The organism is Paenibacillus sp. UMB4589-SE434, from assembly GCF_030226685.1.
Taxonomy (GTDB): Bacteria; Bacillota; Bacilli; order Paenibacillales; family Paenibacillaceae; genus Paenibacillus_B.
The window spans coordinates 346,029-403,699 of sequence record NZ_JASOYK010000004.1 but is presented as its reverse complement, the minus strand read 5'-3'; the positions used below and the strand labels follow the sequence as shown (position 1 = coordinate 403,699).

Sequence of the window (57,671 nt, the reverse complement as noted above, 5' to 3'; positions counted from 1 at the left end):
TTTGCTTGTGATCTTAAACGGGAGGAACTTCATTCATTCGGCGTCTCACTTGTGAGTGGAACCATCCACCCCCACTTTATGGAGCTGGTCAAAGATCGCCACTTGACGCCGAAGCTGCCTGCAAACGTGCACACGATGACCTGGCGGTTTACGCTTGAACAAGCAGCCCACCTCGTGGAACAGCGTATTCGTCATCTGGCAGCCGACTATGATATGAGCTGGGCGGTAGAAGCAAGTGAGCGGCTGGATGAAGAATGGGAACGGCTGGCTGCTTACTATGAGCCGCTTATCAAGCAAGAAGAGGAGGCCATGGAACCCGGCGCAGTTAAAGATGCGAATGAATCACCTCAGCAGCCTTTAGCTGTAGAACTGCCTCCGCGAGCTACGCTGGACAGCATGCTGCAGCATCTTGATCTAGAGAATGTGCAGCAATCTCATGCTGAACCAACACAAGAACCATCTCCGCAGGCTCGCTCGGCGCGTGAGCAATTTGAGATACGCTGCAACGAGATACGATGGCAGTTTGAGCCACGAATCACGCTCAGTGTTATAAATGCGGCTCTCCTTCATTTGCCCTCAGGCTTGAATGGCTGAGCCGTGTTTTTCACTATGCTTTCATAATGCGACAGTTCTCGTTTAAGGCACTCTGTCCTTATATAGACAACTGCCTTGAACCGTCACATAACGGCAAAAATAGTACCTAAAACAAGCCATGCGGTGGCGCTAAAGCGACAGTCTTTTAAAAATAGCTTCGATAAAATGGTGTTAAGTTCGCATAAATAGGGTAAACCATTAATATTCTATTAGGTTGCCAAGAAATGAGGTGCTTGAACATGAACCATTGGTGGAATCACTTCGTTCGCTTAACATGTGCTGCGGCGTTAACAGCTGTTGTGTCCGCAGGATTATCATATGTCATTGTAGCGGGCTCGGATGCCATACAACAACCGGCCCGGATTCAGATCAGCCTGCCGGAGACGAGTCAAACCAGCACTTCCAACCATTTTCGCCGCCAAGCTTTCGCCACACTACATCAAGAGTCTGCCTACATTCCGTCACAATCCATATCTCGAGCAGAAGCTGCTAGGTATCGAACTGCTCCCCGTCTTTCCCTGCAGGAGACCGTTGATCAGACCGTTCAAAGACTATCGCAGCATCAGCCTTTCTCTGCGTGGAAGCGGGCCAAGACCGACGTACAACCGCTTGGGCCTGGTACACATGGCTGGCTAGTAAACGTGCTAAGTTCACATAACAAGACTGTTGGGTATTTGATCATACACGCGACACCAGATGACGATTATTTGTTAACTGAGTATGGAGTAGGTTCTCGACTCCCTTATGATCAAGCTATTCTATCGGAAGCGATTCATGCACTAGGCTGGGAGCAAGAATCGCTTGATATTAAACCATTATATGCACCACCTTTGATAGCAATGTGGAGAGTAAATAACGGCAATAAAATGGTGCTTCTTGACGCAGAAACGGGAGAGCAGCTGCCAGAAGAATTAGAAATGTCCCGTCTTGATGAATCTGTTAAGCGTCTGAACAAGTCGTCCTTCCATCACATCACCTCAGCGGCTTCATCGGCACGAACAGGAGGACATACCTCATTGTCAGGGGTCATCTCCAATCCTTTGCTCACTCCGGACAACCCTGTCGTCATCAGATCCACCTTTGATCCATACGACAATATTCAATGGATGAACGGTTCTCGTCAATTAAACGGCAAAAAAGCACTAGAATGGCTGGATAATTGGAAACCAGACCTGCAAACCTCACCATGGATCTATGTTCAGTCACGCTCCTACAGCAGCGGCACAATAAACCTGCCTTATGCATTAGTTGGCAAGCAGGGATGGACAGACGGTCGTACATTTGCCGCTTCATATGCGGCAGTGTCAGCTTCGGGAGCTGCGTGTATCCGCTTTATTGCAGAGCCGTTAGCATTAACAACCGGTTATATTACACCAGTTCAAACACAATCCACCCCTTAATCTCCAACATAAAGAAGGCATGCCCCGGTTTATACGGTGCATGCCTTTGTATATTTAGGACAATGTTTTTCCTTTTCCCCACTTGCCTGTACGACGGATACGATCCACGATTCGTGTAGCCCGCTTCACCACTGGCTGCCCCGCATGTTTCCAGTCACCTGCCATCATTTTCATGCTAAATGGCAATAGCCCGAACCAGCGTACCAACCAAAGCTCTCGCTGCTGGTGCTTGCGTTCCAGCCTACGCTCGCTCCGTTGTTCCTTGGGCTCATCTATATAGGTCACTACACGTTGTATAATATACTTTATTAAATCATCACGTTTTGACATGCTCATCCCCCCGTAACTGAACAACTTATTTTGCTTCTAGTGTGAGCTTTATCAACTCATTTTAAACCTGTTTTCATTATTGTTTTGAACCCCTAATTTCCAATATGCGCTTTGTATGGCATGTTTCTTATTCGTGCACGATACGACATAATACCTAAGACAAGGTTATGTGGAAAAGAGGTCATGTTCCATGCGTTACCCACGGACATTTTGTTTAACCTGCATCACTGTCCTGATCAGTGTTAATGCCATGTTTGCGGCTTCTACTGTCGATGCCTGTTCTGTGAAGTCGCCAACCTTCATGAACCACATGACGGATGAACAACAATCAACTATCGACGCTGACGATGAGCATCAACATATTACTCATGTATTTCCGCACCCATTTGTTCTCATTGATGCTGGGCACGGTGGGATCGACGGTGGAACCGTACATGAGAATATTTTGGAAAAAGATATTAACTTGGCCATCGCTCAAAAGCTGTATTTGCTGTTAAAGAGTAAAAACATCCCTGCCGTCTTGAATCGTACGGGAGACTACGCTTTAAGTGATGACAATCGCTGGTCGGTTACACGCTCAAGGCATCGCAAAGACCTAGCGCAACGACGCCAGTTAAGCGAAGAGGTTCCAGTCTCCATTTACGTGAGTCTCCACGTCAATTGGGGCAAAAATCAGGCAGCTCGCGGGCCAATTGTACTGCATCAGGAAGAAGGTCGAAGCAGGATGCTTGCTACTTTGATCCAGCAGCAATTGAATCCCCTATTTCAGAAAGTAATGCTTCCTGAATCCGGCAAAAAATATTATTTGCTGCGAAAAGTGCAGCAGCCCGCAGTAATTGTAGAAACTGGATTTATTAGCAATGCACAGGATCGTTTGTTGCTGACGAACAGTACAGGCCAATCTGCCATTGCCCAACGAATTTGTGATGCTATTATCCAGTATTACGCTACTTTTTCATAACTGAAGGTATTGTAGTTGTTATCCATTTGATCAGTCGCTTCAAGACAACGATTAGACAGTTATGACTTCTATCGCTTCACCAATTCAGATATGCGGACGAAATGTAAGTCCTTCATCGCTTGAGGAACTTGACGATGGAGGACGGCTGCCGTCTTCAGGCCACCCGCTCCAACATGTCCGATCGTGATACATGCCGCACTAGACTTGAGCTGATCCAGCACTTTGCTCCATTGCTTGGTGACGTGAGATTCAGAGTAGACGTCATCCAAAAATATTTGATTGTTTACAACGGGAACCCCGATTTCCTTGGCAACTTCTCCTATAACGGAGCGATAATTGGTTTTGCTGTCGAGAAAATACATCCCCTTCTCCTTAATGACTCGCAGTACAACTCGCATCACGCGCTTGTCTCCCGTTATTTTGGAGCCCATATGATTATTCATCCCAACCGCATGTGGAACAGCATCAATGGCCGTACGGATTCTTTTCTCGATCTCCTCATCCGATTGTGATGACAAAATAGCTCCTGGTCCGAGCCAGCTTGCTTTTCCGGACTTTGGCTCCATCGGCATATGTACGATCACTTCATGTCCCATCTGGTGAGCAAGCTTCGCATCAGCAACTGATGTTTGCAAAAATGGCATCACAGCAACCGTAATATGTACCGGCAGCTTTAACATCAGTTCTGTCCCTTTCATCTTGTTGCCAAAGTCATCAATGACAATAGCTACCGATTTCTTATCTTGAATAGCCTGCAAGTTAGTTACCTGCGGCAGATTCAACTGTTCATTCGGGATCGCTGCACCTATCGTAGGAACACAAGCCATCATTGCAATAAGTACGGCTACCACAGCTGCACTGATCTTTAGCTCGAGCCGAGCTTTACGATGCTGATTAAATCCTTTTGCTGCGTTTCTTAATTCCCTCATTTCTGCCCTCCATTCAGCCTTGTTTTAGGTTATAATATATGATGCGTTGTGCTGTTCTTAATATGTACCAAATGTAAGGATAATCATGCGTACAAATGCAATGATAGCTTGCCAATTGACAAGCATCTGCAATTCCCCTAAGATGGTAAGTACGCAAAAAAGTAGAGTGCAGGTGATAATGAAGATGTCCTATCAACCAATTGTAAAGAGAACACAGGTGTCAGACCATAATCCAGAGACGAATTTGTCTCAGTTGGTTCTTACCCTTCATGACGGAACACAGCTTCGTTTGTTTGACAACAACGGCAAGAAATCGATTAACCGTCTGTTAACGATGCCATGCCCGATTTGCCGCAAAGACTTCTACTGTAATTGCTTTAACCGCTTTGTAGACGTGATTGACGAGCAATTAAGCAAAGAAGACTGGAAGGAAGAGTAATCTCTTCTTTCCAGACATACGAAATCCCCTCTGTCCAGATGAGCATCATCGTCTGGACAGAGGGGATTATTCGTATGTTCAATATTAATTTGGTACACCGATTCACTGGGGACAATCGGATACAAATGGATTATTTAAACTGTTCATTTAGTATCGGAGCTGCAAGGTCCAGCATCTTGGCCATTTCAGCACGAGTGACCGCTTGGAGTGGTCGGAAAGTACCATCTCGGTAACCGTCAACAATTCCGTTTTCCACTAGTACCGCAATGGAGGCTGCTGACCATCTGTCGCTGCTCACGTCTTCGAAGGAACTAATAACCGGCTTGGACGGGGACGCCTGAAGCACTCGAGCCAGCAGCACCGTCAATTCTTCACGTGTTATCGATTCCTCCGGGCCAAAGCTGCCATCTGCCCGCCCCTTCATTATACCGGCTTGCTGTGCCATGAGGATGTCATTTGCCGCCCAATGACGTGACGGCACATCCCAAAATGGACGGACAGCCGATTGCGGTTGCAGCTGCAGCAGGCGCGCCACGATGGCGGCCGACTGCGCACGTGTCAACCGCTGCTCAGGCGCGAAGGTTCGCTTAGCGGTACCTGTCATCCAGCCGCGTTCATTCACGGAATGTATATAAGCACTCGCCCAATGGCCTGTTGTATCAACAAATGCTGACCCGTTGAGCCAGGCACTATAATAATCCCAAGTACCATCTGCTTCCTCCGTTAAGCTCCAATTACCTGCTCCTTTTAAATCATACTTATTCACAAGATTTAGCTTGGCTTGGATTGACTGTTCATTTTCATACCAGACGGTGTAAGTTCCCGGCTTTAATGTATTTCCATGGACATTCGGCAGCGCATCCCCTGTCTTGATCGTAAATACACCCTTAGGGGATTGCTTCGCAGCATCATAATAAGTCTTGCCATTGTAAGCTTGCAAAAGTTTACTTATGCGATGATTCTGTGCCGCGTTTCCCTTCATCGTTCCATCGGACTTCCAATAACGGCCATAGAACGGAATTCCAAGTACAATTTTATTGCTGGGAACATGTTTAAGCGCGTATTGAATGGATTGTTCAACAAAAGGCAGACCGGCAACTGGTCCAGGCTCGCTGCCTTGATAACTCTCGTCATATGTCATAATCATTAAGTAGTCGCTTACTTTTGACAAGGCAGCATAATCGTAGGAGCCATGCCACCCTGTAGTCCATCCTTGCGGGTTTGCCGCTACGGCTACTGATACTTCTTTGTGGGCTGGTATCGCCTCGCGCAGCATTTTAACCAGCTGCGTCTGATCGTCGCGCTGCTTGTCTGTTACATTTTCGATATCAACGTTAACTCCATCCAAATTGTACTTTTCTATTGCAGCAGCAATTTGCTTGACTAGTGCATTTCTATTGTTCAGAGCAGCTATACCTTTATTGCGATCCCAATGATTGCTAAGAAATGGAACTACTTTCATCCCTTTGCTGTGCATTTCCTTAATAAATGCAGGATCAAGCGCTTCTGTCAGCAGAAGAGAACCATCGTCACGAAGGTCAAAGTAGCTTGGCGATACCATGTCCAGACTACCTTTTGTGTGATCAACTGCCTGTACGTAACCACTCGGATTGCCAAAATAAAGATACGACATCGCAAATCGCTCGGCGACGGCTAATGTCGGAATGCTTGTAACAGACAACGTTAACAAAGATACGCCTAAGAGAGTTCCTTTTATGTATGAATTCCAACGCATTTTAAATCTCCTTCCATAAACAAGTTTCATAGACATCATGCCTTTGAAAATGATTAGGAACAAGATATAATAATTGGAAACTTTATCAACCACTTAATAGTGCTGGGGTAAAACCATGATAACAGCGCTGTTTGTGGGATCCTGGCGATATGTTTAATAATCTAATGAGAAATATTGCTATTGTCCTTAATCTATATAATTAGGTAAAATGTATTTCTTTTTTCAAAGCATTTACGGCTGCAGCTGATCATTCTATTATTTTCACTGCTGCGCATAGCAAAAGCTCTGCGTTATTTCTAGAACGCAGAGCTTTTGCTGTTCCGACTGAGCTTGCAGGACACTTAAATATCATCAACTTACCTGCTGTACACTTTACAGCTAGATGACGCGACTCAAAAAATGTGTCAGGAAACGCTCGGCGTCCACTTCCACGCATACTTCGCATGTTGCCTCACCATCATCTAACTCTCTTGTTCTGCCTATTTCGTCGCCTGTCTTATCAATAGCGACGTTTAAAGGAACTCGCTTCACAAAACTGGCATCAATAGCAACACCAACTGCCAGCGGATCATGCAGTGCGCAGCCGCCGCTGCCAGGATAACGCGTCTCATAGAAGCGAATATAAAATTCAGTAATGTCTGCAAAATAACCACCAATATCCGGATTCTCGTTTCTCCACTGCTGAACAGCCGACAGTGGGAGTAACGTTTCCATTGTCACATCAAGACCAACCACAGTTAGCGGTAACTTCGCTTTAAATAAAATATCTGCAGCATCAACATCACAGTGAATATTGGCTTCAGCATGGGATGTTACATTACCGCGGGTACGCACGGCTCCCCCCATTATAATTAACTCCCCGATTAATTCTGCAATATCAGGGGCCTTCTGCAAAGCCAATGCCAAATTCGTTAATGGTCCGACCATAACAAGTGTAATCTGTTTCGGATATGCGCGAAATTGCTCAATAAGATAATCAACAGCATTCTTACCAGAAGGTTTATTTTGGGGCTCAAATAGCTCCGCTTCACCTAAGCCATGTTCACCATGAATGTGCCTTACATAATGTTCCTTCTTCCGTTTCAATGGCTGCTCGGCCCCTTTAAATACAGGAACATCATAAACACCCAACTTCTCCAGCACAATCAACGTGTTACGTGCGGCTTCACTTACCGTAACGTTGCCATAACAAGTCGTAATGCCGTGCAGCTTAAGCTCAGGCGAACGAACCGCGTAAGCGATTGCAAGAGCATCATCAACACCTGTATCCACGTCCAAAATCAATAATTTAGCTCCAACGTCCATCTTCTCTCCCCCTCTGTGATGTATGCTTTATTGCAAGTACAAGCTCCTCATTTGTCATACTTTTTTATTATACCCTTTATTCGCTTCACATTGGAGACAAAAAGCACCAAAGTTCAATTGGTCTTCAATTAAATTATGGGTTCTACTCTTTAAATCAGTACCTTGAATATGCGTGACATTTATGTACAGATGATCATATAATAACTAGATCATAAGAGATCGAATATTACATGGATGGTGAACACCTATATGATCCAGTGCCAACTGGACTTTTTCACACGACGTTTTCAACAAATCTCAACAACCTATTATGTAGACAAAGCACATCTCGAAGCAGCATTAAAGGAATTAATGATTGCCATGGAAGTCGAATTTGCTATTCCAATTGACGATCCAGATGCGCTCTATACTTATGAGCTTAAACACCCTGACGTGCTTGAGGTATATTTTAAAATTACGAATGAGTTAGAGTACTAATTTTTGTATTCTCCTGATCTCTTGCATAATCATGTATAGGGAAGCACATCATAAATATGATATTCCAACTACTTACATTAAACATAGGAGGTTAGGAGCATGACACATACGTCTACACAGCAAATTCGCAGCACGATTCAACAAATGATTCAGCAGACTGAACAAGCAAGTGGCAACTATCAACGTTTGCTTCAGCAAGAACAACAAAACGCTCAACATCTAGAACAACTGGTACAGCGCGAACGACAAGCTGTTCAGGTGATACAAACCGCTTTGCAAGGACATCAAAACGCCATCCACCAAATGCAGGCCGTATTGCAAGCCTGTAATCAGATCGATAATGCAAGCACACATCTGTATGCAGCAAACAATACCTACGGATACACGCAAGGATATAGCGCCCAGCAACAACCCTATCACAATTAACGTGTTCACGGATTGCACACAGACGAACTAACACAAGGATTAGATCAATATAGAGGAGAGAGCCTCCCCTCCCTCTTCTATATTGACTGTACTGTCACGTAATAAGGTCCCCTCGAAACTACTGCTCCGATAACTATTTTAACTTTCCAGCTGCTTTGTCCATCAGCTGCGACTTTTTATGGTCAATTTTAGCTTGATACGCAGCTTCCGCTTCCTCTGCCAGTTGAATTCCAAATCCATGTTCCTTCAATTCTGACTTCATTTGCTCCAGCCGACTATAGAAAGACTTATCGACGTTTCTCTCAAGCTTTTTGGCTGCACTCATATAGAGCGAGGTCAGATCTGCTAGAGAACGATTTGACTTCCCTGCTTTGTACAACTTATAATCAGCCTTCGCCCGTTTGCCCAGCACATCAAGCCTTGATATCGCTGTAGCCTGCAAACTCTCAAACCAATCGATATAACGCGAGCGAATGGACTCTTCAGTAATGGGAGCCTGCGTCCTTCCATCTCCGCTTATCGGCTGCTGCGCTCCCTCCGTCTGCAGTTGTTCCTGCTGGGATCGTTTGCCCGTCTGTTCGCCGCTGTTCGCCGCAGATTCAGCAGTAGGCTGCGGCGAACCTGATATTGACTGATCAGGATGAATGGTTCCTACACCACCCACCGGTCTACTCGTATCTACTTTACTAAAGTCAAAGAAATCAGTAGCTACCCCCAATTCTTGCGTAGACACCTCTCGGTTTGTTATATACTCATACCCCCACCAGACTGCAATAGCCCCTATCAGAAGTATAATGACAAGAACAATTCCAACTTTTCTGCGCACAGCATCTTCCACCTTTCTATTGTGGATTAGCTTGTTTGATCATGATCTAATTGTCCTTTGCCCTTTCTTTGCTTTAATTTCTTGATTGCACGATTAACTTGCTTCCAGACTTGCCTCGCAGTTTCCGGCTCTAAAAGCACATTGCCAATGACAATAATAAACAAGACTACAGTACCCGCGATAATAGCCCACAACAACCAGTTCATTACACTAGCAGGTTCAGGCACAAATACAAATAAAAACGGAGTAATCGCGATTGCGCTCAGAATGACAAGTCTAATAATTCGAACAATCGTCTGCTTTGCACTGTGCTCCAATATATGCTTGGAAGTATACCTTATCAATTCTGGCGTGCGATATAGATGCGAGCAAATGCTGCCGAGCATAACGCCAATCATCCCGAACCATTGAACAAGTATAATCGAGACTGCCAAATTAATGATGGACTCCACAATGGACGGATATTTCGTTTCTCTAAAATGACCCGCCGCTTGAATCAACGTATAATGCGGCAGCCGTACGTTGCTTACAATCCCTACAACGATAAATAGTGCCGCTAGTTCTGGACGGATATATACTGCATCATGAATACCAGATGTATAAAGGCGTAAAAAAGGTAAAATTAAAATAGCGGCGCAAGCATACGCAGCCGTAAGAACGGCATAGTACATGTACTCGTACGCACCGAATTGTCGAAGCAGGCTGCCACGCTCTCCACTCGCAATCACATGGCCAAATGAAGCCATTAACCCATTAGAGAACGCGGAAACAAACATATTTACCGCAACAAACACCATGTTGTACACTGCATACACACTTACCTCACTGAGACTGCAGCAGATGGTAATGATCACCACGGGAGCAGCATAAACAATTAACGTATTAAGCTGGTGAATAAAGGCGTCCCAACGTCGGTCAAGTGCTTTATGATTGGGTACAGCCCGGTAGTTTACTTCCTTATATTCCCGCCGGACATACCATTTGACCAAAAGGACTCTGGAAACGAAAATGAGTGTCGCAGCGGTTTGGGTGATCAGGACATCAAATCCGCTCATGATGAGGACGACGGAGACTACAGCATTTAGAATCACGCCAATCGTTTGAATCAGGGATATGACGTAACTCTTCTGATCTGCCATTAACAGCACTCTGTATTTACCAATAATAAAGTACTCCACCAAGCCGCTTCCTGCCAAAATAAGAACCATAACGCTTGATGTGATAACCGGAACTTGACCGTGTACAAGGAACGGGTAACATACTGCGCACCCTACAACAAGCACCGCAAATATAATACCAGCTCTGCGATAAAATAGCCGTGAAGCCGATAATACAGCATTAACTTCACCGATATTGCTGGCGGCAAGTGGTTTGTATAACGCAGCGATAGAGGCGGCCCCAAGACCAGCCTCCACTAACGATAAATATCTTAAAAATTGATTAATTGAGGAGATCATGCCATTCATATTAGAGCCGTAGGCTTCAATAATTAATCTGGGCAAAATAATGCCAACAGCAGCTGTCACAAATTGCAGCAGCAGATTCGCGATTAAATTGTATAACGCGTTGTCTATCTTCATTCTCTCACCGTCGCGGAAGGGGCTATAAGTTCAGAATCACGTTGGTTAGTATGCTCACAATAGTACATGTTCATAAATAACATGGTCATATAAAAGTAAGTACTATACTTGGCTAAGGATTGTAACGAGATTAGAAAGATGAGTGTGGAAATGATGGGAAGATAAGATAGGAAGGAGGGCTTATGACTTGAAGTTTCTTTCTGCCTTTGGCATTGGTTTAATACCACCATGTAGATGACAAATAAAATAGTTCCGCACATGCCCCACGCAATTAAAGATTCCAAATAAGTGTTATGCGGGCCCGTCAAAATACCCATAACCGAGATGTTGCTCTGTTGTAAATATCCGATAATTCCCTTGCCCCAAAACATCTCCCACAAGGTCGATTCCGTAAATACATCCCAGTATCTTTCAGCCAGCATGGAGCGCAGTCCTGTCATCTTCTGCAAGCTGTCTCCGATCGACATCCGCTCCATGATGGAATTAATAAATCCTATGGCAGGAACGGCGAAGATCGCAGCGAACAAGAGTACGGCAAGTGCAAGCTTCCTGCGAAGCCGAATCATGCTGTGTTCAGAAGTTACGATCATGTACACTGCTAACAGAACAACCGTAATGGCAGCTGTCAGGAAATAAGCGCGGGACAAGGTCGACAACCCTAGCAGCATTAAGCCTAAAGCAAAATATATATATCGTGGCTTTGGTGTTCGTGATTGTTTATAAATATGGAGGAGAAAAAAAGCCGCCATCAAAATCATCATACCGAAGCCATTCGGGTCACCGCCTGCCCCTTCGAATCTGACATATCCAGTCGCAGCACCACTAGGCACCGCCCAGGACATCACAAATCCGCATACGCTGGATAACAGGATCCCTGCTACAAAATAGTGCGCAATCTGTTTAAAATCAGGTCTGAAATTCAAATCGATCATCATCAGCGATGCGTACAGGAACAAAGCTGACCATCTGATTACAGGAACGACCATGACCGAGCCATTAAGGTATAGATGGAGCCATTCATACGCAATCATACACAGCATCGCAATTAGACCAACTACATGCAGCTTCATTGTGTTAAACCGAGCAGCCACATGCTTGACGAGTGCAACAAGAAACAGCATCGTAGCATAAGAGACACCACTGTCTTCCGTTACAAATAAATGAAGGGAAGGCAATAGAAAAGCAATCAACAAGAAATTACAATAGACGTGCGAAAAGCAAATGTACCCCGCCATCAAAAAGATTGCAGCGTTTAAATAAATAGGCTGCTGCTGCCACGAATAGAGAAGAAGTGCCATAGATACAACCATGTAGAACAGCCAAGATGGTAGCATAAATCGCTGCTTCAAGCTGCTGCGTTCGATGATGTAGGGGGATCCACCGTATATTTGCTGCATCATTCCCTCCCCTATCTGTGCCAATGAATTTTCGGTTCAACGTTTGCGCTTATAGTTGATAGATGTGTAGTAGCTTGCGGACATTTTCTTGAATACTATAGCCCTTGTCAATCAGCCTTAACTCGGATTCATGCGGTTCGCCTCGGCCTCTTGCTGACCACTCCAGCAATGCCGCTGCCCAATTAGCGCTTCCCTCTGCCAAGTCCATAAAGCGTACCAGACCCGCCCCAATGTCAGCTTCATTCGGTACGCCAGCAGATACGAGACAAGGCAAGCCGGATGCTTGTGCTTCCAAAAGAGAAACCGGCAGCCCCTCGAATAAAGAAGGGAATAAATAAACATCAAATGCTTGCAGCAGTTCCGGAATATCCGATCTGAGTCCAGTAAATATGAAATGCTGACCAAGACCTTTGCTGATAATTGCCTGTTCTAAGTCATATTTGAGCGGTCCGTCTCCTGTAAATACAAGCCAGAAGCAAAGTTCAGGATGCTGTCGTTTCAACCAATCCGCAATATCTATCATAAAGAAGTGATTTTTCACTTCGGACAGTCTGCCCACATGGCCGATAACAAGACAATCAGTCGGAATGCCAAGCTCTTCCCTCATTCGGCTGCGATCCGATTGAGTTCGGAAGGCGTAGCTTGACGAATTAATCGCGTTCGTCAGCACATCGAAGGGCCTGCGGCCGTACATAAAGCTGCCCGCTTCCTGCCCGCAAGCCAACAGATCCGTAGCGTTTATGATCGCAGCAGTCTTCAACAGCGGAACTATCGCTCTCTGCCATGCTTGCTCGACGTTGCTCGTATGGATATGGCAGACACGGATGTCAATACCCGCCTGCCGGGCCGCCATCAATGCAAAGCCCCCTTTGTAACCGTTATGAACGTGTACAGCCTGGTAGGGGCCATGCTCTTGAATCAAGTTTTTAAATGCGCGCATATAAGAAAAGATGCCTTGCTTTTTTATATAATCGAAATAAAATATACGACCACCCATATTAGCAATCTCGTCATGGAGCGGTCCCTGATTAAAAGCAGCAAAATCGAATTGCAGGGTGTCTCTGTCTACACAGCGATAAATATTCATCAGCATCGATGAGATACCGCCGTATCCAGTAGAAGGGATCACTTGCAGCACTCGTTTCGGCAAGGAGCTCATACTTCGTAGATCCTCCGTTTACCCAAGTAGTCCTGAGGGAAAGTAGATAATCCATAAGCATGCTGCAATTGATCCAATTCCTGCTCTAGCAGAAAACCTCGCTTAAAGAAGGCGGCATAAATGCGCTCAAAGCTTGGTCGTGGCTGGGTCGCCTGCTCCCGTACAACCTGTCCCCAGTCCCCGATCGGCTGATGTAGTGACAAAAATCGTACCAGACCCGTCTTCATATCAACCTCTTCGGGAAGAGATGAAGATAACACACACGGAATACCCGCCGCTTGCGCCTCAATAGCAGCGCCTCCGAGCCCTTCATAAAATGAAGGCATGACAAAAACGTCCAGCAGACGAAGCAGCGGCGGAATGTCCGTACGTACACCAAGGAAATGCACACAGCTTAACACCCCGTTATCTTCAGCCTGTTGTTCCAGCTGCTTCCGCAGAGCGCCCCCGCCAATAAGGACTAAGCGGGCATCAATCTGCGAGTCCCTTAAATGAGCAAGCAGCTTGAACAAAAAGACATGGTTTTTGACTGTATGCAGCCGACCAATGTGACCAAGCAGCAGTTGGCAGTCGGGAATGCCAATATATCGCCTGCTGCTTGCCACCTCAATCTCTTGGAGGCGGCAATATGGCGATAAGTCGATGGCATTAGGCACGACTTCCACCTTCCCACTGTCTACCGCTCGTTGTCCAAACAAATATCGTCCCGCTTCGCAGCTAATGGCAAGCAGCCGCGTTGCATAGCGCAGCATCAATAACCTCCCGAAAAGGATCGAGAACCGCTTCAGCATGGAGCCGGACGTGCCGGACGTGCGAGCATGGCATACCCGAAACGTAACACCAGCCAGACGAGCAGCCAGCATAGCCAATCCTGCATGATGTGCTGTATGTGCATGAACCGCCTGATAGGGCCCCTCTCGCTTCATCACTTGGTACATATCCTTCAAATGTGCAAAGATTCCACTTCGCTTTGGATGGCGAACCATATATTTCTTTCCGCCAAGCTGCTCGATCTCTTCATCATAATGGTGCTGGCCGGGCTCCAGCACCAGAAAGTCAAATTGGAGGCGAGTACGATCCATATGTCGGAATACATCCATCATGCGTGTTTCTGCTCCGCCTCTATCCAATCTAGAGAACACATGTAAGATGCGTCGCGGTGCTCCGCTTGTCATCGTGCGCTCACGCCCCTATCATAATCAATCCGGATAAGTTGAGCAGGCGCGCCTACAGCTACCCCGTACGGGGGAACCGATCTCGTCACAACGGAGTTTGCCCCGATCCTGGCATAGTCCCCAATCGTAATCGGCCCCATAATCACTGCGCCTGCTCCAATAAATACATTTCGTCCGATAACGGGAATTCCGTTATCTTTTCCCTCTCTCCCGTTACCGCCTATCGTTACATTTTGATAGATGCTTGTGCCACTGCCAATTTTGGCTTGGCGATGGATGACAACACCGAGGCCGTTGTGGAACAACTTTACGTCTTTTGCCATATCTACCGCATATGGCAGATCACATGCGAACACAATTCGCATCAAATAGTAAATCCATTTTGGTAAAAACGGAACGCGGTGCTGGTGCAGCCAACGCGCCCGTTGATGCCATCTGCATACGGCGTGCATAACAGTCCTCCATCTCCAATTAATTAGTCGAGACGTTCTGTTCAAAGTAGCTGCGGTACCAGTCGGCAGCACGATCAAAGCCACTATGGAAATTCCATTCTCCCTCGTAGCCCAATAGCATACGGGCCTTAGATATATCCGCAAGACTGTGTTTGATATCCCCAGGTCTGTCTGGACCAAAGACGGGATCATATGCCACTTCAAGCCGCTCACACATGTTTTTCAGCATATTAAGCAGACTGAACCTTTCGCCGCACGCGATGTTAAAAGTCTCCCCGCATGCTGCCTCGTCTGCAACACAAGCTTTTATGTTCGCTTCGATCACATTATCGATGTAGGTAAAGTCTCTGGTCTGCCGCCCATCACCATTGATGGTCGGCCGTTCCCCGGTCAAAAGCAGCTTCGAAAAAATAGGAATAACAGCAGCGTATTGCGAATCCGGATCTTGTCTTGGGCCAAACACATTAAAGTACCTCAACCCAATACAAGGCATGTTGTATAGTCGTGTATACAACGAGCCATAATGCTCATTCACTAATTTGGTTGCCGCGTAAGGGGAAAGTAGCTGACCTTCAGCCCCTTCGTGCTTAGGGAGTTCTTCTGAATCCCCATATACAGACGAGGAAGAAGCATATACAAACCGTTTTACCTTTCCTGACAGACGAGCTGCCTCCATAACGTTCAGCGTGCCCTTCACATTATTTTCCTCATATAAGAGCGGTTCCTCAATCGATCGGGGCACGGAGCCAAGGGCTGCCTGATGAAGTACATACTCTGCATCTTTACAAGCTTGCTGACACGTATCAAAGTCACGGATGTCTCCTTCAATAAATGTATAATTAGGGTTATTGGCAAACAGGCTGACATTCACTTGTTTGCCGGTGGAGAAGTTGTCGAGTCCTCGTACCTTCATCCCCATGTCAAGCAGCGTCTCAGCAAGATTAGAACCGATAAAGCCAGCGACACCTGTGACCAGAAACAACGTGCCTTTAGGAAGCTTCACTAGCTCGTAGCCCATCTTATAACCTCCAATACTTGAAGCCCAAAGCTTCGGCCTCGTTCCGATCATAAATGCCTTTAACATCAACTAATACGTTTCTGTTGTCAGCATACTTTTCTCGAATCTGCTCCAAAGGAAAATTGACATAATCCTGATGATTTACCGCAACAATCACAGCGTCGACTGGAGGAACTTCCTGTGCGAGTTCAAATCCATATTCTTCCTTAATCTCACTGCTATCCGCAAGGGGATCTATTGCATAAATCAGGACCCCATACTCCTTTAACTCGCGAACGATATCGGCTACTTTGGAATTTCGAACATCCGGCACATTTTCTTTAAAGGTGACTCCCATTAAGAGAACTTTAGCGCCTTTAATAGGGCAGTCATCACGAATCATCTGCTTGACAACACTCTCAGCTACATATTTGCCCATATTGTCATTGATCCGACGACCGGCAGGGATAACCTCTGGATGATAACCTATTTCCTCAGCCTTATAGGTCAGATAGTACGGATCGACACCAATGCAGTGTCCTCCTACAAGGCCCGGTCTAAAATGTAGAAAGTTCCATTTGGTGCCTGCCGTCTGCAAGACGTCCAGTGTATCTATTCCAAGACGATTAAAAATAATGGACAATTCATTCATAAACGCGATATTAATATCTCGCTGTGCATTTTCAATAACTTTGGCAGCCTCCGCTACTTTAATGGACGACGCTCTGAATACACCTGCCTCAATTATTAATTCATACACACCAGCGACTACTTCTAGACTCTCCGCATCCATGCCTGAGACAATCTTGACAATAGACTCTAGCCGATGTACCTTATCACCCGGATTGATACGCTCGGGAGAGTAGCCCACCTTAAAATCAGTACCACATATCATTTCTGACTCCTGCTCCAGAATAGGAACACACACGTCCTCCGTCACACCGGGATATACAGTGGACTCGTAGACCACAACACTGCCTTTCCCCATATATCGCCCAACTACGCGACTCGCTCCCGATATGGCTGATAAGTCCGGTTTATTGTGTGGATCTACGGGAGTTGGCACAGCTATGATTACAAATGCAGCTCGTGCGATATCCTCAGGGTTGCTGGTGAATTCCACCGTACAATCGCGGATATGTTCGTCACCCACTTCATGGGTTGGATCGAACCCGCTCTTGTAGCGTTCAATTTTTTTGATACTGTTGTCAAAACCAATTACTTTAGCCCTTTTAGAAAGTGCAACAGCTAAAGGAAGTCCGACATATCCAAGTCCAACTACCGCAATCGACGTTTCCCTGTCCTTGATGGCGTCCAGCATAGATTTAACCTCCATCGGGTTGGATGACATTATATTCAAAATGACTTTATTCACTTTGTTTACATCATATTTGTCTTTGCAGATGCGCAAGCTTTCGCTGGACATGGACTCAAGGTATTTCCGATGCTCAATCATCCATACCATTTTATTGGCTAAAGCTTGCGTATCTTTAACAGGAACAAGGAACCCGTTTACACGATCGACGACCGTTTCTCTGCACCCTGGCGCATCTGTCGTAACGATAGGTCTTGCAGTCGCCATAGCTTCCAGAATGCTCTTGGGTGTGCCTTCATGGTAAGAAGGCAGTACAAATACCGAACACTGCCTTAGGTAAGGCCTAACATCATCAGTTGCCCCTGCGTACTCCACGGAGCCATCCTCTATATACGGCTTCAAGTCCCTTTCTTGGATAGCTGTCGGATTTGTATCAAACGGACCTACCAGAAGGAACTTCGCTGCAGGATATTTTTGCTTCACAATTCGCGAAGCTTCCAAGTATTCCATTAGCCCTTTATCCTTAATCAGTCGACCGACAAATAAAAACGTATCGCTATCTGGCAAAGGCTGTTCGGTAAACAGCTCCAAATTAACGCCAGAGCCATGAATAAGACAGGGCTGCTCTGCTCTAATCAGTCGCAGTCGCCTGCACTCGCTGATGTCGTCGTTGTTCTGGAAGAAGACTCGCTCACAGCAGGAAAGAGCAAGCCTATACTGCATCATCAATACAAGCTTAAGAAAAGATAAACTGCTGTTATTACGAAATACAGAGCCCAGTCCTGCAACCAAAGCAAAAATATGGTTGATCCCTGCCAATTTTGCCGCAATACAGCCGTATACGATTGATTTTGCTTGATAAGCAAATATCTTATCTGGCTTCGTGCTGCGTATCAGCTTCAGAAGCTGGATCAGCGTGCCAATGTCTTTAAGAGGATTGATCCCGTTACGCTCTATCGGTACGGAGTAGTAATGGACGCCGAATGATTTGAATCTGGGCGCCCATTCTTGTGCAGGTTCTGGCGCGGAGGCCAGGACTTCATATCCATCACGTTGCAAAGCCGTTATCATATCTTTACGAAACGTTAATAGAGAAGGGGCACTGCTCGAAATCACCATTACTTTCATCAAGCACCTCGCACCAAACTGCTGATATGTTTACAAACGTTTTATTTAACCAACTTTACCAATCGAAAAAGTAGTATTAATAACATCAGAAATGAATCATCGCGCTCCTCTACCTGTCAGCACAATGAAAATGGTTTTGAAAAATATTTTGGTCTCCAACCATGCGGAATAATGATGGATATAATACATGTCATGCTCAAACTTCTCTTCCGGCGTAAGATCGTACCCACCATTTACTTGCGCCAATCCCGTTAATCCGGGCTTGACGAGTACTCTATTCATAAAACCTGGAATTTTCTCACTGAACTGCAGCATAAATGCATATCTCTCAGGCCGTGGCCCAATTAAGCTCATATCATTCCTCAACACGTTAATCAGCTGCGGGAGTTCATCTAGACGAGTCCTTCGAATAAAGCTGCCGACTTTAGTAATTCGACTGTCATTGCGGACGGCCCATCGAGGACCGTCCTTTTCCGCATCGTTATACATCGATCTCAATTTAAAGACACGTATAATTTTACCCCTGTATCCAACACGCTCCTGAACATACAGTGCAGGTCCAGGTGATTCATACTTAATCCAAATAATTAACAAGGCAATAATGGGAGATGTGATCAGAAGCAGGGATAAAGATAGGAAGAAATCAATAATCCTTTTACACGTCAGAAACAAGTACGAAACGTCGGCTTCTGTATGCGACTTGACGACTGCTGCACCTTGCTCCCTCAACATCATTTCGGTTACTTGATTCATCACGATCCTCCATCAAACGTTTCTGATGTCAGGAACATGCTCAATAACTTAATTTTCGCCTGCATAATAGTGATATCGATTCATGCCTTTTTGTGCATATTTATTGAGCACAGTTCCCAACACATTAGCATTGACCAACTGTAAATTTGCTTTAGCCTTGCGGAGATCCTCGCGCTTCACTTTCCCGTAATGGACAACCAGCAATACTCCGTCACATTTCGTTGCCATCACTTGGGCATCTGTCACCAGCAGTACGGGCGGCGTATCAATAAATACGGCATCATACGTTTGCGATAATTCCTCAATTAATTTCGACATATGCTGGGAAGCGAGCAATTCCGAAGGGTTCGGAGGGATCGTTCCCGCAGGGATAACATCCAGATAGGGTATTCCACTTTTCGTAATAACGGTCTCTTTACCAACTTGATGCGCAAGTACATTGGTAACTCCAAGACGATTAGATAAACTAAAGTATTCATGAATAGAAGGCTTTCTCAGATCAGCATCCACAATTATGACATTCATATTCGCTTGCGCATAAGCAACAGCTAGATTTGTCAACGTAGTTGTTTTTCCTTCACCTGCACCAGCCGAAGTTACCATAATGGACTTTACCGGGCTGTCTATGGAGGAAAACTGAATATTTGTACGCAGTGTTCGATACACTTCCGATATCGGCGACATCGGGTTCTGCTCGGTAATAATGCTATGCTTCTTGCCCAATTGTGACATCGTTCAATTTTCCCTTCCCTTTAATTGAAGTATGAAGCTGACCGGAATAATCAGATTCACTAATGACCATTATTGTTGCTAAGTTCGGAAGTCCCAGCATCTGATAAATTTCACCTTCACTTTTTACGGTGTCATCCAAATAATCTAGAAATACAATACATCCAATGGAAACCAATAAGGATATCATAAAAGTGAGCGCCACATGGAACACGGTTTTGGGTCCGATCGGAGCAGGCTTTGCCAGCTCATCCGCAAGTCCCAGAATTGACACATTGTCAGTCTTCATCAAGGTAGGAATCTCCATACGGAACACTTGCGCGATCGCATTTACAGTCTTGGCAGCCTTTGCGTAATTTTCATTTTGAAATGAAATGGTGATTACCTGCGTATTGTTAACGGAATCGACTTGAACGCCAGCCGCCAACTGGGCTGGGCTATAACCTAAGTTTGGATAAGCCATAGTGACATGCTTCATCATGGAAGTTGTTTTAATAATTTCTTTGTACGTATCAATGAGGCGGAGATCCATATTCACTTCGTTGATGCTTATAACCCCTTCTCCTACCCCTTTTGTGGAATTCACGATGATCTGGCTGGAAGCTTCATAGGTCGGTTTTAATACATAATAGCTGATCAGTCCTGCCGTTAAGGAGGCCGCAGTGACAATTGCCAACACCCACCATATCTTTCTACGGATCAATAACATGAGACCTTTAATGTCAATCTCCATCCTAATCCTCCTAATAAGCCCCCACGCCTATCTCAACTTTAAGACGCGGGATATGAAGACGGCCGCCTCAGCCCTTGTTACGTTCGCCTGCGGATTCAAGCGCAGCTGCGCGTCGGCTGCAATCAGCTCGTATTGTGATGCCAGTGCTACATGGAATCTATCAGCAACGGGGATCTGAGCAGCATCTGTAAATGGTTGCAGAATCGAAACGATCTCCTCTTCTGTCATGTCTTTACTTGACCAAGCCAAAATACGAGCAGCGAGCGCAGCTAAGTCGGTTTTGGTTACTGATGCAGCAGGATCAAATGTTGCACCCGTCCGTCCCGCAATGTATCCGGATTGAACAGCAGACGACGCATAGGATGCGAACCAATCGCTGTCCTTTACATCCTTGAAAGCCTTATTAGACTCAGCAGGCTCTACTTCTAACGCTTTGACGAGTAATTTGGCGAGCTCCGCCCGAGTCAACTGTTCATTAGGTCTGAATAATTGATTGCCGGCGCCTTCCATAATGCCCTGTGCTGCAGCTGTATGAATTGCGCTTTGCTGCGTTGGTTGCACGGTACTCAAGTCGGTAAATGTGACGTTTCGTTCAATGACTGAAAAAGGCAATAGCGTCTGACGGCTGGCGTTAAATGTTCCATTATCCGCATCATATGTCCCGCCTTGTATGGAATAGAATTGCTCGCCCAGGCTGACCAGCGCCAAATGTTCAGCATTGTGCACATCAGCTACTTCAATACGTACTTTAACGGGCCGTTGCAAGCTGTGAACCACCTTGCCATCTACTTCCAGCTCAAAGCTGTAGGCTTCCGATCGATACGGCAAGTCAATTGACGATTTGGCTTGTTGGCTTACGTTCAATACGGTGCTCCCTTTCAGCTCGGAAATGTTGACAACTATCGTCACCCCATTTACTTTTAAGGCAAGGTCGGTTACTCCAAGTGTGCTGGCCTCCTTCAGCAGTTCCTTCGGTAAATCGAGTTTAATGCGGTTGCTTTTCACTCTGCCGAAGTCGAATACATATTCGACCTCTGGGGAACGCGTCTTCTCATCCAAATCTCTGTAGGTTGTGATGAGCTTATTGGTCACAGCCGCGCTATTCTTTAAATAGCCAACCAGCTTTGGCACATCGATGTTTACGGTGGCTTTGCTGCCGTTTATGTGAATAAAGCTTGATAAGTTGAAATTAGCGATCTTCGGCACAGCTTTCTCGACGATTGCCTTCGCTTTGGCCAGCAGCACTGCTCTTTTTCTACCCTGCGCATATTTAAGCTGTCCTCGGATCGTCTCAAGCTCATCTAGCGTGTGCTTCACAATACGAGTAATCTCAGCAGGAGTCGGTATGAGAATGCCATCAGGAACTGCGTCAGCAGTGAGTGTGACGCTGCCCCGATAAAGCTCTTTACGGAACAAGATGTCCTCAGCCGCAATGATAGCCGTGCCCGACTTCTCTGTCTCCGCAAGGACGATACGGTTATCATGTACGGTAACGGACGGAGAGCCACTAATTTTTTTCCATTTTAAGAGCAAGTTGGGTACTTCCTGACCCAGCACTTTTAATGTCGGAGAAGCAACTCTGCCTGCTTGCGTCACACGATAATTGACCGTTACTTCTGTCTGCGCATAAGCGAACAGCAAAACGGTAGCGCCGCGATAACCAGGATCGATTCGATCGGTAACTTGCAAAATATCGTCTTCTGCGATTTGGAATACACGAATAACTGAAGCTAGCGGATTGCGGGACGTTTTCTTTATTTCGTTAAACACATCCTCAAGCAAGCGTTTAATCTCCTGTTTGTTCGATGCAATCCGCAATATATCTTCATAAGCCAGCGTATCTATTTTAAGCCGTACAGCTTTTTCAACCTCTAGTGCAAAGAGATAGGCATCTTCAAAGGAAAGTCCCCCGAGGCCTGCTTTGATACCTCCCAATTTGGCCAGTTCGTTAATGAACTGACGGAACTGCGTATCTTTTCTTAATTTATCGAATTGTGTCCAATCATTTCCGTACACGAAAGAGGCCAGATGCTGAACGAGCTCCAGCACTCGTTGTTCCGTTACATGCTCATATCCCGATCCTTGTTGCTTTTTAATGTTGTTAATATTTTTCCATACCCGTTCTATATCTTTACTTTTAAGTTTCTTAACACGCTGTCTCACTTGCTCAAGTGTCTTAGCATCTTCTTGACTGACCAGCTTAAAAATAGCATTTTTCTTTGCCTTAATGTGATCAAGTGCGCTAGCAGCACTTGCTTCTGCAAAGGCAATCTCAGGCTGGAAATAAACAAGTGAACCATCCGTACTTGGCGGCAGCAGAACTAGTGAACTCATCGCCAGATTAAGTGCGATGATGGACAACAACAGCTTTCTTCTCATCGTTAGGCTTCATCCCTTCTCCTATTGTTAGACACACTCCATTGCCATCTCTCTTTATCTCCATAATTGATACCACTTCGCCGGTTGTACGGCACGAAGCTCCCGCTTGATCTCCCCGTTAAAGAGTACCCTGCGGGCATTATCCTGGAAAAAGCGTACATATCGTTCTCCGAGCAAACGTTGAATTCGCTTGTAGGCTTCCCCCAGGTCAGGTGCTCTTCTTATATCACGATGGCAATCCGAAGCGACAAAATGAACTTTATGCTGCTTGCACAGTTCCCATGCTAGTTTCTTCACCTTTTTACCAAAATTCCCATTTAAGGAGTGCGAAGTCACTTGGCACAGCGCCCCCTCCTTTACTAGTTCAGCCAATCGAGTCGGTGAGCTCATCACTTCCAAATTACGCTCTGGATGTGCAAGGATGGGCACTTTTCCTAATAGACACACTTCATATACCAACTCTCGCAACCTGGGAGGAATATGTGTGGATGGCATTTCCAACAAGACATACCTCGATCCATTTAAGGACAACAATTCTAGTCCAAGAGTTAAATCCTGCAATAAACGATCATATACCCGAATTTCCTGACCCGGGTATACCAGAAGATCAATATTGCTGCGTTGAAGTTCCTTGTTCAAGTGATCAACAGCCTGATGGATTAAGGGCGCAGGATTCACATATAAGCCATTGCGATGATGCGGGGTGGCCAACATATACCTGATGCCTTGTGCGGAAGCGCGACGCGCCATACTTATCGACATTTCCATTGATGTCGCTCCATCATCTACACAAGGAAGGATATGTGTATGAATATCAATCATATGAATACCTCGTTACGCTAATGTATCAACTTCAACCAAATCAGAAGGATCTTGCATCCTGAATAGACACAGACAGATATGGATAGACAATTGGGATAGGTCGGACAACATGGTTAGCATGCAAGCATTGCGAGGATAAAAGAAGAGTTGTGGATGAAGTACTGAAAGTTCAAAAATCGATCCTTCGAGCCTAATATACTGGAAGGCTAATTGATTTATGTGTAAATGAATCATGAAGTTTCAGTTTTTTTTCAGATTAGTTCTTTAGTTTCATTTTGATTTCCAACTGAGACAAGCATACATATTGCCCCTTTATACAGCTATGCGTGCATCAAAAAAGGAGGAACTCCTCTGTTGTTCCCCACTAAATTTCTATTCCGTTAATGCCGTGCGCTTATATGCTTATTGTTAACAATATAAAGATAAGCAGTAGTCAGAAGGGCTCTATTTTAAAGCAACCGCTGGAAACATTGACACAGATGACCATTTATTTCTTACGTCCCATGCGGCCTACAACTTTTCCGTTGATATCAACCACTAATATGTATAGATCTTTGAAGGTCCCTCTGAGCTCAAATATTTCACGCGCGGCTTCTTCTTTTGTCATAGGTCCAAGCAGCTTTCGATTTTTATAGCATATATAATAGCGCATCCCCCGGAGCCAGGGGCTCTTCCTCCTCTGCGTGTTCATGCTAACTTTTCAGGATGTTCATCAAACGCCTCCCTCGGGGAGTTCTACTATTTTACAATAGGTTAATATTTCCATCAACATTTCTCTACTTCATACTTAAGCAGCACATTGCAAGCTCCTTGTAAAACACTTTACTAGATATTCATTACTCAACACTTGGAACCTGGTGACTAGCCCCCTACAAGGACCACGATATCCATTTTATTGTGTAAATATGGTCACTGCAGGTTGAAACCATGTACAGCATACGCGTAAAATGGAATAGGTGCAATATTTTAATCTATAAGGAGTAAACCGATATCATGACTTTACGTTCCAAATTAACGCCGTGGAATATTACGATTATACTATTGTTAGTTGTCGGCTTAGCTCTTATTCTTTATCCACAATGGACACGTTATGTAGAAGAGCAGAATGAACTGCGATTGCTCACTGAATGGGATTCCCTGCCCAAAGCGAAGACATCTAGCAGTGGATCAACTTTACCGGTAAGTCCGACTTCCGTGTCACACAACAAGAAGCCTGCTGCCCTTATTGACGGACTTCCCGTTTACGGGACAATTTCCATAGAGAAGATCGATCTGCGTGAGCCAATGGTTGAGGGGGCTACAGCACAATCACTCAAGTTGGGAAGTGGTGTCGTCATACCAGACCGTATGCCTGGAGAGATTGGGAACTTCGTGTTGGCCAGCCACCGAAGTCGAACATACGGCAGGCATTTTAACCGTTTGGATGAACTTGAGGCTGGGGACAAGATCAAGCTCGAAACGGCAGATCACTTGTTTGAATATACCGTTACTTCCAAATTCGTTGTGCTGCCTGAAGATCTAACGGTATTAGACCAGCGTGAGGATAGTAAGGAACTGACACTGATTACGTGCGAGCCTTTCGGGAAATCAACCCATCGACTTATTATAAAGGCGACGATATAACTTTAGTTTAAACCGTGATTTATAACTATAGCAACGGAGGCCGGCTCATTAGGAGTCGGCCTCTGTGTGTGAGCTGAGTCAGGCCAGATGCACCTGACTTATCTTTATCCTCTTTCTGCACCCTATGTGCCGTCATCCATATCCACACGTACTCCGCTTACAGTTTTCAGATAACGCCCGCTCCATACAAAAGCGCCGCCATAACGGCGACGCTTAACATACGGAAATATCATCTCAGTCCTCGCACATCACATTTCTGATCGGGGTCACAACGAGACAAAGGTTCCCGCTTGTTGTTTCGATTCGTAGTTAAGAATCGTTTAACGGACAGTCGTCATTTTTTTGCGCACTAGCCACATCCCAACAGCAATCGCGCAAAGAAGAATACCTGCAATTGGAGCGACAGGTGCTTCTTCACCTGTCAGAGGCAGTTGACCTGGCTTAACATGGTCGTTATCACCTGCTACATCCGTGCCGCCGCCCTCTGTCTCATCTTGCCCGTCATGTTCTCCTCCTGTATGATCTCCAGGTTGATTCGCGCCATCTTCACCCGGATTTCCTGGTTCACTCGGCTTACCTGGAGTACCCGGTTCGCCCGGAGTGCCCGGCTCATCAGGCTTACCCGGAGTGCCCGGCTCGTCTGGCTTACTCGGAGTGCCCGGCTCGTCTGGCTTACCCGGAGTGCCTGGCTCGTCTGGCTTACCCGGAGTGCCCGGCTCGTCTGGCTTACCCGGAGTGCCCGGCTCGTCTGGCTTACCCGGAGTACCCGGCTCGTCTGGCTTACCCGGATCAACTGGAGTTGTCGGCTTAACAACAAGACCAGCATCGATCGTCAAGTTTCGCTGCCCCTCCGTCAACGTAATATCCTCCGACCAACCAAGCGTACTGCCATTGGAATCACGTACAGGATCACTGCCTTGGCTTTGTTTCGTAAATGCGTAGCCATCCGGCACAATAAACCGAACTTTATAATGTCCAGCATTTAGTTGATCAAATAAATAATAACCTGGCTTATACACATAATCCGTCACACTTGGATTGTAGACAGAACCAGTTACAGTCGGGTCATATACCGAATTCGTCACCGTGCTGTAGTAAACAGAACGGGTTACGGTAGAAGCGAGCAAGTCTCCACGGCCATCCCGCAGCTCAACCACAACGTTGTTTAGCCCAGATTCTTCAATATCCTGAATGCCGTTGCTGTTCGTATCCAGCCATACGTATTTGCCGATCGCTCCCTTAATCGTAACAGGAGGTGTTTTTTTAGTGATAAGACCTGCATCCACGTCATGGTGCTTATCACCTGCTTGAAGTGCCACTACTGCGGTTATGCCTGCTGGATCCGCCTTTGAATTTAGGGAAGGATTAGTTCCCTCGTCTTTTTTCGCAAACTCATATCCTACTGGCAATTCAAATTTCACAACATAATGACCTGCTTCAAGACCCGTAAACAAATAATAACCAGGGTCCCCTGTATGACTGTTACCTGTAATCGTACTTTGCAGCAGTTGACCGTCGGCTGCACGGTGCAAGGTAACTCGTACACCGTTAACTCCGCTTGCAGGAGCTTCATCTTGGATTCCATTGTCGTTCACGTCTAGCCATACGTAGTTGCCGATTTCAGCTTTCGGATTATCTTGAATCTTAATGCCTACCTTTAGCGGCTCCGCCGGCAGCATAAATGAATCACTGCCTACTGGAATAGCTGTATATCCAAAGGAATTCCAAGCAATTTGATCAAGCCCTGTCGGCGCGCCCACTGGCGCACGCATCGTCCACGTCAGCTCCCTCGACTCACCGGGAGCCAAGATCACATCTTTGCCAAACTCGAACCGCAAAGCTCTAACTGTCGTCAAATCTTGAGGAGCCACCTTCGACCAGTCGCCTCTTGTCATTGATACTTCGCTGTCAGTGCTATAGTATACGGTGACATCCTGCGGCAAACTAAGCTCGTGTGTCAGTACAGGACTCCATTTGCTGCCTCGCGGAGCTGGATCGATAACGCCATGATCGCCTATGTGAGGCAGAGCATCTACGATGATCGCATTTTTGACGCCCACTGTGCCGTTGTTCCGTAACTCCAGCTTATACTTAATTTCACCGCCAGGTGTAACATTGCCTGTGTCCGGATACTTCGTCCAAGTTCCGTTATCCAAATCCCCCTGCACCCACTTAATGGATTCCAGGTTTACAGCAGAATTGATATAAATCGCAGTATTGCTGTACACATACCATTTACCGTCTTTGTAACGCTGATTTTTAAAATTATTATAATTGTTTACATATTTCTGGGTAACAGACGTAACTTCCACTTCGTTTGTAATCGAGCCACGCGAAGTTCCCTTATTAATCTGAGCATCAAAGGTTAAAGTCAGTGTGTCCCCATTCTTAAGCAGCAGGGTATTGCTATTATCACTTCCCCATGTCCAAACAAGTGGAGTGCGGCCGCTGCTATCAGGGTTTCCTTGTTGAAAATGCGGAGCCGGTAGTGCGATTCCGTTACTATTTTTGAATGTTAAGGAGCCTTTGACATACTCCAGTTCGGAAGGAAGCAGGTCCCTTACGATCGGATTTTCAAAGTCAACATTCGTACTTCCCGCATTTTTCACCTTGATCGTATAAGTAACCTTATCCCCTGACTCGAAGACAGTGCCGCTCGCCTTTTTGTCGACACTAATAATCGGCAGTTTATCAACCGCAAGCACTTTAACTCTAGCTACAAATTTCTGTGTGCTGCCTGGGTTCCCATTCTTATCTTTCATCGAATGGGTCATAACCGCGTGATTCACAATTTGTTTACGGTCAGCAGGACTTTCCTGACTGTTCGGCAGTCCGTTGTATTTGTCCAGATCCGGGAAATTGCCACCAGGCTCCCCGTCCGTACCATCTTGGAAATAACCGTACACGTACGGCTCCGGCAGATTCTTATAGTCTGCTGTCAGGCTATAACGCAGCTCCAGTGCGCCTACTTGACGAAATTCAACCGGAATAGAACCAAACACAAAACGGATGCCTTTGATATCAGCAGCTTGTGTGGGTAATAAATCCGCAGCGTTTAATTGATGCACTTTATCCGTTGTCAGCTGTGCGCCCCAATTCGACCAATTACTGTCGTCCTTAGGATGCGTAGTCGTTGTGTACTGTACTTTATACGATGAGATTCCAACAAACTTAGGGGTCTTCAAATAATTGAGCTCCAGACCATTCGGTGTCATATCCGTCATCTTGGCGTCCTGCAGCTCTACGTTAGCCGAATTATCCATCCCGCCGATATAGAAGCTTACCCCTTGACCTTTCGACAGCTCTTTTTCGTTGGCACTGTAAATGTTTTTGTAAATCCAGATGCCTCCCTGCGGGACATCAACAAAACCGTGTGATGCCTTAGACTGAAGGACTGTAGGCTGAGATTCCCCAAGCGGCTTGTAGGATACTTGGGCGTTGTTCGTTACCTTTTGCTCTGGATACTTGTCAGGGTGCTGATTAATTACGTCGATGACATTGGCTGGGTAAGATACTTTTACGAATATTTCAGTAGGAAAGTCTCCTTGAGCATTCGCCTGCCAAGTCAACCGCTTATTGTTCAGTTCCTGTTTGCTAGGTGCTGGACGAGCTGATATAAAGGTAGCTGCGTCTGGAAGTGTATCCGTAATAATTACGTCATCAATATTCAAGTTGCCATACTGGTTGGCATCCTTGACATCACCAAATGTAATTTTGTACTCCACTTCGCTGCCAGGTATAGGCTTGACATGCTGCACGGGAACAACTTGTTCCTTCTTTAAACTCCATTCCGCTGATGCCATCGCCGTCACTTGCACCAGATTGGACGTCACACGAACGCTTCCTTGATTATGTTCAAAAGTAGCATTCGTGGTAGCAATGGTTCCATTCGGCGTTACTTGGTTAGGAAAATGAGCATTCACTTGCAGTCTTCCTGTCACCCCGGCTGCTGTTGGATCTTTGAATGTAAAGGTTACAGTACCGGCGTTACCAACCTTCTCATATTTACCTGTTGCATGAATGGAATCTATTGTACGTTCAAATTCAATTCCTGCTGGCAGGGGCAGCACTATCTTTGCATTGGCAAAGTCTCCTGTCGTACTCGCCAAGCTATAATCAATTTCATACGAGAACGTTTTGCCTGCAAGTACATTCGCTTCCGTGGTGTTTAATTTAATTTGGACACCACTGGCATCGCCTCCAGCTTGGTTAGCATAGGCAGCGACAGGCAGCAGCACACTGTGCAGCACTAACATAAACGCCCAAATAACCGCTTGCGTCTTTACTAATCTTTTCATTCGTGCAGTAAGCTCCTTTCTGCTTTCAGTTGTAATACATCGCTAGCCATAAGAGTCATTGCCAGCGAATTGGTGAGCATATGTAGCCTCCTCCTTTAAGTAATGACTTCTTCCCGACTCTTTCGTGTATGCAAGCTAGACATGGAGTAACAGAATCAGGGGTTATCTGAATACAATCAAATAACCCTGTACCTATACTAAACGTTCATTCTGTACAAATACTGAAAATGGAAATTGGCTAGATATGCTCATCTAACGTACGGTCGCTATATTGCTGAGCCTATGTTAAACTTTGAATATCTAATCCGTTCATAGGAGGTACTCTTACATGATAAAAGGAACCATTAATCGCTTTGAATGCGATATTGCAGTAATTGAAGTAGATGAGCATTCGATTGAGTACCCAAAACATCTGCTCCCCCCTGGCACAGAGGTTGGAGATATTGTTGTTATTGAGGGCAATCGTATATTAGTGGATAAACAACGTTAGTCAATTGTTTGTTGAATCTATCCTGCTTGGAGGGAAGATTACTTCATGTCTTTGAAGAGCTTATATCTGCTGAAAGAGAAGATGCATAATTATCAAAGTTATCCCTTCTCCCTGCCTCTAATCAAGAGATTGGACACCCTACATTTTTCAAGCAATGTTACCTTTTTTGTTGGCGAAAATGGCTCCGGAAAATCCACCTTGCTTGAAGCAATTGCCTATCAATGCGGATTTAATACAGCTGGTGGTGGTAGGAATAACACTTACTACGTGGAATCCTCTGAGGCGGCATTGGGGAATTATGTGCGGCTGTCATGGTTTCCTAAGCTGACAAACGGCTTTTTTATGCGCGCAGAATCCTTTTATGAGTTTGCTACACATATCGATGAGATCGGCATGTATGAAGCGTACGGAGGACGTTCCCTGCATACGCAATCACACGGAGAGTCGTTTCTCAGCCTGTTTAATCATCGCTTCAGAGACAGAGGCATTTATTTGCTGGATGAGCCCGAAGCTGCATTATCTCCTGCAAGGCAATTGGCATTGTTGCGTATCATTAAAGATTTATCCCAAGATTCGCAATTTATTATAGCCACGCATTCTCCTATCTTAATGGGATATCCAGACGCTCAAATTATTAATTTTGACAGTCATCCAATAGCTCAGATCCGTTACGAAGACACCGATCACTATCAAATTACTAGAAAATTTCTAGAAAATCGCAAATCGGTGCTCAAACATTTATTTGAGGATGATTCTGAAGAATAGCACATATCACTTAACCACAAATAACAACAACGCAACCTCCCCTTCAGCCTGCTTTGCACTGAAAGGGAGGTTGCGTTGTTGTCTATACCCTATTCACTATAATGAATTGCCTTTAAAGCATTTATTAATCCGTGCCCGTACAGGTTTTTCTCCCCCATTTTACTGGCAGTATGAACAATAATCGAACGTATCTCTCTGTTGTCTAGGTTAGGCTTCGCTTCCATGATTAATGCGGCTGCACCTGAGACATGGGCAGCTGCCATCGAAGTCCCAAGCGTCATTGCATATTGATTATGTAACGTCGTACTATAAATACTTGCCCCCGGGGCCATTACATCTAATTCTTTTCCTCTACCCGAATAAAAGGTTCTCTCATCTCTGCTATTAATCGCTCCAACTGCAATCACTTCTTTATATGCTGCGGGATATTCAACCGTATTTCCTTCATTGAACCCATTGTTGCCTGCCGCAGCTATAAGCAGCAGCCCTTTATGGTAAGCTTTCTTTATTATTTTCTTCAATGCTAGACTGTTTTCTTTTGTTTGGAAACTCAAATTCACAATATCCATATCATGATCAATTGACCATTTAATCCCCTTGACGACATGGCTGATGTGACCATACCCTTTTGAATCTAGAACCTTTATGCCATATAAACGGGCGTCAGGTGCAATGCCTAACACACCTATATCATTAGGAATAGCACTGATAATTCCCGCTATCTCCGTTCCATGGCCGTAATCGTCCATGAAGTTAGCGCTGCCATCGATCATATTGACTCCACCTGCAATTAAGAGATCATCATGTGTATAATCAATACCTGAATCCACGACACCGATCCTAACTCCTTTACCACTATAACCCTCATTTTGAGCTTCAACTGCTTTGACTTTTTTCATCCCCCACTGAATTTCTTGTCCCTTATTAACAAGAGGTGGGAGCAGCGTTTCACTTTCCAAATTCGTACTCAATCCGGGCAACACATGGAGTAATATATCGGGTTCAACAAATTCAATTTGTGGATCCAATTTAAGCTTGGCAGCTTTAGTTTCTGATAGCTCAGCGAGTATCATCGTCAAGTCTGGATATTCTTCTACAATCTTACCTTCCATGCCAAAGATTAATCCGTAATTGATCTGTGCTTTAAATGAAATGAAGTACCTTGTGTTCACCTCTCGAGCTGACAAAGAAGACGGAACTATTATAGAAACGATGAAGATGCAGCTGATACAAGAGAACCAAAGTACGTTCCTTATTATTTTCATATGCTAACATTCCAATCATCATTATTAATACGTTAATAGAGTTATAGAACTATAGATATAAATAACTACGAATATAAAAAAGGTTCCTTGACTAGGTCTCGTTCTTGGCCAAAGAAATTAAATAATCACAAAGCTCCGTCTGCATCCCCTGATCTCTCATGGCTGTAATTAATGATAGTGGAAGGTCATCATCCGTATTGAGCAAGATGGTCAAGATCGAGTTTTTTACGTCGTTGTAAGTGATCGTACTGTCTTCGTATAAGAAATCAGTCGAATAACTCTCAGAACTTTTAAACGAAACTGGAAGTGTATTTCCTGATCGTTTTTCAGATAACACCATAAATAGTCTCTTTATTTGAAATTGCTGTTCCGGAGTTATATGGTAAGACAAAAGAAAATCATAATAAGGATAATTTCCGTTTGATATTTTGCAGATCGCTAACCGAACTACTTTATCCTCTAATAATTCAATCTTATTTTGCAGCGTGAGAATGACTTTGTTTTGTTGAACGATCATTTCTTCCAATTGCTTTATTTTAGGATCCAACATGCTAACCACCTTCCTAAAAACATGCAGAGGGAGAAGCATTAGTTCCCCCTCCCTATGTTCACACCTTTTAGAGGAGCAATAAGTCAACCGTTGCAGCAATGGCTTCTGCAATCGCTACACCGTACTTATCTGGAACACCTGCCGCACGGAGACCGTCAAGCAGAATCGTTCTGATCGTCGCAGTTGCATAATCTCCCAATTCGCTAATTTTACCAATGGCTTTATCTATACCATCCGAGATTTTGTTCGTATTTTTAGATAAGTATTTTGCCGTGTCCGCATCAAGCCATTTTACAACATGGGATAATGCTTCCCCACCATATTTAACCGCATTTTTAATAACAACAAGGGCACCTCTTACTAGGAATCCTAGCTTACCTGCTGCCTCAACAGATCCTTGCACACTTACAGCCTTAACACTGGATACAACAGCTGTTTGAGGTGATGCTGCAAAAGCTTGTGAAGCAGGAAGCCCAATTGCACCAGCCAATAATAAGGAAGACATTGATGCTAGAAATAATTTACTCTTGAACATGACATAACCTCCAACTATATAAATTTTGACTTTATATTGAATGGCGGCCACCAATTCAAACGATCCATATGTTTGACTCATATGTTTCTATCCTAAAGACAACCAAAATCAAGAATATGCAACAGGTAATGTGACCATTTTTCAAAATTAGACCTGAGGTCGCACACTGGTGATGAAACTTTTATGTTTAAGCAGCATTTTTAAGGCTCTTTGCCTCGCTCTCGTCAAATAAGATCGAATATTAGCCTTTGGTATTTTCATCGAGCGAGAAATATCTTTATCGTCCAAATCTAAAATGTATTTGTTGTATAGCAGCATACGATCTCTTTTGGGCAGCGCTGAAATAATCATACTTACTGAACGAAGCCCTTCTTTTGTATTGTACATGTCCTCAATACTAGTCTGAGAGTCACTTACCCATTCCAAATCTTGATAACAATTCGTGGTATGTTTTTTATTTTTAGCGTGCTGTTTCAAATAATTAAGGGCTGTATTTCGAGTGGTTTGGAGTATATAGGAGACTCTTTTGCCGGGATCTAATGATTTTAGAAGTGTAATTTTTCTAATTAAGCGAATAAAGGCATCTTGGATGATATCCTCTACCACACTATGATCACGTGTAATCTCAAAAGCTTTTTTTCTCATCATGGGGTAGTATCGAATGTACAGTTCAGTAACAAACATACCTTCATCCTTTTTATCCCGTTGGGACAGCATGATAGGCAACGTTTATCCCCTCCTACTCCCTTACCTATAGTTTTAGACCATCCGTTCTTAACGAATCGGCTCTATCCTATAACCTCTTAATGCTTGTACTTATCGTCAGTACACAACAAGGATTTTACTAAAACCCTGCATATATCACCCCCTTTATAGTGGATAATTCTAGAATGATAAAAATGAAAAACTAAGAAAAGGACATATAGAGAATGAAATTCCGCCTGCTATGAGGCAATGAGGGAAATGTCGCATCGTTAAGAAATGAAAAAGTTATTATTAAACTGTGGTTAATTTTGAAAATAAGTGGAGTTCGTATTTGTGGGTACTAGAAAATGATTGAGGGAACTTACGATTAAAACGAGAAGATCAAACATCGGTGGTTAAATTAACATAAGAGTATTTCGAATGAGAGGAGAGTTCAGAAGATAATCGAAGTTTACTTAAAAGTGGATGGGTATCTGCTTAATGGTGAACGATCCAGTATACAAACTCTAAACATAAAAAAATCCACAAAATGCTATTCAGCATCCTATGAACATTCTCGTTCTTATAAAATTGGTGCAGTCAAGAGGACTCGAACCTCCACGCCCTTGCGGGCACTAGAACCTGAATCTAGCGCGTCTGCCAATTCCGCCATGACTGCATGTTGTATAATAGAACATTGTATGTAACTTCTGACTCATGAAGAGAATCTTCAACGCGTCTCTTAACTGTATGTCCAGTATGTTCTGCGTTATTGTTAATCAGTTCATCGCTCGGTCACAAGAAATAATATATCACGTAACGAGTTGAGTGTCAACATGTTAATTCCATTTTTTAATGAGCTGCTGTCTAACTATTCGTCTATGGAGCGAGTTCAATCCAATCCCTATTGTTCCATCGCTGAGCGTTTTCATGCGTCCCCAAAAGCAAACTATTCATAAAAAAGTATTGAAAATACCAAATAAAAAAAGCTCACAAACTGCATGCACAGCAGTTGTACGAACTTGTTGTTGATAAGATGGTGCAGTCAAGAGGACTCGAACCTCCACGCCCTTGCGGGCACTAGAACCTGAATCTAGCGCGTCTGCCAATTCCGCCATGACTGCATGTATGATATTCAATAACCCACCAATATTATGAACCAATATAATTGGGCTTAGGAAATATATATTATCATACTTACTCCATCCTTGCAATATATTTTTCTCACTATTGGCTAACATTAGGTCATACCAACAGCTGCTTACTCTTCCAATAACCCTGGGGGCAGCTTTCGAGGTTCCTCAATCGGCTGCACGAGGTAAGAACGCTTCAACTTAACAATACGACGATTCGGTTTTCTAATCATTATACTGTCGTCGTCCCAAGCAACCACAATCCCTTTTACATCATTAATTTCCAATAGATCACGTACTACACGCACAAGTATGCCCTGCTGCCGATATTGATCTAATAACTGCTCGTCCATTACGCTTATTCCTCCTTATGCCTATATGCAAGTACTCTTCTGTATATACGAAGGACCTGCGGCAAACTAACCCACAGGTCCATAACTATCGTGTCCCGCTAATCAATGAACATTCTTTAATTAATGTCCTACGTGTTCCCGCGAATCGTTCTTCTCAAACCAGTAATCCAGCACTTTGGCTGACATTACTCGCTTCTCGATATAATCTGCCTGCTGTACCGAAAATAATTGACGCCATGTTACATTAAGCTCGTTACATAGTTTGACCACCGTCAGCAATTCTGACCACGCCACATAGCGTTTGTACCAAAAAAATTGCGGGTGTTCAATCATATATGGGTACAGGTCATCGAACTCTGTATGCTTGCAATCAAGCGCGCGTTCAAAATGCACCTTCGCATCCGATACTTTACCTTGCAGAAACTCAGCCGTCGGCTCATGAACCATCCTCTTCGCCCCCCTCTCAACACTTACTCTTATTATATGCTATTTGCGCCAAAGGAGAAAAGCAGACTTTTTATTTAGTTTACTGCAACAAATGAGCTGGAATCACGTCTTACTAATGTAGAACACGAAAAATGGGTACTTCCTTTGAATAAAGACTCAATAACGTCGTTTTTGCACCAATTCAACCTCAGGTCGAAGTTGATTCAAATATTTGTAACAGGGTAATATGATGTATGTCCGTCGCGAGGCGGTAAAGGAGGAACCGAAAGATGCAGCGACCCATAACGAAGAGTGTTCAAGTGCTTGTAACGAGCGCATTGTTCATCTCCTTAACGCTTGGGTGTCAATCCGTTAACGACAGTGTGCCCCCGCATTCCACAGATGATGTCTTATCCGGTCAAAAGGAAGTGTCAAATTCCATTCAGGATTCGCCCCACTCGAAATCTGAGAAGACTGAAATTGCATCTAGTTCCAAGGATGCGCCATCAGATGCAGCGAACCAGAACCATCCTGAATTTGACTTTGATCGCAAAAACATGAAGCTGAAGGGCATTTCTTTATCGGATACGGAGCAGGATATTACCAAAGCGTGGGGAGCACCGGATACACGTTATACGATGGATGAGGCAGATCCAATTGAAGTCCTGGAGTATGAAGGATATTCTTTTGGCTGCAATTCCAAAGGACATGTCGCCTTTATCGAAGTTTCCGGGTCCGGAACTTCAACTGGCATTATCGGCCTTAAAGTTGGTGATCACGATTCCTCCGCTGTTACAGCCCTTGGCAAGCCTGATCAAGATACTGGCTATGTATGGAGTTATAAGTCTGGCAATGCATTGCTGCGACTTGACCTTGATCCGAAGACAAGCAAGATCCAATCCGTCAAGTTATTTCCACACCAAAGCAGTGCCGCGTAAATTACATTTCCCAGCTGATATATATACGTAACGCCTTGAGACACAACAAGTGTCATCAAGGCGTTTTTGGTTATACATCTGTAATACAAGCACACATATAAGATATACCATTCCTATTTCAAGTTAATCCAACGTATTTATGAAATCTCCCATTCAAGAACGGGCAATATATAATTACTGCGGCTCATTAACTGCCTGTTTGGGCTGTGACGCACGCTGCCGCTTCTTCTTATGCACAAGGAAAAAGACCAGTATGATAAGTCCTGCAATCACAAGCGCAATCAGAAGTGTAGGTCCCAACTGTTGATGGAGCCATTTCACCGTTTCTTTCCAATGCATTCCAACAAAATGACCAAGCGTCAAGAACGTCGTTACCCATATGACAGCGCCCGCAAATGCAGATGCTAAATAAACAGGGAACTTTAAACGGGACATGCCCGCAAAATAACACGTCAAGTGTCTGAATCCCGGTACAAAATATCCAAATGCAATACTTATGGGGCCGTACTTTTTAAACCAAGCCTCTGATTTTGCCAAACGCTCCGGTGTAAGCTTCACCCATTTTCCATAACGATCTAATAGCGGCTTGCCGACTTTCCGCCCTACCGTATAACTAATCAGCATCCCTGTCATACTGCCCAGTAAACAGACAATAAACGCCTTGATATAATGAAACGGTCCACTTGCCGTTAAACTGCCCACAAAAACCATAATCGTTTCGTCTGGTACCGGCAGACCTACAATGCCTAAGGCCAACAGTACGAATAAAGCCATATATCCATAATGTGATATTATCCACATGATATCGGACATGATGTTGCCTCCCCTTTATGACCATCAAGCGCGCCATTTATTGATGAATTCCCATTATTTCAGAACAACAGGAATATTGTAACATATATAGTTAGGCATGTCCTTTCATGCTCCTGCATACAGTCTATTAGTGCCGTACAAGCCTGAGATTCGAGCTGTTCGTCACCTAGAAAGGCGTTGAAAGGAGCTTACAAGAATGAAGTTTATGCTGCGAGTACTCCAAATCTCGTTTACTTATATCGGAACAGTCGTGGGAGCTGGGTTCGCCACGGGTCAAGAGATTCTCCAATTCTTCACAAAATTCGGTAAAGTGGCCCCCTTCACCATTCTGATTGCAACAGTAATCTTTATTTGGCTGGGTACAAAATTGATGCTTATATCACACCGAATTAAAGCACGTTCATATGAGGATGTAAACATCACATTGTTTGGCCCCCATGCAGGTCGTCATATTAGTTTATTTACATTAATTGTTCTGATCCTTGTCAATAGCGTTATGCTTGCCGGTGCCGGCTCCGTGTTCCATGAACATCTCAATTTACACTATCAAACAGGACTGCTAATTACCATCGCAGCTTCCTACTGGGTGATTAATCGTGGCATGAACGCCATTTTGCATTTGAACTCCATCGTAGTGCCCACCATGCTGCTGTTTACGATATTTATTATGTGGCACACAATCGAACTGCCCAATACGATGCAGGCATTTACCTTAGTGACAGATAAGCCGCTGTACGCAGCTTGGTCATCGTCCCTATTGTACGGAGCTTTTAATCTGGCTATGGCCCAAGCTGTACTTGTTCCTTTAGGCGCATCTATGCCCGATGAGCGCTGCATCAAATGGGGAGGATGGATCGGCGGGATACTGATCGGCTGCATGCTGTTTGCAGGTCATTTTGCCTTATCTGCCCATATGCCGGGCATTACACAATACGACATTCCGATGGGTCATATTGCATACGGATTAGGCTTTGCCATCCAAATGATATATATCGTGCTTATTTTTTCTGAAATATTCACCACATTTATTGCCGATATATATGGGATCACGCTGCAACTGCAGCATAGAATCCATATTCCTTCTAAATGGATCATCGCAGTCATCATGCTGTTTTGTTATTTGATGAGTCAATTCGGATTTAAACCCTTGGTATCCTATTTGTATCCGCTTTTCGGGTTGTTCAGCGTCGTCTGGCTAGTTCTTTTAATTCGCTTGCCAATGAACAAACCAATTCCTCATCAGCCAGTACCTCCGCTAGAATCTACTACTGAGGCTTCATGGGCTTGGCTGTCAAAACAAAAAAATAAACCTCGCGCTTGAACGACGCGAGGTTTATGTTAACTATTTTTAGCTCTTTATAACTTCATGACATGAACGTCTGGGATCACTTTCTCAATAAGCTCTACCATATAGGAGTGACACGTTGTCCAAATAATTTGATGCCGGCGCATAATATCAGGCATGCAGCCAACTGTCTGCAACAGCCGCTGCTCATCAAAGTTGACCAAGATGTCGTCCCAAATAAATGGCAGCGCTACGCGTTCCGACAATACTTCTGCCAATGCAAAACGCATCGCCAAGTATACCTGTTCAGCCGTTCCGCGACTCAATCGTGAACTATCAATTAATCTACCGTCTTGATGCTCTACGACGATGCGCTGCGTCCCAAGCGGGGATACGATTCGAATATACTTTCCAGCTGTCATAGCACGGAAATAGTCTCCCGCACGCTTAAAGACAACTGGCTGCTTCTCTTCCTCATATCGTTGCCGCGTTCGCCTGATCAACGTCTTGGCTAATGCATATACAGCATATTTACTTGCTTGCTCGTGCAGCTCACTTTCTAAATCTGCTAACTGCTGCTGCCACTGTTCACCTTCTACTTCCTGCTTTAACCGTTCTACCTCTTGCTGCAGTCTTCCTACACGCTGCTCACTGTCTCGAATCTCACCGTCCAAAGTGTCCATACGATAAAGCAGATCGTTTCTTCTTTCCTCCAGCTCTCTAGCATCGAATTGCACGAGAAGCTCCTCTACGGGTGCAAAGGCTTCAAGTGCTCCTCCTCGATAACAAGCGGCTTCCAGTTCACGCAGCAATTCACTGCAATAAATGTATCGATCGGCATGGCTGCGAGCCTGCGCGAACGCTTCTTCGTCCTGTGTACCCGCTTCAGCGTACAGTTCATTAAGCTTGGCAAGCAGAATTGATAGCTCTGCCAACGCCTGACGTTGCTCTTCAGCAGCATCAGACAGCGTATGCTTTAATTGCCGCTGCAGCGCCGACTGACGTTCCTCCTGCTCGATCCGATCACGCAGAGCGGACAAAATAGAATGAGTTGAGCTAAGCACGCTTACTAATGGCTCCTCGGTGATTGGCTCGCTCAGTTCCCCCAACGAAAGAGATGCGGCATCTGGCCTAGTTGGTTCGTCCCACGCGGGCATATTGGCATCCGGCAAGGCTGGTTCTGCCCTCACTGATGCCAATGGCTCGTTTGACCTGTCAAGCAAGGACTCAGCAGTGACTGCTTCGCTGGCAGTCGCTGCTGTGTATCCCACGGCTGCGGCGAGCCTTGCGCAAGCGTCTGTGTACTCGCGCACTTGTGCAAGTACACGCTCTTCGCGTGCACGCAGCCGTTCACGCTGCCGCTGGCATTCCGCCGCCTGCTCGACGCGGCGGAAGTGCTCCAGGACGCTTGGCGGGCTCCAGTGTGCTGGCAGCCGTCGAGCGCTCAGCCATTGCTGCCAGGCGACGGAACAAGCCTTAAGCTGTCCGCTCGCCTGTGAAGCATCATTCTCAGCGGCCGCAAGTAATCGCTTGGCCGATTGCTCGGCATCTGAAGTCGCCTGCTGCCGCAGCACAAGACGATCATGCTCTCGCATCCAGGCTTCCACCGCATCAATGGCTGCATTCAGCTCATCCAATCGTTTAAGCAGGAGTCCTCCCAGTTCATCCACATCCTCTTCCTTAAAGGACGTACCTCTTCCCTTAGCGGAGTGGATATGACGAGTACCATCGCGATCGTTGCTACTCAATCCATTGTTCGCGGCTATTTTGAGTGTGGCAGAGCGACTTCGACTTGGCGTAGGTTCATATATATCATTCTCAATAGGAGAAATATCGCTTTTTCCTACTCCAACTAGTACGGCATCATGGGCAATGGGGGAATTTGGTATACCTGTATCAGGGTCATTCCTATAATTTGCTTCTGTATGCTCACGCACAGATTCTGCATTATTATTAGTATATTGGCTATTGGACACACGATTCTTGCTTGGCACTGAACGAGACAAAGCACTTAATACAACTGCCAGTTGTTCTTCTAATTGCATGGCTAGATGATCTGCTTGCTGAATCTTATCCGCATCAAATCGATCAACCACGCTGCTGTGCTCGCGCAGGGCTGCCTGTGGACGATTCATCCAGAATAATGTGGCTGATAGAATGGCAAACAACAGGACAACTGCCGCCCCTAGCCACTGTCCCACAACAGCCAGCGCAGCGGCAGCAGCCACAGCGACAATCGCCATAACAAGTGTCGACCAGCTTCTGCTTGCCATACCATTTGCAGTTCCTCTAGCTTGCTCCATGACGTGAGAAGGAGATTCCAGCTGACGAGACATAACGAGTTGTACAGCCTGCTGCAGCATATCCCGCTTCCGCTGGATGCCATGCAGTATCGTGTCCTGCGGTGAGAATCCACTGTCAAGCACACCTCGTACTTGATGCTGATTCATAACGGTTGCTGCATGATGCTTGGACTCTAACACGACACTATACTCTCGGCCAACACGTGTCCTCGCTTCTGTCATTCGCTCCACTTGCGCAGTCAACTGCTCCAACTGTTTTCCTTGACCTCGTACGGATTCAAGAACAGACTGTGACATATCGCTCGATAACAACATCTCCGGGGTCCAAGTTCGATCCGTCAACCTTGCAAGCCGCCATAGCTCGTCTTCCGCTAGCTCCCGCTCTGTTCTTACTTCGCTGGCCTCTTGCACCCAGATGTGGGCCGTTTCAGACATACCGCATAAACGATTAATTTCTGCCGCATGCGCAAGCAAGCTCGCATTTGGCTGCACAACTTGAAGCTGATGCTCCACATGGCGTTGTTTTTCTTCCAGCTGACGGATTCGGGCTTCAACTCCTTCGCTGGACTGAAGTAATCGCTGCCATCGTTCAGCCCATAACGGCTGCCATCCTGACATCTCTGGAAGCTCTTCTAATTCACTTCTTACAGCAACCAGCTTGATCCAGGCGTCGCTGACGTGCAATGCACGCTCTGCAAGCGCAAGCTCTTGCCGCAGCTGCACACGTTGGGTCAACTGATCGGAAGTTGACTCGTTGGCGTTATCCAGTTCGCCCCTCGCCGCCTCCAATCGCTGAACATGTTTATTACTCACCTTCCGTCTTCGCTGAAGCTCATCCACGTTCTGCAGCGTGTAATACATCGCCTGCGTACGTCCACGCGGCTTGAACAGCTTATCCATCTCTTGTTGGAGCCAGCGTTCGCTATCTGCAATGGAAGACACAGTGTCAAACCCCGTATCGTATAGATGAGCACGGAGTTCATCACCTTGAAGCGTATGTAGTGCATGCAGCTCATCCAACGTAACAGCAAACAGCTTCCCGTACATCTCACTGTTTAATCCGCCAAGCAATTCCTTTTCCAGATCTGACTGCTGTTTTACCCTTACTTGTCCATCGTGCTGTATGTATTGTATCGACTCATAAATACCTTGTGTGCGCTGCAATCTTTCGATTTGCCATCGTCCACCTGTCCCATCAATTACCGACATGCGCCCTCCAATGGGAGAGCCGTCAAGAGACTCATATCTGTCCCCCCCAGTGTGACGTCTTGGAAGACCATAAAGCATTGCTCGAATAAATGCAGCAAGCGTACTTTTCCCAGCTTCATTCGGACCAACAATAACCGCTAGTCTTGCTGCAGGAAACTCAAGCGAATATTGTTGAAGTGCACCGAAGGATTGGATATCAATTCGCTCAATCCTCATAACTTATCGGTCTCCCCCTCCAGCATCCCAACAACAAGATGCATCGCCTCTTCTAACCATGCTGCTCGAGTCGATTCGGGCTGCTCCTCCAGCCATTGCACAAGCCGTCTCTGCTGCAGCATGGGGCCCATTGCTTCGTCGATGAGGCTTTGCATGCCATTTCCCACCTCTGCATGCAATTCCGCCATTCGTACAAGGTCGCCGATAAAATGTTCTGATTCTCGCCAAGCCTCAATATTCGCAACTGCACGACTGTCTACTCGGAGTTGGACTGGCCATACCAAAGACTCCTGATGTTCCAGTCGCTCTTCTTCCGCTTCTTTCCATGTTTCTTCCAACTCTTTTAATAAAGTTCCGGAAGTGAGTTCGTGATGTATGGATGTTCTGCCAAAAAACGTAATACGTGCGAGTGTGGTCCGACCTTCAGCGGCTTCCCGCATCTCGTCCAACGTAGTTAACAGCAAATCCGACATCTCTTGTCTGGATCCCACTGCTTCTATGGATATTTTACAATCAAGCCATCGAACCATATCTAAAGGATGAAACTGCATGGATATACGATCATCTTGCTCAACATCAACCACATATGCACCCTTTTCCCCAGATTCTTTGACATGCCTGCCCTGAATATTTCCGGGGTATACCATATGTGGATATTCATTTGCGATCTCTCGTTTATGGATATGGCCGAGCGCCCAATAATGATAACCTTTAGCTAGCAGCTCTTGCTTCGAACAAGGAGCATAGGGATCATGCTCCTCTCGTCCGTCAAGTGTGCCGTGCAGCATTCCGATTCGAAACAGTTTAGACATAGTAGGAGCACAGTCATTATATTCAGCATCGGTCTTATTCCGTTCTGCTTCCTTCTCAGGACAAGACGGATATAAAGATGCCAGATTCGCGTATACAGCTTGTGATCCATATGACATCCCTGTTACGACAGCCACCCGCTCTCCATGACGGTTCTGAATAAAATGGCTGTCCGGCTGCTCGGTTCCCATCACAGTTACCCCCTCCGGCCAGTTCCACTTGTTATCCGATGTTAAGGGGTCATGATTGCCATGAATCATAAATACGCGCACACCTGCATTGCACAATCGTTCCAGCCCTTGCTGCAATCGCCACTGTGCGCGAAGTGACCTGTGGGCAGAATCGTGCATATCCCCGCACAATAGCACTGCATCCGCTTGCTTCTGTATGGCTAGTTCGACCAATTGGTCCCATGCCTGAAAAGTGGAGGCGATAACCTGTTCCCGTAACGTATCAGGTATATGAACGAGCCCTTTGAAAGGACTGTCGAGATGTAAGTCGGCTGCATGTACAAATCTTAATTTGCGAATCATAAATGTAGTCCTTTCTTTGCTGCTATGTTCGTCCTAAACCAACTGCCTATATTATAACGTATCCTTAACAACAAGAACACACGTACGCCATTCTTCTTAATTTACGGATTCTATCCCTGTATTAGCAATACTCTTTATTATCAATTCTTCTATTAAGTGCGCCAAAAGGCCGACACATCGAGCGTGCCGGCCTTTTCATTCTATTAGGATACGGGTTTATATTTTACATAAGTGCATTTTAATTCATTTACAATCCGGCTTAAAGAGTAGGTTTGCTTTGCCTTGGTCCAAGCTGCCCGCGCCAATTCATATCGGAATGAAGAATCCATCATTACACGCTCCAATGCATCACACAGTGCAATGGGTTGATCCGGCGGGACAAGCAGTCCATTGACACCGTCTTCGATCTGCTCGGGAATCCCGCCTACTGCGGTTCCAACCAGCGCAAGCCAACAGAGGGCCGCTTCGGCAAAAACGGACCCAAAGGCTTCTGCCCGTGAAGGAAGGACAAATATGTCCGAGAACGGCATAAATTCCTCTGGATGAAGCATATATCCATAAAAAATAGTCTCATCGTAAATACCCAAGCGCTGAGCCATGTGTTCTAGATGTTCCCTTATGGGGCCGTCACCAATAATATGTAACACATATGCGTGCCCACGCCGTTTTAACTCCGCACAGGCCTCCAGCAGAATGTCCATCCCTTTAGCTGGTACAAGACGAGATACCGTGATTAGCTGCGGAACTGCATTGTCGTGCGCAATTGGCTTAAAACGTTTCTCATCGAATCCGTTTGGCAGTACCGTAATTCGATCAACCTCTTCCACATAATGGGTCAAATAACGCTTAAATGCCTCCGACACTGTCATCATCTCATCAACTTGATACTCAAGCTCTCGATACAAAGAAGTCAAGAAGCGGTGCTCGGGCCCATCCGTTTGGATCTTTCCATTCAAAATGAGTTCGCGCTCAAAGCTGGAGTGGAGCGTCATCACAATCGGCGTATCTGGAAATAACCGTTTCATCGCTAATGCCGCAATCGGATGATGGGCATGTATAAGATCATATGATTTCTGTATGCGCAGCTTCGTCCACCATACATAATCACGATAAGTCTGCATGTACTTTTGAACGATAGGAGAATGTTCGTATTCTGTCCAGTCAAAAGTTGCAAATGTTAGCTGTTCGGAACCCTTGCCCCGAATACGCTTCGGAAGAGAGAACAGTTCCATTTCCCAATTTGGCGTTTGAAATCGCTCTAAAATATAAGGAACCATGGAGGAAACCCCACCCGGTTGTTCCGGAGGGAAAAACAAAGCCTGTAAAATATTCATCGCTGTTCCTCCTTTTCTTCGCTTTTCGCCTACCATTGTTTATGATATATTAGAACATATTTTGCCGTAAAGTAAGCGGCCAATGTCGAATATTATCCAATTCAGCAATATCAAACCAGAATAACCTATTAGGAGTGCCTCAAATGAAAGAAGTTCTGCATTTCTTGCTTACGGAGAGAGATGTAGTCGCGCTGACAACTATGTGTCTATTATACATCATGTTGATCATGCTGCTGATGTCTGTTCGATTATATTCAAAACAGCGTTCATCCGCTTACGTGATCTTATTTGCGGGTATCGTTATGATGATCGTTGATCGCACCATTGCCCTAATGGACTTCTCTTTGCAAGAGGGAACCCTGCAATTGCTGAGCATTGGTAGAGCTGGGCTTGTTACTTTATCGTTTATTTTCGTAAATATTGCCGTTCTCCGACTATATAAGCGAATTAATCGACCGATGAGACTGCGCTTTATACTTATGATTGTTGGTGTGCCTGTCATGTCCGGCATATCCGCCCTGATCGCTGCACCAGATCAGAACGTGCTGACTTCTACTTGGCCATTGATAGCTTATCAAGCAGTGATCGCTATCCTATGTTATGTGCTTATCGCTCCACGAATTAGTCAGCAAGGACGCTATACCTTTAGTCTCGTTGTTCACCTTGGCATTTTGTTGACCATTACACTTAACATTACCATATCGAACGGAACCAGTTCTTCTTTACTGATGACCCAGCATGTCGTCACACTGTGTTATTATACGATCCTATTTTTCTTGTTCTTTGAACGTATTGTGGAGAATTTGCAGACTACTTATCGTTCCTCAATTACCGACGGTCTTACCGGCTTATATAACCGCAGGTATATGCATCAGCGTATGAATCAATTTATCGCTGGCAAGCCGAAGCAGGTGTCCCTGATCTTTTGTGATATTGATAATTTTAAGCGATTAAATGATACAAAGGGTCACTTATTTGCAGATGAGGTGCTGAAAACAGTTGCTCAGATTGTACGCGAAGAAGTAGAAGATATTGGGCTGGCCGGTCGGTTTGGTGGTGAGGAGATCATTGCATTTATTGCTCATCGTAAAGCAAAGCCGCCTGTTATTGCAGAATCGATCCGCTCCCGCATAGAAGCTGAGGCAGGAGTGACAATAAGTATCGGCTATAGCGTTTTACGACCCAAAATGTCAATAGATCAGTTAGTTAAGGAAGCCGATGAAGCGATGTATTATTCCAAACAAAATGGCAAAAACCGCGTCTCCTGTTATGGGGAAATCAAACATTTATTATCACCTATTAAACACATTAAATAATTATATCGCTGGTCGTATTAGTATATGAAGCGTTACCATTAAAAAATCCCACCGACTTTATCAAGTTTAATAATGTCGGTGGGATTTGCTGTTATTTATTGTACATCACGTTTGTTAAAGAAGAAAATAGTCACCAAGAGTAACACCATCATATAGATTCCATAGATCAGTGCCGCAAGACCAAATGATGCTCCTGCATAAGGCAATGATGCTCCTTGATCCTTAAAGTATGCGCCCCAGTTTAGGTTTGGGAAAATAAGAAGTTTATACCATGACTTGGATGCAAACATCCCCATCAACGGTCCCACGATCGACTGGGCTGCTATCGGTACAATAATCGACATCCCTAAGCTCTTGGTTAGTACCGCAACCGTAAAAGCGAGCAGTGAATAGAACAACAGCCCTGGAATAGAGAATCCAAGCTTCGCCAACACTCCACCCAAAGTGACTGTTGTTGGTCCGTTAAACAATATGATACCTGTAAGATATCCGATAATCGTGCTAATAATATATACCGATAATACGATAACAATCAGATTGACTAACTTGGACATTAAGATTGTCGTCCGACTTGCAGGCCGGATTAACAGCTGTTTGATCGTCCCGTCCTTGTACTCGTCTGTAATGATCTGAGCGGAGACTACAATCATAAAGTACAGTGTCACGATTGACGCAATATCAACTGTCGTATCCAAGAAATCCATAGAACTGAATTCCCCAGCAGACTTAAATATAAACAACCGCATAATCGTTCCCAGTGCAATAATCATTATAAACAAGAATGCATAGTAATAAGGAAGCTGCCGCTTGCTATTTGCCTTCATCCACTCATTGCGTACGAGACCTGAAAAATAACTCATTGAATGTGGCCTCCTTTCGTCATCGATAAGAATGTATCCTCTAAAGTCGGTGTAACGGCGCGAACCTCATATAATTTAACGCCATTACGTACCAAGTGTTCGATAACAGCTGGAATATCTTCATTCATCAACAACAATGTGAGTGAAGAACCAGCTGACGCTGTTATGTTCCATTCTGTATCCGCCAAGACAGACTTCGCATGCTCACCATCCCCAACACGCAGTTGGATAGAGCGTGCTTCAGCCGCATTACCTTCCGCATTCGGATCCAGAACACGTTCTCCAACAAATTTACCATTCTGGATAATAAGTACACGATCACACATCAATTCGATCTCAGACAACAAGTGACTGGAAACGAGAATCGAAATGTTCTCTTCTTTAGCCAAGCGGCGCAAATAATCACGCAGTTCGCGGATACCCGCTGGGTCCAACCCGTTAGTAGGCTCATCTAAAATGAGAATTGACGGGTTGTGTAGTAAAGCTTGAGCAATACCAAGACGTTGTCTCATACCAAGCGAGTAGTTTTTCACTTTCTTATCCAGCGCCTTGTCCAGTTCTACAAGTTTGACGATCTCATCAATACGTTCCTGCGAGATCGGCTTACCGCACATGCGCGCAAAGTGAAGCAAATTCTTCTTACCTGTCATAAACTTATACAATTCTGGATTCTCAACGATTGCTCCAACATGCGCCATCGCTTTGGATCGTTCATTCGATACATTGTGGCCTTCAATGATAACTTCCCCGGAAGTCATCGACATCAAGCCCACCATCATACGAATAGTAGTTGTCTTACCTGCACCGTTCGGTCCTAGAAATCCATAAACCTCACCTCGGCGCACACTGAACGATAAATTATCAATAAGCGTTTTACCGCCAATTATCTTCGTTACATTTTTTAGCTCTACAACGATATCGTTCACGTTCCCCACCCCTCTCTCATGGTCACACATTTGCATAGAAATAATTAACTAATTTAATTCATAACCTTTCTCTCTCTATATACTTTACAAACTTCGCTATAATTTGACTACTTACATTTTCGTAAGTTTTCACAATATTACATTATATTACATAAATTCACCTTTATGCAATCGTTTTTTCCTTTATATATCTACATTCATGGATTGGAGATACACTTTTATATCCATCCCCACTTTCCTTCCGCATTAACCATATTGCAAAAGAGCCAGATTTTTCGGTAAAATATTAACGCATAATCAAGCAAATTTGTAAGAGCAAGGGGCCAAGTTCGAATGTATCAACTTAAACAACAACTTCCTGATTTATATCGCCAACAAATGACAGCCATTTTGCAGGAAGATGCTGCAGCTTTTTTTGCAAGCTACGAACAGCCTCGTACGTATGGCCTGCGTGTTCATCCAGATAAGTGGGTTCTGCATGACACAGCCCGTCAGCAAGCACTGCAGCAATTTGGTCTTGCTCCCGTTGCATGGTGCAGCGAAGGATATACGTATCTTGATCAGGCACGGCCAGGCAGACATCCATACCATGCAGCAGGATTATATTATATCCAGGAACCGTCTGCTATGTCAGCCGTCGCCCTGCTTGATCCGCAGCCGGGTGAAACGATTCTGGATCTGGCAGCCGCTCCCGGCGGCAAAAGTACACAAATCGCCGGAAGGATGCAAGGAAAAGGCTTGCTCGTGTCCAATGAGATTCATCGTGAGCGGGCACGCATTCTGGCCGGGAACGTAGAACGAATGGGCATGGCAAATGTAGTGGTCGTCAATGCTGATCCTGACTCGTTAGCCACTCGCTTTCCAGAAGTTTTTGATCGTATTATGCTCGATGCCCCGTGCTCTGGCGAGGGGATGTTCCGCAAAGATCCGGATGCGATTGATGAATGGTCGCCCGATCATGTTCAGATGTGTGCGGCAAGACAATGGGATATCGTTCAAGCCGCTGTACGCATGCTGAAGCCTGGAGGCACGATTGCGTATTCAACCTGCACCTTTAATGAGCAGGAGAATGAACAGTTGATTGCACGTTGGATTCAAGCATACCCTCAGTTCCGTGTTATAAAGACGGAACGAATCTGGCCTCACCTTCACACTGGCGAAGGACACTTCGTTGCTGTACTCCGCCTCGAAGAGCCTCTGCAGCATATTGCCGCTGCCAGCAGCACCTTATCGTGTGTGCCCGCACCCTCGAGCAAGCAGCAGAAGGGCAAGGCGTCAAAGCACAACGGGGACTCTCGTGCGCGTCAGGAAGCCGAGGCAGCCTATCGTGCATTTCAGGAGTGGGCCCAAGTAAATTTAACCCAGTGGACACCGGGCCCAGGGGAAGCCATATTATATGGTGAAGAGTTATATTGGCTTCCACATCCAATCAATAACGCCAATTTAAAACTGTCGCCGGACTTTTTATCAGGTCTACGGGTACCACGCCCGGGGCTTCATCTTGCGCATATGCGAAAAAATCGGGTCGAACCTGCCCATGCACTCGCATTGTCGCTGCAAAGCGCGGCATGCGTCAATTCGGTTTGGGAACTCCCTTCTGGCTCGAATCAAGTTAAAGCCTATTTAAGGGGCGAAACGATCACGGCTGAGCCTGGCGAGGAAACAGCCTGTTGCAAAGGCTGGACGCTAGTTACAACTGATGGTCTACCACTTGGATGGGGAAAAGTATCTGATGGCATCCTGAAAAACCATTACCCAAAAGGACTTCGCACCCCTTAGTCAGATGTCCTCACATGCAAATAAACCTCCAACCAGCATCTGCGTTGCAGTTGTCTGATTGGAGGTTTGTTTGCATATCGGATTAAAGTCATCTTACCGCTGCTAGAAGACATTCATCAATAATCTCATTATGGAACATCATATTAAGATGGAGGGCGGTAAATGATTGTTCCTTTAACAGCTCCTGCATGATCGCTTGTGCTGCGCGGTCTCGGTCTTTACTTGTTCCAGGAACGCGGAAATCAATATATCCAGAGAGTTGTTCACCATTCGTATCAATTGTAGCCGTACCAAGCGGGAGTGAACCAGATGTAGTGCTGTATACATCGTACAGCAGCGTGTCACCATCGTCACGTGCCAGCAGTACTTGAATATCGTCAAATGATGAACGTTGAAGCTGCGAAGAGACAAATCCTACTTCGAGATTCGCTAACATCTCTTCATTAGGTACTTCTTCAAATTTCTCAATTAAAATATCATCGTAGGGAGTAGTAATGGAGTCCGCTCCGATATCCAACAAATCTTCCCACTCGCTAAGCAAGCTCAATACCTTAGAACAACCGCAAGCAAGAAATGACACTTCCAATTCGCGGGCCCCCAGGGCTGCGCATAAATGCTGGACATACCGTTCTACGTGAGCTTCCAACTGATTCATCGTCGCATCATCATTTACGGCTTCCTGATCCATTACAAATACCCCTTGCATTCGAGCCTGCTCGCGGTACAGCAGAAACAAAGAGCCAGCGTATGTGTCATCCAGCATCACATCCATCGTTTCACCGCCAACAGTCTTAAAATCCGGTCTAAGTTCAATAGTTGCCATCATTCAGCCTCCGATCGGCGTACGAAATATCGAAGTACGCGCCTACGGTTATCCTTCCCCCTAATAAGGTGTGTACATTCGCCCAAATTGCAAAAATCGTGACAACTGTCCAAACCGGATCAAGGCGATAGCATACTATAGAACTATACCGAATGACGGACGTCTCCGTCGCATCCTCCAACTGCCCGGAACGTAAACCCGAATCGGTGTGGGCCCATCTACATTACAAAGGGAGGAATTATACGATGAGTGCTGTAGCAGGTTTTACTTCCACGGGCGTTATTTTGGTATTGTTCATCCTGTTGGTTATTGTGTCCTGTGCCTTTATCTAACTCAACAACAGAACGCTACCACGATCAGGAGGGGAGGGGCTACCCCTCCTTTTTGTTGGCGGCATGACGGATACGCACAATCATCACAGACAATACTTCAGCAGCGCCTCGTGGACTCCGTTCTCATTGTTAGATAAGGTGATGTCATCCGCAGCAGATTTAACGTCGAGCGGTGAATTATCCATTGCAATTCCGGTACCCGCATATTGAATCATTGTCATATCATTATAATAGTTACCGATCGCTAAAATGTTGTGACGATCAAGTCCCCTTGACTGGGCTAGCTGCTTAAGTGCATTTCCTTTTGTAGCCTCCGGGTGCATGACGTCAATAAAATAGTCACCAGAGCGAATGTACTGTAATTCATGCGTCCACTGATTCAGTTCTGCCTCTATTTGGTCCATTTGGTCCTTCATGCCACTCATCGTCAGCTTTAACAGCGGCTCTAGAAGACCATCCCAGCCCGGAAACACTTGCGGTGTTATGAGAAACTGCTTATATAAATCCATCACTTCGTCTGTTAACACTTCCACACTATCTACATACAAATGAAAAGCAGTGTTCACATCAAAATGAACGTGCTGCTCACGGCAATAGGACATGTACACTTCCAATTGTTTGCGAGGCATCGTAAAATTGTGCAAATTCTTGCGGCCATTGGAAGCGATGGTAGCAGCACCATTATGAGTAATGACAATACCCTCTAGTCCAAGCTGTTCCAGGTAAGGCAGCGTACTGCTAGGACTGCGTCCTGTGCACAACACGATTTCAACGCCCTGTTGTGCCACCTTACGTATCGTTTCTGCATTTTGCTCAGACAACGTATGATCGTCATGCAGCAATGTACCATCCATATCCAGTGCAACCATTTTTATATCTGTACTCATTTGTAACCCTCCACCTATTTATCTCTATTATGCTAAGAACTCATTGTGCTCCAGCTTGTAATAATGCCAACTCGTCAGACGTTAATTCCCGCCATTCACCCAGCTTTAATGATGGATCAAGATTCAGCGTCCCCATCGTCAGCCTTTTCAAATAAATGACCTGCTTGCCTACAGCTTCAAACATACGCTTAACTTGATGGAATTTCCCCTCTGTTATCGTCAATTCGATATCAGAAAGCGTGATATCCTCATCCTCATCTACAGCTTGGACGACCAGCACAGCAGGCTGCGTAACATACCCATCATCAAGAGTGACTCCTGCTTGGAACGCCGCAATATCGTGCTCATCCACCTTCCCGCGTACTTTCGCATAATATGTCTTGGCAACATGCTTGCGCGGCGAGAGCAGCGCGTGAGCAAGCTTGCCATCATTGGAGAGCAGCAGCAGCCCTTCTGTATCTTTGTCCAAGCGACCAACCGGGAACGGCTCAAACACTTTCAGCTCCTCCGGCAGAAGATCAATCACTGTACGCTCCTTGTAATCTTCAGTCGCGGAAATGACCCCCGGAGGCTTATGCAGCATGACATATATAAATTCTCGATACTGTATCCGTTCGCCGCTTAAGTATATCTCATCTTGTTCAGCGTCAACTTGCTTGCCACTATCTTTTATAACCACTCCATTGACGACGATAAGCCCCATCTTCGCCCACTTTTTAATTTCTGAACGTGTGCCGCACCCCATATGTCCCATCAATTTATCAAGTCTCATTTTAGCAGCCATTACGACGTCCACCTCCAAGCCACGGGATATTCATTTTTTAGGATACCATTCACCCATTTGCCAAATCCGATTGGACAATCATGAAGCGTCAAAAGTACATAACCTTTTGACGCTGCATGATCATCCAGCTCAAGATCAGTCTCTTGTATAGTCAGTGTATCGCCGCGCAAATAAGGAACAACATCAGGATGTTCGATTGTTAGCGGGTATACCCTTTTTGCCTGACCCGAATGTAACCCAAGGGCAAGCGCATGTGAAGGCTCAAAGCGCTCCCCTTTATAGGTGCCTACAAACCAACCTGGTCTGACTACACGCAGCATAGAGAGAACCTCAATTGACAATGGACTTACGTAAGCGTAAGAGCCGATGCATACATTAATATTGGGAGCAGCATCCATAAAATGCTCATTGTAGAAACGTACAAAAATCTCATGCTGATCATGATCGGGTCTGTATAGACCTTTCTTGTTGCTTTCTGTCCTTATTTGGCGGTGATCTGTGCGTGGTTTTCCAGCTCGCTTGCGTGCATCGAGAGCATTGTCCTGTACACGCTGGCGTATACGTACTCCACGGTCCTGTTTGCCAGTTGACGGAAGAATGTCTTTATCATTAGGATTATATGGACACGGCTCGTCTGAAGAACGGGCAATGCTTAATTCATTTGCTATCCGATAAGGTCGTTCACCGGCTCGTTCCAGCACGGCAACATAATGACCTTCGCCTTTAACATGATGTGGCCACAATCGTATTGTTCGTGATACTGCCGCAACAGCCTCAGCTGACGCCTCCCAGTCGTGCTCTCGCAGGCAGTCAGAAGCCCATTCCGGACGACCCGGTCTCATCCCATGTGACAACGGTACTTCAACAACAGAATAATCCGAATGTTTCGTCAAAAATCGGGCAATCGCGGCCTCATTTTCCTCTGGAGAAAACGTGCAAGTTGAATAGACCAAACGTCCACCTGGTGCTACCAATTTAGCGGCACTATCCAAAATATCCTGCTGCATCGCAGCATAAGACAATACGGGTTCCCTCTCCCACGCTTTTACCATCTCTGGATCTTTGCGAAACATACCTTCGCCTGAGCAAGGCGCATCTACAAGTACTTTGTCAAAGAACTCCGGCAGGGCTTCGGCTATGCGCTCTGGCCGTTCATTCAGTACCACTGCACGTGTAATGCCATACAATTCCATATTGCGGACTAGCGCCTTGGTTCGATCTGGATGGATATCGTTTGTCACGAGCAGCCCGTCTCGACCCATTCGAGCAGCAATTTGAACTGACTTTCCGCCAGGCGCCGCACATAAATCCAATACGCGATCTCCTTGTCCCACTCCCAAATATTCAACAGGCGTCATCGCGCTTGGCTCTTGTATATAGTACATCCCTGCATGATAGAAGGGATGCTTGCCTGGCCGTGCACCCTCTGAGATATAGAATCCATCCGATGTCCATGGAATCGGTTCAATAGGCAGCGGGAACAGCTCTTTAAATTGAGCTACTTCCATTTTAATTGTATTAACACGAAGCCCTGCATACGGGGCATGATGATAACTGTTAATAAACGATTGATACTCATCACCTAGACGTGAGCTCATTGCATCTAGAAATGCTGTCGGCAGCACCTTCATACTTTCATCCTTCCTCTTTATACCTGTTAAGCGAGTAGACAACATTGAACATAGCATATCATGATTTTCACTAATTTTGAAACGATTGAAGGGCCCCCTCTATCGCTGTTCGTCCGACTAATGTTACATTATTGTAATGTAGGGTAAATTGTAGGAACTTCTTTATGTTGCGCCTCGTATGTAACTTTAGTAGATTCTAACCATACTCGAAATATAGAAAGGGGGAGCCGCATGCTCAAGGTTGAACAGTTATCACATACATTTCGTAATGGACCTGAGCTAACGAAAGTGCTTCATCACATTGACTTTCACGTGGAGAAGGGTGATATGATCGCCTTGCTCGGCAGTTCGGGCTCCGGCAAGTCAACACTGCTAAATCTCATGGCAGGTCTGATGAAGCCGACAGAAGGAAACATATACATAGCAGGGCAAGACATCGTCAAGATGAACGAGAACCAGTTGGCGGAGTTTCGCCGTACGAACATCGGCTTTATTTTTCAAGCTTATGAACTCATACCTAACCTTACGGTTCGAGAGAATATCGAACTTCCGCTCGTTTTCCAAGGCATATCACCTGGCAAGCGAAAGGAAAAGGCAAAGCAGTTGCTTGAGCAGGTCGGGATACCAGACAAGGGTGAGTTATTCACCTCACAGCTGTCTGGCGGTCAGCAGCAGCGTGTCAGTATCGCGCGTTCCTTAATTACTGAGCCTTCTGTCATCTTTGCGGACGAGCCGACTGGCAACTTGGATACGCGTACTGAGGAAGAAATAATCGCCATTCTGAAGCATTTGAACAAGACGATGAGCACTACATTTATTATCGTTACCCACGAACGTGAGGTAGCCGATCATACCAAGCGTGTTATTACGCTCAGGGATGGCCATCTTGTTGAAGATAAAGCCCCTGTCGCCGTTGAAGGAGGCACAGCATGAGAGCACGAGACTATATGAGCCTTGCCATAGACCAACTACGTAGACGAAAAGTTGTTACTGGACTATGCTCCGCCGGTATCTCCATCGGCTGTGCAGCTATCATCGTTGCAATGAGCCTCGGTCAATCCGCACAGATCTACGCCGAAAAAGAACTTAACTCCTTCCTCAAGATGGATGAAATTACAGTAACCCCGATCCAGAACAAAGGCGAAGAGGTAAATAAGGATGTAGACAACAGAGGTAAGCTGACTAAGCAGAAGCTGAATCTGGTCCGCAATCTTCCACATGTCAAGGCAGCGTCACCATTTGAAGAGGTCGGATACTTCTCCATGCACACGACAGATGATCGCAGTAACAATGTGCAGGTCATCGGAACAGATTTGGAGCAACTTGCCAATTTCAACCATCAGTTTCGTCAAGGAGGTCCTTCTGACGTTGCAGATACTGTTGTTCTTAATTACGGTGCAGAGTACGGACTTCTGGACAGAGAAACATTGGAACCGCTTATACAGAAGCAGAATCAAGACCCTTTTAACGAAGAAATTACGCAGCAGCTGGAAAATATTCAAAAGTTGCATACTCCGTTATTCCAACGGCAGGTACGATTCGAACGAGCTGACACGGCTGATCAGCACAAGCCTACTACTAGCACAATGCGAATTACGAGTGTGATAAAGAAACCCGCAGACGCATCTGCCGATTCTGCCAAGTACGATAAGAAAGCCTACACTTCGCTAGAAACGGCCGCACTTATACGTGATCAGCTAAAGTTGAACCAAGGGCCGGATGCGCCCCCTCCAAGTGAAGCAGGTACATATAAGTCTATTCTTGTTAAAGTAGACGATCAGAAAAATGTAGAGCAAGTGGAAAAACAAATTAAGAAGCTGATGCTCAACACACAGACCAATCTCAAGCAGAAAGAACGTTTGGAGGATACATTCAAGATGGTACGAACGATTGCACTAGGTGTTGGTTTGTTCGTCTTGATTATCGCCTCGATCTCAATCGTTGTTGCAATGACAATGTCCACTCATCAACGCCGTCGTCAAATCGGCATTATGAAAGTACTTGGCGCTAATTTGAGGCAAATACGCAATATGTTTATTATAGAAGCCGCACTGCTTGGTCTATTGGGCGGACTTATCGGCGTTATGATCTCGTATTGGCTAGTATGGGGCATTAACGGAGCTGCTGCGAGAGCAACCGAAGCAGGTCAAGGATTTATTTTTATCCCACTCATCAATATTCCATTAGGCATATTTTTTGCAGTGCTTACTGGTGTGTTATCCGGAATATATCCTGCGCTCAGCGCTTCACGCACCGATGCATTAACAGCTATTAAGCGTGATTAGAATTGCAGCGTCCAACAGATCTAGAGGAGGAAACAAAATCAAATGAAAAAAACAATAAAATGGGTTGTTATTTTAGGCTTACTAGCAGTCATTAGTTATGGTTTATACACTTTTGCCAATCCTGCTTCGCCTGATGCAGCCAACAAAAACGCTAATGCAGTCACTTTTGAGGTGACGCAAGAAGATTTGATACGCAACATTGAAGTAAAAGGCAAATCAACATACGAGACAGAAACGATTGTTTATGCGCCTTTTAACGCCAAAGTAAAGCAATGGACCGTCAAGGATGCACAGCAGGTATCCAAAGGCGACACCCTTTTCCAACTAGATCCGACAGAACTTGAGCATGAGATTGCACAGACAGAAGCAGAACTGAAAAAGAAGAAGCTTGAAGAGCAGCTCACCAAGTTCCAAGCGACAGTTAACAGCGAAACGGGTATGATG

Annotated in this window: 51 protein-coding genes and 2 tRNA genes (2 of these 53 cut by a window edge); 17 read left to right on the top strand and 36 right to left on the bottom strand. The window is 45.3% G+C overall.

The genetic code is table 11. The annotated features are described in order from the left end of the window. Together QP775_RS17090 and QP775_RS17085 are read left to right on the top strand one after the other, a co-directional pair. Positions 1-594, top strand: partial view of a YqhG family protein gene (locus QP775_RS17090; protein WP_239326741.1) — the end only. Its footprint begins 723 nt before the window's first position; 594 of the gene's 1,317 nt are visible here — the last part of the coding sequence; its start codon lies beyond the left edge, outside the window; its stop codon occupies positions 592-594. Between the two features lie 239 nt (positions 595-833). Continuing rightward, positions 834-1,994, top strand: coding sequence for a hypothetical protein (locus tag QP775_RS17085; protein ID WP_239326739.1), 1,161 nt, complete (start codon positions 834-836; stop codon positions 1,992-1,994). A 54-nt stretch (positions 1,995-2,048) separates the two neighbouring features. Here the strand turns inward: QP775_RS17085 and QP775_RS17080 are convergent, their stop codons facing one another. Continuing rightward, the gene (locus QP775_RS17080) at positions 2,049-2,324 is read right to left on the bottom strand and encodes a YqzE family protein (RefSeq protein WP_285107784.1); all 276 of its coding nucleotides are present in this window, start codon (positions 2,322-2,324) and stop codon (positions 2,049-2,051) included. 190 nt (positions 2,325-2,514) lie between these two features. On the opposite strand from QP775_RS17080, the gene QP775_RS17075 reads away from it, so the two are divergent. Continuing rightward, positions 2,515-3,285 carry an N-acetylmuramoyl-L-alanine amidase family protein gene (locus QP775_RS17075; protein ID WP_481857216.1) on the top strand — a complete coding sequence of 257 codons (771 nt, stop codon included), beginning with the start codon at positions 2,515-2,517 and terminating at the stop codon, positions 3,283-3,285. A gap of 68 nt (positions 3,286-3,353) precedes the next feature. Here QP775_RS17075 and QP775_RS17070 read toward each other — a convergent pair whose 3' ends face one another. Continuing rightward, entirely contained in the window at positions 3,354-4,214 is an 861-nt protein-coding gene (locus tag QP775_RS17070) for a divergent polysaccharide deacetylase family protein (RefSeq protein ID WP_285107782.1), read from the bottom strand. Between the two features lie 184 nt (positions 4,215-4,398). Here QP775_RS17070 and QP775_RS17065 point away from each other — a divergent pair, with 184 nt between their 5' ends. Continuing rightward, positions 4,399-4,653, top strand: a complete 255-nt coding sequence (locus tag QP775_RS17065) for a hypothetical protein (protein WP_239326733.1) — start codon at positions 4,399-4,401, stop codon at positions 4,651-4,653. Between the two features lie 130 nt (positions 4,654-4,783). On the opposite strand, the gene QP775_RS17060 is transcribed toward QP775_RS17065, so the two are convergent. Both QP775_RS17060 and QP775_RS17055 read right to left on the bottom strand, forming a co-directional pair. Continuing rightward, the gene (locus QP775_RS17060; RefSeq protein WP_239326731.1) at positions 4,784-6,388 is read right to left on the bottom strand and encodes a glycosyl hydrolase family 18 protein; all 1,605 of its coding nucleotides are present in this window, start codon (positions 6,386-6,388) and stop codon (positions 4,784-4,786) included. A gap of 378 nt (positions 6,389-6,766) precedes the next feature. After that, positions 6,767-7,693: a nucleoside hydrolase gene (locus tag QP775_RS17055; protein WP_285107777.1), complete on the bottom strand. Its 927-nt coding sequence runs from the start codon at positions 7,691-7,693 to the stop codon at positions 6,767-6,769. A gap of 249 nt (positions 7,694-7,942) precedes the next feature. Between QP775_RS17055 and QP775_RS17050 the strand changes: the two genes are divergently transcribed. Together QP775_RS17050 and QP775_RS17045 are read left to right on the top strand one after the other, a co-directional pair. Next, on the top strand, positions 7,943-8,170 hold the full coding sequence (locus QP775_RS17050) for a hypothetical protein (protein WP_285107775.1): 228 nt from the start codon (positions 7,943-7,945) through the stop codon (positions 8,168-8,170). 99 nt (positions 8,171-8,269) lie between these two features. After that, on the top strand, positions 8,270-8,596 hold the full coding sequence (locus QP775_RS17045; RefSeq protein WP_285107773.1) for a hypothetical protein: 327 nt from the start codon (positions 8,270-8,272) through the stop codon (positions 8,594-8,596). A gap of 133 nt (positions 8,597-8,729) precedes the next feature. On the opposite strand, the gene QP775_RS17040 is transcribed toward QP775_RS17045, so the two are convergent. The 13 genes from QP775_RS17040 to QP775_RS16975 all read right to left on the bottom strand — a co-directional run bounded on the left by QP775_RS17040 (position 8,730) and on the right by QP775_RS16975 (position 24,041). Beyond that, on the bottom strand, positions 8,730-9,422 hold the full coding sequence (locus QP775_RS17040; protein ID WP_285107771.1) for a hypothetical protein: 693 nt from the start codon (positions 9,420-9,422) through the stop codon (positions 8,730-8,732). A gap of 26 nt (positions 9,423-9,448) precedes the next feature. Then, positions 9,449-11,002 carry a polysaccharide biosynthesis C-terminal domain-containing protein gene (locus QP775_RS17035; protein ID WP_285107770.1) on the bottom strand — a complete coding sequence of 518 codons (1,554 nt, stop codon included), beginning with the start codon at positions 11,000-11,002 and terminating at the stop codon, positions 9,449-9,451. Further along, entirely contained in the window at positions 10,999-12,399 is a 1,401-nt protein-coding gene (locus QP775_RS17030; RefSeq protein WP_285107768.1) for a hypothetical protein, read from the bottom strand. The genes QP775_RS17035 and QP775_RS17030 overlap by 4 nt, the downstream gene beginning before the upstream one ends. A gap of 49 nt (positions 12,400-12,448) precedes the next feature. Beyond that, complete coding sequence (locus QP775_RS17025) at positions 12,449-13,558, bottom strand: glycosyltransferase family 1 protein (protein ID WP_285107766.1); 1,110 nt, start codon at positions 13,556-13,558, stop codon at positions 12,449-12,451. Further along, entirely contained in the window at positions 13,555-14,733 is a 1,179-nt protein-coding gene (locus tag QP775_RS17020) for a glycosyltransferase family 1 protein (RefSeq protein WP_239326716.1), read from the bottom strand. Before QP775_RS17020 ends, QP775_RS17025 begins: the two co-directional genes overlap by 4 nt. Continuing rightward, positions 14,730-15,185 (bottom strand): serine O-acetyltransferase, encoded by a 456-nt coding sequence (locus tag QP775_RS17015; protein ID WP_239326714.1) that lies wholly within the window; start codon positions 15,183-15,185, stop codon positions 14,730-14,732. Before QP775_RS17015 ends, QP775_RS17020 begins: the two co-directional genes overlap by 4 nt. Before the next feature lie 19 nt (positions 15,186-15,204). Further along, the gene (locus QP775_RS17010) at positions 15,205-16,203 is read right to left on the bottom strand and encodes an SDR family oxidoreductase (RefSeq protein ID WP_285107763.1); all 999 of its coding nucleotides are present in this window, start codon (positions 16,201-16,203) and stop codon (positions 15,205-15,207) included. Between the two features lies 1 nt (position 16,204). Further along, on the bottom strand, positions 16,205-18,625 hold the full coding sequence (locus tag QP775_RS25785; protein ID WP_350338981.1) for a nucleotide sugar dehydrogenase: 2,421 nt from the start codon (positions 18,623-18,625) through the stop codon (positions 16,205-16,207). 96 nt (positions 18,626-18,721) lie between these two features. Continuing rightward, on the bottom strand, positions 18,722-19,357 hold the full coding sequence (locus QP775_RS16995; RefSeq protein ID WP_483312026.1) for a sugar transferase: 636 nt from the start codon (positions 19,355-19,357) through the stop codon (positions 18,722-18,724). A 69-nt stretch (positions 19,358-19,426) separates the two neighbouring features. Then, on the bottom strand, positions 19,427-20,110 hold the full coding sequence (locus QP775_RS16990) for a CpsD/CapB family tyrosine-protein kinase (protein ID WP_285107759.1): 684 nt from the start codon (positions 20,108-20,110) through the stop codon (positions 19,427-19,429). Beyond that, positions 20,085-20,840 (bottom strand): YveK family protein, encoded by a 756-nt coding sequence (locus QP775_RS16985; protein WP_239326706.1) that lies wholly within the window; start codon positions 20,838-20,840, stop codon positions 20,085-20,087. Before QP775_RS16985 ends, QP775_RS16990 begins: the two co-directional genes overlap by 26 nt. Before the next feature lie 27 nt (positions 20,841-20,867). Next, positions 20,868-23,219 carry an S-layer homology domain-containing protein gene (locus QP775_RS16980; protein ID WP_285107757.1) on the bottom strand — a complete coding sequence of 784 codons (2,352 nt, stop codon included), beginning with the start codon at positions 23,217-23,219 and terminating at the stop codon, positions 20,868-20,870. Between the two features lie 54 nt (positions 23,220-23,273). Beyond that, complete coding sequence (locus QP775_RS16975; protein ID WP_285107755.1) at positions 23,274-24,041, bottom strand: tyrosine-protein phosphatase; 768 nt, start codon at positions 24,039-24,041, stop codon at positions 23,274-23,276. Positions 24,042-25,034: 993 nt separating this feature from the next. On the opposite strand from QP775_RS16975, the gene QP775_RS16970 reads away from it, so the two are divergent. Continuing rightward, entirely contained in the window at positions 25,035-25,664 is a 630-nt protein-coding gene (locus QP775_RS16970; protein WP_285107753.1) for a class D sortase, read from the top strand. A 320-nt stretch (positions 25,665-25,984) separates the two neighbouring features. Here the strand turns inward: QP775_RS16970 and QP775_RS16965 are convergent, their stop codons facing one another. Next, positions 25,985-29,962: an SdrD B-like domain-containing protein gene (locus QP775_RS16965; RefSeq protein WP_285107751.1), complete on the bottom strand. Its 3,978-nt coding sequence runs from the start codon at positions 29,960-29,962 to the stop codon at positions 25,985-25,987. Positions 29,963-30,290: 328 nt separating this feature from the next. Between QP775_RS16965 and QP775_RS16960 the strand changes: the two genes are divergently transcribed. Together QP775_RS16960 and QP775_RS16955 are read left to right on the top strand one after the other, a co-directional pair. Further along, positions 30,291-30,452, top strand: coding sequence for a DUF3006 domain-containing protein (locus QP775_RS16960; RefSeq protein WP_239326698.1), 162 nt, complete (start codon positions 30,291-30,293; stop codon positions 30,450-30,452). A gap of 45 nt (positions 30,453-30,497) precedes the next feature. Continuing rightward, positions 30,498-31,217, top strand: coding sequence for an AAA family ATPase (locus tag QP775_RS16955; protein WP_239326696.1), 720 nt, complete (start codon positions 30,498-30,500; stop codon positions 31,215-31,217). 89 nt (positions 31,218-31,306) lie between these two features. Here QP775_RS16955 and QP775_RS16950 read toward each other — a convergent pair whose 3' ends face one another. From QP775_RS16950 to QP775_RS16915, 8 genes are all read right to left on the bottom strand, one after another. Beyond that, entirely contained in the window at positions 31,307-32,329 is a 1,023-nt protein-coding gene (locus QP775_RS16950) for a S8 family peptidase (protein ID WP_285107748.1), read from the bottom strand. Positions 32,330-32,573: 244 nt separating this feature from the next. Beyond that, positions 32,574-33,032, bottom strand: coding sequence for a hypothetical protein (locus QP775_RS16945; RefSeq protein WP_285107746.1), 459 nt, complete (start codon positions 33,030-33,032; stop codon positions 32,574-32,576). A gap of 67 nt (positions 33,033-33,099) precedes the next feature. Continuing rightward, the gene (locus QP775_RS16940; protein ID WP_239326690.1) at positions 33,100-33,648 is read right to left on the bottom strand and encodes a hypothetical protein; all 549 of its coding nucleotides are present in this window, start codon (positions 33,646-33,648) and stop codon (positions 33,100-33,102) included. Positions 33,649-33,714: 66 nt separating this feature from the next. Continuing rightward, positions 33,715-34,284: an RNA polymerase sigma factor gene (locus QP775_RS16935; protein WP_285107977.1), complete on the bottom strand. Its 570-nt coding sequence runs from the start codon at positions 34,282-34,284 to the stop codon at positions 33,715-33,717. A 559-nt stretch (positions 34,285-34,843) separates the two neighbouring features. Continuing rightward, positions 34,844-34,930 (bottom strand) — tRNA-Leu (locus QP775_RS16930). Positions 34,931-35,288: 358 nt separating this feature from the next. Further along, positions 35,289-35,375: transfer RNA gene (locus tag QP775_RS16925), tRNA-Leu, on the bottom strand. A gap of 137 nt (positions 35,376-35,512) precedes the next feature. Next, complete coding sequence (locus QP775_RS16920) at positions 35,513-35,737, bottom strand: hypothetical protein (RefSeq protein ID WP_239326688.1); 225 nt, start codon at positions 35,735-35,737, stop codon at positions 35,513-35,515. Positions 35,738-35,857: 120 nt separating this feature from the next. Then, positions 35,858-36,184 carry a hypothetical protein gene (locus QP775_RS16915; RefSeq protein ID WP_239326686.1) on the bottom strand — a complete coding sequence of 109 codons (327 nt, stop codon included), beginning with the start codon at positions 36,182-36,184 and terminating at the stop codon, positions 35,858-35,860. 269 nt (positions 36,185-36,453) lie between these two features. Here QP775_RS16915 and QP775_RS16910 point away from each other — a divergent pair, with 269 nt between their 5' ends. After that, a complete protein-coding gene (locus QP775_RS16910) occupies positions 36,454-37,101 on the top strand; it encodes a DNA uptake lipoprotein (RefSeq protein ID WP_285107743.1) in 648 nt (215 codons plus the stop codon). A 174-nt stretch (positions 37,102-37,275) separates the two neighbouring features. On the opposite strand, the gene QP775_RS16905 is transcribed toward QP775_RS16910, so the two are convergent. After that, positions 37,276-37,914, bottom strand: coding sequence for a DedA family protein (locus QP775_RS16905; protein ID WP_285107741.1), 639 nt, complete (start codon positions 37,912-37,914; stop codon positions 37,276-37,278). 196 nt (positions 37,915-38,110) lie between these two features. Here QP775_RS16905 and QP775_RS16900 point away from each other — a divergent pair, with 196 nt between their 5' ends. Further along, on the top strand, positions 38,111-39,235 hold the full coding sequence (locus QP775_RS16900; protein WP_239326680.1) for a YkvI family membrane protein: 1,125 nt from the start codon (positions 38,111-38,113) through the stop codon (positions 39,233-39,235). A 35-nt stretch (positions 39,236-39,270) separates the two neighbouring features. Here QP775_RS16900 and QP775_RS16895 read toward each other — a convergent pair whose 3' ends face one another. The 3 genes from QP775_RS16895 to QP775_RS16885 form a co-directional block, all read right to left on the bottom strand. Continuing rightward, on the bottom strand, positions 39,271-42,927 hold the full coding sequence (locus QP775_RS16895) for an AAA family ATPase (RefSeq protein ID WP_285107738.1): 3,657 nt from the start codon (positions 42,925-42,927) through the stop codon (positions 39,271-39,273). Beyond that, positions 42,924-44,270, bottom strand: coding sequence for a metallophosphoesterase family protein (locus tag QP775_RS16890; RefSeq protein ID WP_285107736.1), 1,347 nt, complete (start codon positions 44,268-44,270; stop codon positions 42,924-42,926). The genes QP775_RS16895 and QP775_RS16890 overlap by 4 nt, the downstream gene beginning before the upstream one ends. Positions 44,271-44,473: 203 nt before the next feature. Next, positions 44,474-45,604 carry a glycosyltransferase family 4 protein gene (locus tag QP775_RS16885; RefSeq protein ID WP_239326674.1) on the bottom strand — a complete coding sequence of 377 codons (1,131 nt, stop codon included), beginning with the start codon at positions 45,602-45,604 and terminating at the stop codon, positions 44,474-44,476. A gap of 143 nt (positions 45,605-45,747) precedes the next feature. On the opposite strand from QP775_RS16885, the gene QP775_RS16880 reads away from it, so the two are divergent. Further along, the gene (locus QP775_RS16880; RefSeq protein WP_285107734.1) at positions 45,748-46,920 is read left to right on the top strand and encodes a GGDEF domain-containing protein; all 1,173 of its coding nucleotides are present in this window, start codon (positions 45,748-45,750) and stop codon (positions 46,918-46,920) included. Positions 46,921-47,015: 95 nt separating this feature from the next. Here the strand turns inward: QP775_RS16880 and QP775_RS16875 are convergent, their stop codons facing one another. After that, entirely contained in the window at positions 47,016-47,780 is a 765-nt protein-coding gene (locus tag QP775_RS16875; RefSeq protein ID WP_239326670.1) for an ABC transporter permease, read from the bottom strand. Then, positions 47,777-48,736, bottom strand: coding sequence for an ABC transporter ATP-binding protein (locus QP775_RS16870; RefSeq protein ID WP_239327723.1), 960 nt, complete (start codon positions 48,734-48,736; stop codon positions 47,777-47,779). Before QP775_RS16870 ends, QP775_RS16875 begins: the two co-directional genes overlap by 4 nt. A 303-nt stretch (positions 48,737-49,039) precedes the next feature. Between QP775_RS16870 and QP775_RS16865 the strand changes: the two genes are divergently transcribed. Further along, positions 49,040-50,485, top strand: a complete 1,446-nt coding sequence (locus tag QP775_RS16865; protein ID WP_239326668.1) for an RsmB/NOP family class I SAM-dependent RNA methyltransferase — start codon at positions 49,040-49,042, stop codon at positions 50,483-50,485. Between the two features lie 88 nt (positions 50,486-50,573). On the opposite strand, the gene QP775_RS16860 is transcribed toward QP775_RS16865, so the two are convergent. Continuing rightward, on the bottom strand, positions 50,574-51,308 hold the full coding sequence (locus tag QP775_RS16860) for a hypothetical protein (RefSeq protein ID WP_285107730.1): 735 nt from the start codon (positions 51,306-51,308) through the stop codon (positions 50,574-50,576). 245 nt (positions 51,309-51,553) lie between these two features. Between QP775_RS16860 and QP775_RS16855 the strand changes: the two genes are divergently transcribed. Next, entirely contained in the window at positions 51,554-51,640 is an 87-nt protein-coding gene (locus QP775_RS16855; protein ID WP_239327722.1) for a YjcZ family sporulation protein, read from the top strand. An 83-nt stretch (positions 51,641-51,723) separates the two neighbouring features. Here QP775_RS16855 and QP775_RS16850 read toward each other — a convergent pair whose 3' ends face one another. From QP775_RS16850 to QP775_RS16840, 3 genes are read right to left on the bottom strand one after another with little or no spacing between them, the layout of a single operon-like run. Further along, on the bottom strand, positions 51,724-52,527 hold the full coding sequence (locus QP775_RS16850; protein WP_239326664.1) for a Cof-type HAD-IIB family hydrolase: 804 nt from the start codon (positions 52,525-52,527) through the stop codon (positions 51,724-51,726). Positions 52,528-52,567: 40 nt separating this feature from the next. Beyond that, positions 52,568-53,311, bottom strand: a complete 744-nt coding sequence (locus tag QP775_RS16845) for a pseudouridine synthase (RefSeq protein WP_239326662.1) — start codon at positions 53,309-53,311, stop codon at positions 52,568-52,570. Continuing rightward, a complete protein-coding gene (locus QP775_RS16840; RefSeq protein ID WP_285107727.1) occupies positions 53,311-54,942 on the bottom strand; it encodes an RsmB/NOP family class I SAM-dependent RNA methyltransferase in 1,632 nt (543 codons plus the stop codon). Before QP775_RS16840 ends, QP775_RS16845 begins: the two co-directional genes overlap by 1 nt. Before the next feature lie 231 nt (positions 54,943-55,173). Here QP775_RS16840 and QP775_RS16835 point away from each other — a divergent pair, with 231 nt between their 5' ends. The 3 genes in view from QP775_RS16835 to QP775_RS16825 are tightly spaced (at most 42 nt apart) and all read left to right on the top strand, a layout consistent with a single transcriptional unit that may run on beyond the window. Then, the gene (locus QP775_RS16835; RefSeq protein WP_239326658.1) at positions 55,174-55,875 is read left to right on the top strand and encodes an ABC transporter ATP-binding protein; all 702 of its coding nucleotides are present in this window, start codon (positions 55,174-55,176) and stop codon (positions 55,873-55,875) included. Beyond that, on the top strand, positions 55,872-57,227 hold the full coding sequence (locus tag QP775_RS16830) for an ABC transporter permease (protein ID WP_239326656.1): 1,356 nt from the start codon (positions 55,872-55,874) through the stop codon (positions 57,225-57,227). Before QP775_RS16835 ends, QP775_RS16830 begins: the two co-directional genes overlap by 4 nt. A 42-nt stretch (positions 57,228-57,269) precedes the next feature. Continuing rightward, positions 57,270-57,671 carry the beginning of an efflux RND transporter periplasmic adaptor subunit gene (locus QP775_RS16825; RefSeq protein ID WP_239326653.1) on the top strand. Its footprint extends 687 nt past the window's final position, so the window shows 402 of its 1,089 coding nt (coding positions 1-402); the start codon lies at positions 57,270-57,272; the stop codon falls past the right edge of the window.

What these genes read in the sequence shown, in the direction of transcription:
- QP775_RS17085 (WP_239326739.1), top strand. Translation starts at nt 834, where the DNA reads ATGAACCATTGGTGGAATCACTTCGTTCGCTTAACATGTGCTGCGGCG.
- QP775_RS17080 (WP_285107784.1), bottom strand. Translation starts at nt 2,324, where the DNA reads ATGTCAAAACGTGATGATTTAATAAAGTATATTATACAACGTGTAGTG.
- QP775_RS17075 (WP_481857216.1), top strand. Translation starts at nt 2,515, where the DNA reads ATGCGTTACCCACGGACATTTTGTTTAACCTGCATCACTGTCCTGATC.
- QP775_RS17070 (WP_285107782.1), bottom strand. Translation starts at nt 4,214, where the DNA reads ATGAGGGAATTAAGAAACGCAGCAAAAGGATTTAATCAGCATCGTAAA.
- QP775_RS17065 (WP_239326733.1), top strand. Translation starts at nt 4,399, where the DNA reads ATGTCCTATCAACCAATTGTAAAGAGAACACAGGTGTCAGACCATAAT.
- QP775_RS17060 (WP_239326731.1), bottom strand. Translation starts at nt 6,388, where the DNA reads ATGCGTTGGAATTCATACATAAAAGGAACTCTCTTAGGCGTATCTTTG.
- QP775_RS17055 (WP_285107777.1), bottom strand. Translation starts at nt 7,693, where the DNA reads ATGGACGTTGGAGCTAAATTATTGATTTTGGACGTGGATACAGGTGTT.
- QP775_RS17050 (WP_285107775.1), top strand. Translation starts at nt 7,943, where the DNA reads ATGATCCAGTGCCAACTGGACTTTTTCACACGACGTTTTCAACAAATC.
- QP775_RS17045 (WP_285107773.1), top strand. Translation starts at nt 8,270, where the DNA reads ATGACACATACGTCTACACAGCAAATTCGCAGCACGATTCAACAAATG.
- QP775_RS17035 (WP_285107770.1), bottom strand. Translation starts at nt 11,002, where the DNA reads ATGAAGATAGACAACGCGTTATACAATTTAATCGCGAATCTGCTGCTG.
- QP775_RS17030 (WP_285107768.1), bottom strand. Translation starts at nt 12,399, where the DNA reads ATGCAGCAAATATACGGTGGATCCCCCTACATCATCGAACGCAGCAGC.
- QP775_RS17025 (WP_285107766.1), bottom strand. Translation starts at nt 13,558, where the DNA reads ATGAGCTCCTTGCCGAAACGAGTGCTGCAAGTGATCCCTTCTACTGGA.
- QP775_RS17020 (WP_239326716.1), bottom strand. Translation starts at nt 14,733, where the DNA reads ATGACAAGCGGAGCACCGCGACGCATCTTACATGTGTTCTCTAGATTG.
- QP775_RS17015 (WP_239326714.1), bottom strand. Translation starts at nt 15,185, where the DNA reads ATGCACGCCGTATGCAGATGGCATCAACGGGCGCGTTGGCTGCACCAG.
- QP775_RS17010 (WP_285107763.1), bottom strand. Translation starts at nt 16,203, where the DNA reads ATGGGCTACGAGCTAGTGAAGCTTCCTAAAGGCACGTTGTTTCTGGTC.
- QP775_RS25785 (WP_350338981.1), bottom strand. Translation starts at nt 18,625, where the DNA reads ATGAAAGTAATGGTGATTTCGAGCAGTGCCCCTTCTCTATTAACGTTT.
- QP775_RS16995 (WP_483312026.1), bottom strand. Translation starts at nt 19,357, where the DNA reads ATGTTGAGGGAGCAAGGTGCAGCAGTCGTCAAGTCGCATACAGAAGCC.
- QP775_RS16990 (WP_285107759.1), bottom strand. Translation starts at nt 20,110, where the DNA reads ATGTCACAATTGGGCAAGAAGCATAGCATTATTACCGAGCAGAACCCG.
- QP775_RS16985 (WP_239326706.1), bottom strand. Translation starts at nt 20,840, where the DNA reads ATGGAGATTGACATTAAAGGTCTCATGTTATTGATCCGTAGAAAGATA.
- QP775_RS16980 (WP_285107757.1), bottom strand. Translation starts at nt 23,219, where the DNA reads ATGAGAAGAAAGCTGTTGTTGTCCATCATCGCACTTAATCTGGCGATG.
- QP775_RS16975 (WP_285107755.1), bottom strand. Translation starts at nt 24,041, where the DNA reads ATGATTGATATTCATACACATATCCTTCCTTGTGTAGATGATGGAGCG.
- QP775_RS16970 (WP_285107753.1), top strand. Translation starts at nt 25,035, where the DNA reads ATGACTTTACGTTCCAAATTAACGCCGTGGAATATTACGATTATACTA.
- QP775_RS16965 (WP_285107751.1), bottom strand. Translation starts at nt 29,962, where the DNA reads ATGAAAAGATTAGTAAAGACGCAAGCGGTTATTTGGGCGTTTATGTTA.
- QP775_RS16960 (WP_239326698.1), top strand. Translation starts at nt 30,291, where the DNA reads ATGATAAAAGGAACCATTAATCGCTTTGAATGCGATATTGCAGTAATT.
- QP775_RS16955 (WP_239326696.1), top strand. Translation starts at nt 30,498, where the DNA reads ATGTCTTTGAAGAGCTTATATCTGCTGAAAGAGAAGATGCATAATTAT.
- QP775_RS16950 (WP_285107748.1), bottom strand. Translation starts at nt 32,329, where the DNA reads ATGGAAGGTAAGATTGTAGAAGAATATCCAGACTTGACGATGATACTC.
- QP775_RS16945 (WP_285107746.1), bottom strand. Translation starts at nt 33,032, where the DNA reads ATGTTGGATCCTAAAATAAAGCAATTGGAAGAAATGATCGTTCAACAA.
- QP775_RS16940 (WP_239326690.1), bottom strand. Translation starts at nt 33,648, where the DNA reads ATGAGTCAAACATATGGATCGTTTGAATTGGTGGCCGCCATTCAATAT.
- QP775_RS16935 (WP_285107977.1), bottom strand. Translation starts at nt 34,284, where the DNA reads ATGCTGTCCCAACGGGATAAAAAGGATGAAGGTATGTTTGTTACTGAA.
- QP775_RS16920 (WP_239326688.1), bottom strand. Translation starts at nt 35,737, where the DNA reads ATGGACGAGCAGTTATTAGATCAATATCGGCAGCAGGGCATACTTGTG.
- QP775_RS16915 (WP_239326686.1), bottom strand. Translation starts at nt 36,184, where the DNA reads ATGGTTCATGAGCCGACGGCTGAGTTTCTGCAAGGTAAAGTATCGGAT.
- QP775_RS16910 (WP_285107743.1), top strand. Translation starts at nt 36,454, where the DNA reads ATGCAGCGACCCATAACGAAGAGTGTTCAAGTGCTTGTAACGAGCGCA.
- QP775_RS16905 (WP_285107741.1), bottom strand. Translation starts at nt 37,914, where the DNA reads ATGTCCGATATCATGTGGATAATATCACATTATGGATATATGGCTTTA.
- QP775_RS16900 (WP_239326680.1), top strand. Translation starts at nt 38,111, where the DNA reads ATGAAGTTTATGCTGCGAGTACTCCAAATCTCGTTTACTTATATCGGA.
- QP775_RS16895 (WP_285107738.1), bottom strand. Translation starts at nt 42,927, where the DNA reads ATGAGGATTGAGCGAATTGATATCCAATCCTTCGGTGCACTTCAACAA.
- QP775_RS16890 (WP_285107736.1), bottom strand. Translation starts at nt 44,270, where the DNA reads ATGATTCGCAAATTAAGATTTGTACATGCAGCCGACTTACATCTCGAC.
- QP775_RS16885 (WP_239326674.1), bottom strand. Translation starts at nt 45,604, where the DNA reads ATGAATATTTTACAGGCTTTGTTTTTCCCTCCGGAACAACCGGGTGGG.
- QP775_RS16880 (WP_285107734.1), top strand. Translation starts at nt 45,748, where the DNA reads ATGAAAGAAGTTCTGCATTTCTTGCTTACGGAGAGAGATGTAGTCGCG.
- QP775_RS16875 (WP_239326670.1), bottom strand. Translation starts at nt 47,780, where the DNA reads ATGAGTTATTTTTCAGGTCTCGTACGCAATGAGTGGATGAAGGCAAAT.
- QP775_RS16870 (WP_239327723.1), bottom strand. Translation starts at nt 48,736, where the DNA reads ATGTGTGACCATGAGAGAGGGGTGGGGAACGTGAACGATATCGTTGTA.
- QP775_RS16865 (WP_239326668.1), top strand. Translation starts at nt 49,040, where the DNA reads ATGTATCAACTTAAACAACAACTTCCTGATTTATATCGCCAACAAATG.
- QP775_RS16860 (WP_285107730.1), bottom strand. Translation starts at nt 51,308, where the DNA reads ATGGCAACTATTGAACTTAGACCGGATTTTAAGACTGTTGGCGGTGAA.
- QP775_RS16855 (WP_239327722.1), top strand. Translation starts at nt 51,554, where the DNA reads ATGAGTGCTGTAGCAGGTTTTACTTCCACGGGCGTTATTTTGGTATTG.
- QP775_RS16850 (WP_239326664.1), bottom strand. Translation starts at nt 52,527, where the DNA reads ATGAGTACAGATATAAAAATGGTTGCACTGGATATGGATGGTACATTG.
- QP775_RS16845 (WP_239326662.1), bottom strand. Translation starts at nt 53,311, where the DNA reads ATGGCTGCTAAAATGAGACTTGATAAATTGATGGGACATATGGGGTGC.
- QP775_RS16840 (WP_285107727.1), bottom strand. Translation starts at nt 54,942, where the DNA reads ATGAAGGTGCTGCCGACAGCATTTCTAGATGCAATGAGCTCACGTCTA.
- QP775_RS16835 (WP_239326658.1), top strand. Translation starts at nt 55,174, where the DNA reads ATGCTCAAGGTTGAACAGTTATCACATACATTTCGTAATGGACCTGAG.
- QP775_RS16830 (WP_239326656.1), top strand. Translation starts at nt 55,872, where the DNA reads ATGAGAGCACGAGACTATATGAGCCTTGCCATAGACCAACTACGTAGA.